Genomic DNA, 57,671 nt, shown 5'->3' on the forward strand with positions numbered 1-57,671 from the left:
AGATTCAGCACCTTAATCAAAGTGGGTAACTCTCTTCTTTTCAAATCGAAGTGTCAGATCTGGTCTGAACTAGTACACATAAAATGTGAGCGTTCAGATTGGAAGCCGTTTACTGATAAGTGACAGTGTCACCCACTAACGCAGATCGCAGTTCATCACGATGTCTTTCACCAGTTGCGGACCATGGTAAATGAAGCCTGAGTATATCTGTACCAGACTCGCACCAGCCAGCAGCTTCTCACGCGCTGCAATCGCTGAATCAATACCACCGACACCAATGATCGGAATCTGCCCTTTCAGCTCGTGATTCAGCATTCGAATCACCTCTGTACTGCGATGCTGCAGTGGCCGGCCGCTCAAGCCCCCTGCTTCATCACAATGCGGCATCCCCTGAACCAAAGTGCGATCCAGGGTTGTATTGGTACCTATCACACCATCGATCTCATTTCGGATCAAAGAGTCGGCAATCTGGATCAATTCGTGATCCTCAAGATCCGGCGCGATCTTGAGTGTCAACGGTACATATTTGCCAAATTTCTCCGCCAGAGCTTTCTGCTTGTGTTTCAACTGAGTCAGAAGATCATCCAGTGCTTCACCATACTGCAGGTTACGCAGCCCAGGTGTGTTGGGAGAAGAGATATTGACAACAATATAACCCGCATGATCATAGACCTTATCCATACAAATCAGATAATCGTCTACCCCTTTTTCCAGTGGCGTGTCTTTGTTTTTACCAATGTTGATACCAATAATGCCGTCGAACTTGGCTTTCTTGACGTTTTCAACCAGTTGGTCAACCCCTTTATTATTGAAGCCAAAGCGGTTGATGATGCCTTCAGCCGGCTTTACCCGAAATAAACGCGGCTTATCGTTACCTGGCTGAGGTTTTGGAGTCACGGTCCCGACTTCAACGAAGCCAAAGCCCATTGCACCAAAAGCATCGATACATTCGCCGTTTTTATCAAGGCCGGCGGCCAGACCTACAGGGTTTTTAAAGCGAAGTCCCATGACTTCAACAGGACGTTCCGGGAGGTGTTGACGGTAAAAAATATCGAGAGGAGTACCGGTGATGCGAGAGAAGTTCTTAATAGCCAAATCATGCGCTTTTTCAGGGTCTAGCTGAAACATGGCCGAACGCGCGAGGCGGTAAAACATTATACCTCCTTAAAAAAAAGCCCCGTATAAACGGGGCCACATTATTCACTGATTTGGTTTGCAATTCAAATTTAATAGCACTAATTCACGCATTGCGACTGAGAATTTCGCGAATTCATGGGTCGTCCCCACTTTGAATTCGGTCAGAACGCTTTCCCAGCGCTGAATCGCAGGATGATGGTGATCAACCCACAGGTCAATCAATGCTTCCGGCGCTTCACTGCCCTGACCTGCACCAATCACCGCTGAAGTCAGCTGACGTTGCTGCCAGTCCAGATCTTCACGGAAAGAAGCACGAGCCAGTGCCTGCCAATGGTTTTCTACAGGCTGGTTATGTACCTGCTGCAGGAACCAGTGCAGAGACAGCTGAGCACCCAGAACAAAGTAAACGCGGGCAATGAAACCAACCTCTTTGTTCAGCTCTTTCGCAATCTGAGCAATATCCATTGCTGAATACAGGCTGCTCAGGCGTGCGATGTTGTGTGCCAGTTGAGCCGGAACACCCTCTTTGATCATGCTGTTCGCCTGATCATCATGTTCCTTCACTTCCTCTGCAACCAGGTATTTCTCCAGGTTGTCACGCAGGATGTTCAGCGTAGGCTGATAGAAAGCAATTTGCTCTTCAATGCCCATCTTACGGTCGCGGTTGCGCAGGAACCAACGAGTGATACGGCGCAGCATACGACGGCAGCGGTACATCATTTCGTACTGGATATGAGCCGGAACCTGATTATCCAGTTCACGAATCTGCTCGAAGAATTGCTCAAAACCAAACACAGCACGGCCAACAGAGTATGCAGAAGAGATTTCCGCTACAGTAGAGCCGGTTTCTTCCATCAGACGGGTTACGAAGTTGCAGCCCATTTCGTTCGACATCTGGTTTGCCAGAGAGGTTGCAATCAGCTCACCTTTCAGCGGGTGATTTTCCATCTGTGCACGATACTTCTCTTGCAGTGCTTTCGGGAAGTATGCTGGCAGCAAGCGGTTATGATAAGGGTCTTCAGTGATCTCTTCAGTCACCAGCTCTTCTTTCAGAACCATCTTACCGTACGCAACCAGTACCGCCAGTTCAGGACGCGTCAGGCCAATACCGTCTTTTTCACGCTCAGCAAGTGTTTCATCATCCGGCAGATATTCCAGCGCACGATCAAGTTTGCCTTCTTTCTCCAGGTGATGGATAAAGCGGATCTGCTCTTTCAGCAACTGTACATTCTGGTGCTGAGTCACAGAGATAGATTCACTCTGGGTGTACGCATCATCAAGGACGATCTCACCCACTTCATCTTCCATCTGCTCCAGCAGTTCATTACGTTGCTTGTAGGTCAGATCGCCGGCAGCAACCAGGCCATTCAGCAGGATCTTGATGTTTACTTCGTTATCTGAACAATCAACACCACCCACGTTATCAATGAAGTCGGTGTTTACGCGTCCGCCGTTCTTCGCATACTCAACACGGCCCAGCTGAGTCATACCCAGGTTACCGCCTTCACCAACAATCTTGGCGCGAAGTTCACTACCGTTCACACGCAGTGCATCGTTTGCACGGTCACCAACATCCGTGTGAGTTTCAGTTCCGGACTTCACATAAGTTCCGATACCGCCGTTCCACAGAAGATCCACGTCCATGGTCAGGATCAGTTTGATCACTTCATTCGGAGTCAGCGTCTGTTTGCGGGTACCCAGCAGTTTCTGGATCTGAGGACTCAGTTTGATTGACTTACTGCGACGGGAGAAAATACCGCCACCTTCAGAAATCAGACTGCTGTCGTAATCTTCCCAGCTTGAACGAGGCAGATTAAACAGGCGGTTACGCTCTTCCCAGCTCGATGCCGCATCCGGCGTCGGATCCAGGAATATGTGCATGTGGTTAAATGCTGCAACCAGTCGGGTGTGCTTCGACAGCAACATACCATTACCGAATACGTCACCAGCCATGTCACCCACACCGGCACATGTGAAATCTGTGGTCTGACAGTCAATACCCAGCTCACGGAAGTGACGTTTCACAGATTCCCAGCCGCCTTTCGCGGTGATACCCATGGCTTTGTGGTCATAACCGTTCGAACCGCCAGAAGCAAATGCATCCCCCAGCCAGAAGTTGTAATCTGCTGATACTGAGTTTGCCAGATCAGAGAACGTTGCCGTTCCTTTATCGGCAGCAACAACCAGATACGGGTCATCTTCATCATGACGAACCACGCTGGCAGGCGGAATAATCTCACCTTCATGAATGTTATCTGTCACATCCAGCAGCGCACGGATGAAGCGTTTGTAGCAACGCTGACCTTCAGCCAGAATTTCCTCACGAGTGGTCATTTGTGGCTGACGCTTACAGACAAAACCACCTTTCGCACCCACAGGGACGATCACGGTGTTCTTCACCTGTTGCGCTTTCACCAGACCCAGGATCTCAGTCCGGAAATCTTCCTGGCGATCAGACCAACGCAGACCACCACGGGCGACCTTACCACCACGCAGGTGAACACCTTCGATATCCGGTGCGTACACGAAAATTTCGAAGAATGGCACTGGTGCAGGAATTTCTGGGATCTCAGACGGACGCAGTTTCAGAGACAGCCATGGTTTTGGCAGACCACTATCATCGAGCTGATAGTAGTTCGTGCGTTGTGTCGCCTGAATCATTTCCATGTAACGGCGGATGATACGGTCGTCATCCAGGCTTTCAACTTCTTCAAGCTTGGCATGCATGTCTGCAATCAGCGCTTCTTCTGCTTTATTGCTGAAATTACGTGCAGGATCAAAGCGCAGTGCGAACAGCTCAACCAGATCACGGGCCAGATCCGTATGATTTGCCAGCGTATCTTCAATGTATTGCTGACTGAACGGGAAACCAACCTGACGCATGTAGCGTGCATAACTCCGGACAATCGTGATTTCACGGCCGGTCAGTCCTGCACACAGCAGCAGACGGTTAAATCCGTCACTTTCCAGTCCACCGTGCCAGATTGCAGCAAATGCGTCCTGGAAACGATCACGTGCATCACTCAGATCAATCTCGCGAGTGCCGGTAACCAGCATAGCGAAGTCCAGGATCCAGTAAACCGTACCGTTCGCTGTAACAACCTCATACGGTGATTCACCAATCACGCGCAGACCCAGGTTTTCCAGCATTGGCATCACATCAGACAGATGGATGGGCTCATCACGATGATAAAGTTTCAGCTTCACAAAACGTGAATCGGTCGCAACTTCCTGCGGACGATAGAACAGCATGCCCAGCTTGTTATCTTCACTCAGGCCTTCCAGCAATTCGATGTCTGCAACTGCAGAACCTGGCAGCATTTGCTCTTTGTATGAACGCGGGAATGCACGAGCATAATTCTTCGCCAGTGGCGTTCCCTTATTCTCACCAAAGTTGGAGATCAGTGAATCACTCAGACGATCTTCCCAGGAAACAGCTGCTTCAACCAGATTACGTTCGATCGCTTTTACATCTACATCAAAGTTATTGTTATCTACACGCACAATATAATGAGTTCTCGCTAGTGGGCCTTCAGAGAAAGAAGTGGTGAAATCCACGTTCTGGTCGGAGCCAAAGTACTCCTTGAAAATTTGCTGCGTTTTAATACGCAGTTCAGTGTTGTAACGCTCGCGGGTTACATACACCATGCAAGAGAAGAATCGGCCAAAAGGATCCCGGCGGACAAACAAACGCAGCAGATCACGATCCTGCATACGTACAACGCCGCTGGCCACTTCCTGCATTTCTTTTTCGCTGGCCTGGATCAGCTCATCCCGCGGATAAGTTTCCAGGATGTTGTTCATCGCTTTCCAAGAATGAGAGCCTTCGGAATAGCCGCTGCTCTTGAGAATACGAACGACTTTATTGCGGATCAATGGGATGTTCATCGCCGTCTGATGATAAGCGGTTGCAGCATACAAACCGGTAAAACGATGCTCGCCGATGACATTACCGTCTTTATCAAAGCGTTTAATACCAATGTAATCGGTATAAGCCGGACGGTGGATTTTTGATCTCGCATTACTCTTCGTCAGAATCAGCAGATTTGGTTTTCTTGCTTCAACCCGAGCTGATTCAGGTAATTCGGACAACATTAATGTGCGGGCTTTACCCGGCTTACTCAGCAGACCCAGACCTTGTTCATTACAAGGACGCAGTTCAAAGTCCCCTTCCACAGGAATCAAATCATACTGATGGTAACCCATGAAGGTGAAGTTGTGACGAGTGACCCACTCCAGGAATTCAATCGCTTCATCACAATGACTCTGTTCTACCGGCAGGCTGGCAGTTTTTAATTCTTCAGCAATTGCAATCATCTTGCTCTGCATTGCCTGCCAGTCATTCACAACCAGCTCAATGTCCTGCAAGACTTGCTCAAGTTCAACTTTCAGCGCTTCCATTTCTTCTTTGCTGGACAAACGATCCACTTCAATGTGGAACAGCGTCTGTAAGTCGCCATCTTCGCCACAGGCTTCGATGATCGTGCCTTGTTCATCGCGCTTGAAATAATAAGGACCATTAAACATCAGGTGACTGTTAATCCCCTGACGATTGAGTGTCATACGTACTGAGTCGACCAGGAACGGATGGTCAGGCGTCACAATTTCCACAACCGTGTGGGTTGACTGCCAGCCATAGCGGCTTAATGTCGGGTTATAAACACGAACAGAAGTCTGGTCCGGTTGGTTTTGCACGAGATGGTGCCAGAGGCTCAGAACAGCACCATACAAATCAGATTCATTCCGTTGAAGCAGATCGTCTTCTGCCAGTTGTCCTAACAATCGTTGAGCAAACACTTCGACTAATGACTGCTGAGGGGTTTCTATCTTGTCCTGGATTAAGCCATACACTTTTTCAAGTAGTACCGGCACTATTGGGTCAGGTGCGGTCATAGCAGATGCTCCATCGTTATTACTTTTATCAATCTAGTATAGGGTTTGATAACGACGCCCCGAGTTCAGCACTAAAAACTTCTCTCTGGCGAGGTATAGTTGATTCGGAAGCTATTGTAGGGCGTTTTGTTGCCAAATGGTTACGATAATTACTCTGTAATCAGAAGAAAAAATCGAATATGTGACTAAGGTAGATGTTTTAGCTCGGGGGGACACGGCCAAGGGATAATATGACGCACTCTGTTGCTGTTAACCCTTTAATCTGGTCTAACCATCTAGAAATCAATGGTTTTTCACAGCAAAAAAACTAAATAGCAAAACTGAATTCCCGTCAGAATATGCTTTATTCAAAACAGATAAAAAATCTACATTCGCATAATTATGTAGTGTTTTTGTTAATTTCTGACTAAAGCAAGGTTCTAAGCGATTTTCTCCAATTTTTCCAAGCGATTTTCCAGGCTGACACTCACTCTGAAACGCCCCCGAACCCCAAGCTGACTCAGAAACGGTCGCAGTCTGCTGGCTGGAAGCTGAAGACGAAGGCCTTCATCCGTATACACCAGCACAGCACTGGCAGCACCAGAGTAATGCTGAAGGAAGGTTTGGTAAGGAATGTTGACTGAAAAGGTGTATCTCTTCATGTAAACAGGCCATCAGACAGATAAAAAGAAAGCTCCCTTTTTGGGGGAGCTTTCTGATTAAAGCAAATCAGGCTTATTGTTCAAGAGCTTTTTCCACTTTCTCGAACAAATCTCTCGCCAGATTTTCCAGTTTCGCCAGTTGTTCCAGTTCGGCACGCATCAGCGCCTGACGAGCCTCGTCGTACAGACGATACTTCAGGAAAGGTTCAATCAGTCGGGAAGCCACCTGAGGATTCGAACTGTTCAGTGCCGTCAGAATCTCAGTCAGGAAACGATAACCGCTGCCGTCTTTCGCATGGAAACGAACCGGGTTATTCGCACAGAAGCTTGCAACCAGACTACGCGTCCGGTTCGGGTTCTTCAGGCTGAATGCCGGGTGCTTCATCGTTTCACGAACATTGGCCAGTGAATCAGCCGCTGGATTTTTACCCTGCAGAATAAACCACTTATCCATGACCAGACCATCATGACTCCATTTGCTGCTGAAATCGGCCATCTGAGCTTCACGGCAAGCCAGTTGCGCTTCATTCGCAGCACTCATCGCAGCAATTGTGTCCGTCATATTGTCGGCTTGAGCGTACTGAGCTGACACCAGTTTTTCACCCTGCTCGGTATAAGCCAGATAAGCCAGGCAGCGATTGCGCAGCGAACGTTTTGCTATCGCATCATGAGTAATGTTGTACCCGCTTTGTGACAGAGAGTGATAGATAGCAGACAACTCATCTTCCAGCGCTGAGGCAAGGATCTCTTCGATCTGAGCCAGCACTGTGTGGATCGCATCGACATCTACCCGCTCATACCAGCCGGCGACTTCATTTTCACTCGGCAGTGTCAGCATTTCAGCAATGAAAGCCGGATCCAGTTTTTCATCCAGCAGTGCACCACGGAATGCATCAACCACATTTTCCGGGAAGACTATGGCATTACCTGCCTGAACGGCCAGGACATTGCTGCGGATATACTTCGCAAGCAGCATCTGACCAGCATCCCAGCGGGCAAATTCGTTGCGGGCATGTGTCATGAGGAAGACCAGCTCTTCATCGCTGTAATCATATTCAAGCACAACCGGCGCAGAGAACTCACGCAGCATTGAGATGACTGGCTTTTCGCTGACCTGCTCGAACTCGAAGGTTTGCTCAGCCTGAGTAACGTTCAGGACATGGTGCACCTTCTCACCGTTACGCTGTAACTCAATCACATCACCTTTGCTATCGTAAAGCTCAATATCAAACGGAATGTGCAGCGGCAGCTTCTCTTTCTGACCCGGCGTCGGTGCAGTCTGCTGCTTCACCGTGACAAGGTAACGTTTTCCATTAGCGTCATACTCTGTGCTGACGCTCAACACCGGTGTGCCTGACTGGCTGTACCACAGTCGGAACTGGCCAAGATCAACTCCGGAAGCATCTTCCATTGCCTGAACGAAATCATCACAGGTTGCAGCCGTGCCGTCGTGACGCTCGAAGTATAATTTCATTCCCGCCTGGAAGCCGTCTTCGCCCAGCAACGTATGCATCATCCGAATCACTTCACTGCCCTTCTCGTAAACGGTCAGGGTGTAGAAGTTATTCATCTCAATCACTTTTTCAGGACGGATTGGATGAGACATCGGGCCACGGTCTTCAGCAAACTGAGGACCACGCATGATACGAACATTATTGATTCGGTTCACCGGACGAGAACCCAGATCTGAAGAGAACTCCTGATCACGGAAGACCGTCAGACCTTCTTTCAGGCTCAGCTGGAACCAGTCGCGGCAGGTCACACGGTTCCCGGTCCAGTTATGGAAGTATTCGTGACCAATCACGGCCTCAATACCCAGGTAATCGGTATCTGTCGCTGTTGCCGGGTTCGCCAGAACGAATTTGGAGTTGAAGATATTCAGCCCCTTGTTTTCCATGGCGCCCATGTTGAAGAAATCAACGGCAACAATCATGTAGATATCCAGGTCATACTCAAGACCAAATCGCTCTTCATCCCATTTCATGGAATTGATCAACGACTGCATGGCATGCTCTGCGCGATCCAGATTGCCTTTATCGACAAAAATTTCCAGCGCGACGTCCCGGCCACTAACCGTTTGATAGCTGTCCCGAAGCACGTCGAAATCACCTGCAACCAACGCAAACAGGTAGCAAGGCTTCAGGAACGGATCCTGCCACTGAACCCAGTGGCGGCCATTGTCCAGATCACCATGACCAACTTTGTTTCCGTTGCTCAGCAGATAAGGGAAACTGGCTTTATCGGCGATGACTTTGGTTGTAAAACGCGCCAGTACATCCGGACGATCCTGGTAATACGTAATTCTGCGGAAACCCTCAGCTTCACACTGAGTACAGAAGCCGCCACCCGATTTGTACAAGCCTTCCAATGAGGTATTCGCTTCCGGATTAATCTCGGTCTCAATGGTCAGCTCAAATGCGGCGGGCAGTTCGCGAAGAATCAGACCACTTTCGGTCTGCTCAAAGTGCTGCCAGCTTTCGCCGTTAATTTCCAGCCGATGCAACACGAGCTCATCACCGTCCAGCTCCAGCGAAGTCACCCCTTCTGTTTGTTGCTTCACTTGACTGACAGCAATCACGCGGGTGGCAGTGTCGTGCAGGTCAAATGTCAGGTCGATATCCGTGATTGTGAAATCCGGCGCCTGATAATCTGCACGATATTTTGCAGTCGGTTGTGCGGCAGTTGGTTGATCAGCCATTTCTATTCTTCCTTAGTCATCCATATTGGCAGTCTCGCCGTCAGGGGGAAGCCTTCCAAAATCATGCAAGGCCATCAGCCCTGATGCGTTTCAGTCATTGAAACACCAGCAGCGAAACTGAAACATTACAAAAACCAGCTCATGATGATGATAGCTGGTCATTCAGCGGATAAAGACAAGTCTCATTGCATCCTTACTGCCTGTGATACAAAAAAGGCAGACAAGTTTGCTTAAAAATGCGTCAACTATACTTAATAGTAATAGCTAAGCATGATCACATTTGGTCTTTTCTCTGAATTAAGACAAAATGTTAGCAGATAGCACTTGAGCTGAAAATCTTATCTTTTTACTTGTTACCCATCTCATGTCGCGTAACAATGGCAAGTCTGAAAAATTCCAACCTATACACACTGCCCAAATAGATTGATTTTAGCCGTTTTAACAGGAATTACTCTGCAATATGAACCACATTATGCAACCTTGGATCATTGATTCACTGCTTGATACCGATGCCTACAAACTCCATATGCAGCAGGCAATCTTCCACCTTTATCCCGATGTAGACGCCGCCGCCGAGTTTCGTTGTCGCAGTGGCGAGGACCTCCGGCCATTCAAGGCTGAAATCAAAAGACAAATCGAACATATGGGTGAGCTGAAATTTACCCAGGAAGAAATTGAATACCTTGCTTCACTGCCATTCTTCAAACAGGACTATCTGGATTACCTGAAAGACTTTCGTCTGAATCCTTCGCAGGTTGAAGTTGGGGAAGACGATGAACAGCTCACAGTACGCATTCAGGGTAAATGGCTGGATCTGATTTTGTGGGAAGTTCCTTTGCTTGCCATCATCTGCGAGCTCCGCTGTCATCACCATTACCCTCAATTGTCAGTTACTGATGCCATTGAGCAGCTGAAACATAAACTGGCCCATTTTGATGAGCTTGGCCGTGATACAGATACCAGTCATTTTTCACTGGTTGACTTTGGTACCCGGCGCCGTTTTTCAAAAGATGTGCACTACGCAGTCGTGAATTACCTGAAACAGCATTTTCCTCACCTGAGCGGCACGTCAAACTACCATCTTGCCCGGACACTCAACCTGACACCCATTGGTACACAGGCCCATGAATGGTTCCAGGCACATCAGCAACTGGCGGGTGAACTTGCAGATTCACAACAGCTGGCCCTCAACCGCTGGTTACAGGAATACCCGGATAGCCTGGGGATTGCCCTCACCGACTGCATCAACATGGATGCTTTCCTGCGCGATTTTGACCTGCGTTTATCCCAGCGATTTACCGGACTTCGTCACGACAGTGGCGATCCGATCGCCTGGGGTGAAAAAGCCATAGCCCACTATGAAGCACTGGGGCTGGATCCGAAGAGCAAAACGCTGGTGTTCTCAGACAGCCTGACACTGGAACGTGCACTGACCATTTACCAGCATTTCTATGAGCGTATCAACGTCAGCTTTGGGATTGGCACCAGCATGACATGTGATTTACCGGGTGTGAAAACTTTAAACATTGTTTTGAAGCTGACTGAATGTGAAGGACGGCCGGTGGCCAAAATTTCAGATGAACCGGGTAAAAGTATTTGTCATGATGAAGCCTATCTTGATCAGCTGAGACAAGCATTTAAAATTGCCAACGATTAACTGCACTTAAATCGTTCCCAAAAAAGAGAGGCTATTTCAGCCTCTCTTTGCTTTCTGATAAATGAAGTTGACTTACTGACGTTGCATGACTGCTTCCATACCAAACTGTTTATTCGTCAGGGTGAGTGTGTTATCTCCCCCTAACTTGAAATGACTGTCGTGCTGACCATCTTCATAAATCAGGACGATCCGATCGTCCTCAAGATAATAGATACCTTTGTGCTCGATTTGCTTCCCGTCTTTACCAATCACCTGAGCCGAAAACAGAAAGTCAGGCCGTAACGATAACTTCAGTTCCGATACCCGTTTATCGACATCCTGGCCTTTAATCATGGACGAGCGCCAACGGCCCGGCAGATTTTCGGGGGCTAATTTTGTAAAACGGGCCCCATCCAGCAGGAACTGGTTATAACTGAGTACATATTCATGCTGCTGTGCAGGCTGGCCGGCTGAGTTCATTGTCAGTGTTGTTTCGTCAATATCGTACTTCCCTTCCCACTCATCAATACGTCCGTCTGTACGGAGCAGCCGCACCTTAAAATGGTATGCAGAATTGAACTTGATATTCATTGCACGATAATGAATCCCCTCACTTTCGACGCCTTCATCTGTGGTACTGAACCAGTACCAGTCTCCCAATAACAGCGGATAGTCAAACTCTGTCAGATCATCCGCAGCGACAGTGTAACTCCATGTAAACAGACTCAATATGAATGACAAAATGATGGAACGCAGCATGATAGTACCCCTGACAAATACCAGCCCCTACTATTCAAACTAGCCCTCGTTTTTGTTTCTCGCGCAAGAATATGACAAGCGTCACAAGTATTCCTCACCCTGTTTCAAATCTGAGACGACAGCATGCGGATGACAAGGCCTTAACAGGAAAGAAAGTGTTGATGGATGTCTCGTCTTTTCAGAAGACAAAAAAAAACGGCACAACTGATGTGTGCCGTTGATAGGATGTTGCGGCGGATCAGAGAAGCATTAACTCTGCTCAGCCTTGACTAAGTCAGCAGTAATGGCAACTGCTTCGTCCAGGTAAGCATCAGGTGCTTCATAATCCTTCGGTACATCTTTGAGTGCCAGGAATGGTTTTTTGCCCAGTGCTTTTTGACGGACATTCAAACGATCCAGACGTTCTCTTTCTTCTTTATCCTGCTCTGCTCGCCGTTTGCTCTCATTCAACGATAAAGTATTGTTGTCTTTTTCAGCTTTATACTTCGCAATATCGTCAAAGATAAAGCCAAACTCTCTGTCGCTTTTAATGCGTTGCATGTGCTTCGCACGCAAAGAAGGCAGTAATGGCGAGAAGTCATACATCTTCTGATAGCCCGCAGGCTTAATGCTATCCCAAGGTAAAGCATTGTCTTCTACGCTTTCACCTGTATCCGCAGGATCAACTGCAGTCGGGAAGCTGATATCCGGGACAACACCAAGATTCTGAGTACTACCGCCATTAATGCGATAGAACTTTTGAATCGTGTACTGAACATGACCCAGCGGCTTATCAAACAGATCGTAGATATGATTCAGAGAACGGTGTTGCTGAACGGTTCCTTTACCAAAGGACTGCTCACCAATAATGACGGCACGGCCATAATCCTGCATTGCTGCTGCAAAAATCTCAGATGCAGAAGCACTGTAACGGTTAATCAGAACCGTCAGCGGACTATCGAAATACACGCGATCGTCAGAATCGCCATTCACTTTGACCCGGCCGTAACTATCGCGAACCTGCACCACAGGACCACTGTCAATAAACAGTCCGGTCAATGCCGTGGCTTCAGTCAGTGCACCACCACCATTATTTCGCAGATCAATCACGATCCCGTCAACTTGCTGCTTGTTCAGCTTGGCCAGTTCTTTCTTGGTGTCTTCGGAAAGTCCCACGTAGAAACTTGGGATTTCAAGAATGCCGATCTTGCGTCCCTGATAAACTTCGACTGAAGATTTCGCTGCTCTGTCTTCAAGGCGAATTTTATCACGAACAATTGTGACACTGTAACTCTTGGCGTTACTGCCCTCAGGCAATATCTCCAGACGAACTTTACTGCCTTTCGGACCCTTGATCAGCTGCACAACGTCATCCAGGCGCCAGCCTACAACGTCGATCATCTCTTTCCCTTCCTGACCCACACCGATAATCCGGTCTCCGGCAGCAAGTTTTTTCGAGTTGGACGCCGGGCCACCAGCAACCAGTGAACGAATCACTGTATATTCGTCATCGACTTGCAGAACCGCACCAATCCCTTCAAGAGACAAGTTCATTTCAGACTGGAATTGCTCAGCGCTGCGAGGTGAAAGATAACTGGTATGCGGATCAACTTCACGCGCGAAAGCGTTCATGTAAAGCTGGAATACGTCTTCACTGTGGCTTTGAGTCAGACGCTTCAGTGCGTTGTTATAACGCTTACTCAAGGTCTCCTGGATGTCTTTCCAGTCTTTGCCCGCCAGTTTGAGATTCAGTTCATCCGATTTAACCCGCTCGCGCCAAATCTCATTCAGCTCAGCCCGGTCCTTTGGCCATGCCAGTTCAGAACGATCAATCACCATATCTTCGTTCACACTAAAAGACATAGGTTTATCCAATAGACTTAATGCATATTGATAACGATCAAAACGGCGTTTGAGGACAGTATTGAAGATATCGTAGGCTGCGGTGGTTTCCCCCCGCTTCAGTTGATCATCCAGCTGAAACTTCCATTGGTCAAACTGCTGAATATCAGACTTTGTCAGAAAGCTTTTGTTGTAGTCCAGCATTTCCAGATAACGATCGAAAATGTGGGCTGAGAATTGGTCATCAAGTGAGAATTGGCGATAGTGAGATCGAGTAAACCGTGAGGCTACTCGCTTACTGGCGGTCGCATGCTGTTTTTCAGGTGTTAAAACAGGCAATTCACTTTGAGTATGTGTGGCTTCCAGGGCCTGGGCTGATGCTGCCAGCACGATGCCGGCAGCGATCAGTGAGAAACGGAATCGACATTTCATACGTCGAGCATTCTCCTTTACGAACGAAGGTGCTCCGCTTTCACAACCATGGTCAGGCCATTAGTCAGACGGACACGCACATCGTCCTTATTAATTTCCACAATTGTTGCCGGCATGTTGCCATTGCCCATATTGACACTGACATCCTTACCAACTTTCACTTCATCAGAAGACAAAGCGCGAGTTGTTTCTACCGGCTTCTTATCTAGCTTAGACGTTTTTGGCTTCACGTTTCTAGCTTTAGGCGATTTTGCTCGAACTTTCTTTGGCTTAGCGTCACCTTCTGAGGCGGCTTTCGCTGCTGCCTGTTCTTTACGACGGGCACGAACTTTAGCTTTGCTTTCTTCAAGCGCTTTCTGTGCGTGCTCGACATGTTCCTGTTCTAACACACCACACTCATTGCCATCAAGGTCAATACGGCTAGCACCGGCTTTGACACCATGAAGATAACGCCAGGAAGAAGTGTACTGACGAAGCGCTGCTCGCAGCTGAGTTTTGCTGACTTTAGGATCGTCACTCAGTCGTTCAGCGAGGTCTTGGAAGATACCAATTTTTAATGGTTTAGCTTCACCTTCAACAGTAAAACACTTTGGAAATTGCTCAGCAATATAGGCAATCACTTCTTTACTGTTCGTTAACTTTTCAGAGTTTTCCATGGAATTTCCTGACAAAGCGAGAGTATCTCGCTGTTAGTGCTTTTTAATTAAAACCAATAAGTGCGGGCTATTATAATTACCTAATACTGAAAAACCACCGAAAGCATACAATTAGAGCTTAATTTGTAGTTCCTCAATGAATGAAACTAGTCCGTTTTCATCTTCCTGGTCAAATCTTGACAGACTTGGGCTATCAATATCCAACACGCCGTACAACTGGCCCTTCACAGAGAATGGAATCACGATCTCAGAATTACTGGCCGCATCGCATGCAATGTGACCTTCAAATTGATGAACATCACTCACTCGCAGCACTTTATTCTCAGCGATTGCGGTACCACAAACACCCCGCCCCACAGGTATACGAACACAAGCAGGATTGCCCTGGAATGGGCCCAGCACCAATTCATTATCTTTCAGTAAATAGAAACCTACCCAGTTAATATCCTCTAACTCCATGTTGAGTAAGGCACTAATATTAGAAATATTAGCAATGATATCGGTTTCCCCGTCAACCAGTGCCACTGCCTGTTGGGTTAAACGCCGGTAGAATGCAGATTTATTTTCCATGGCTTACTCCTTATATAGCCGCTAAAATGGCACCCTTTCATAGAAATAGGAATCATTATCATAGTGAAAGACTCAAAGAATCAAATGATTAACTGGTCATGGCTGATAAAGCAAGCAAAACATCATAAAAACAGGCTAATCGCTGCCAATATCATCGCAGTTGTTGCCACGCTGATCAGCGTCCCGATTCCACTGCTCATGCCGCTGATGGTGGATGAAGTTCTCCTGCAACAACCCGGCAAAGGTGTCGCTCTCCTCAACAACTTTCTTCCTGAAGCCTGGCAAACATCAGCAGCCTACATTGTACTGGTCCTGCTGATGGTCGTCCTGATGCGTTCCGCAAGCCAGGCATTGAACATTTTGCAGAGCCGGCAATTCACCCTGGTCGCGAAAAATATCACTTATCAGATGCGACGCCATCTGATTGATAAGCTGGGCCGGATCAGCATGCGCCAGTATGAAGAACGTGGGAGCGGCGGGATCACGTCTCATCTGGTCACCGATGTCGAAACAATTGATAAGTTTGTCGGCGATACACTCAGCCGATTCCTGATTGGTATCCTGACCGTCATCGGTACAGCCGTTGTGCTGCTCTGGCTGAACTGGGAACTCGGGCTGTTCATCCTTCTGGTCAATCCGGTGGTTATATATACTTCGCGGAAAATGGGGAACCGGGTCAAACACCTGAAACGCAAAGAAAACCAGGCGTTTGAAAAATTTCAGCAACGACTGGTTGAAACCCTCGACGGGATTTATCAGCTGCGGGCAGCAAACCGTGAACGGGACTTTCTGGCCAACCTGAAAGAACATGCCAACAGTATCCGCCACAATGCTGACAAGTATGCCTGGCAGTCTGAAGCCGCCGGACGCGTCTCTTTCCTGCTGTTTCTGATTGGTTTCGAACTGTTTCGTGCCGCTGCGATGCTGATGGTCCTGTTCAGTGATTTAACCATCGGCCAGATGTTCGCCGTCTTTGGCTACCTCTGGTTTATGCTGAGTCCGGTGCAGGAATTGCTGGGGATCCAATTTGCCTGGTACGGTGCTTCTGCGGCGATGCAACGGCTGAATCATCTCATTGCTCTCGAAGAAGAAGTACGTCCGGTTGCGAAAGTAGACCCGTTCATTGCAGGTGAACACATTGCCATAGAGATCAATAACCTTGATTTCTCCTATGATGAAGATAAGAAGGTTTTGAATGGTCTGAACTTGTCTTTGCCGGCCGGGAAACGAGTTGCTTTGGTGGGCGCATCCGGTGGTGGTAAATCGACGCTGATTCAGTTGCTGCTTGGCATCTATCAGAAAGACAGTGGCGATATTCTGATTAACGGCCATCCGGTAGAAGACGTCAGCTATGAAGCGCTGCGGGAAAAAATGGCTGTTGTGTTACAACAACCGGTTTTGTTCAATGACACACTGCGGAACAACCTGTCTCTGGGCGCTGATTACAAAGATGAACAATTGTGGCAGGCGCTTGAAATCGCGCAGTTAACGGATGTCACACAACGTCTGAGTGAAGGACTGGAAACTCAGATCGGACGTCAGGGAATACGCTTATCCGGCGGACAACGTCAGCGTCTGGCAATCGCGCGGATGATCCTGACCAACCCGGATTTCGTGATTCTGGATGAAGCAACGTCTGCACTGGATACGGCCACAGAAGCTGCCCTGCATACAGCCCTGAACGATTTCTTGTATGACAAAACCACATTGATCGTGGCGCACCGTCTGTCGGCAGTAAAGCAGGCTGATATCATTTATGTTCTGGAAGACGGACAGGTCAGTCAGACCGGTACGCATTCCGAACTGGTCAATACAGCCGGTCTATATCAGACCCTGTACGGCTCAGCCCAATCCAGCGAGACTGAACAACCGTTGAATAACGCAGGCCTGACAGTAGCCAGGATCAATACAAAATAATATAGTGTCGCCAGTTCAAGCAGTTAACCGGAATAAAGAGGACGGAACCATCCATGTCGACAGTAAGACTCTGCCCTTGCTGTGATTTGCCTTTAACCCCGATGGTGACCCCCCGGGGCCAAAGTGCATTCTGTCCTCGCTGCGAATCACGCCTGTACCGGGGAGGCATGCCCTCCCTGCGTGGCGACCTGGCAATTGCCGTCACTGGGCTGATATTGTTTCTGCCAGCCCATCTGTATCCCTTGATTACAATACGCCTGTTCGGTGTGATGATTCCGGCAACCATTCCTTCAGGCACTTTCACGCTTGCGGCTGACTTTCCTGCCGTGGCAGCTCTGATCCTGTTTTGCAGTACAATCGCGCCTTTTTTGGTTTTTCTCGCTGTACTCGGCGTCCAGCTGGGTCTGGCGAAAAGGCAGCTCACACTCTTTAAACGTTCATTGTGGTGTATCGAAAAACTGAAACACTGGGCCATGTTTGATGTTTATCTCGTCAGCCTCGGGATTGCCTGTTTCAAAGTCAAAGATTACGCCGACATTTATGCTGGCCCCGGACTGTTTTGTCTGGTGAGCATGCAGCTGCTCATGGTCATCATGCTGACCCGCATCCACGTGAAAAGGTACTGGGAGCTCTGGCAGCCGGAAACCGAACACCGGGGAACCAGACTAAAGTTACATTGTCACACTTGCCACATGAGTCAGGCCGAAGGTGAATATTGTCAGCGCTGTCACAGCCCGATTCACTATCGCGCCCCCCATTCCATTCAGAAGACCTGGGCTTTTCTCATCACGGGTGCAATTTTTATCATCCCGGCCAACGTCTACCCGATTTCGATTTTCCTCAATAATGGCAAACGTCTCGAAGATACGATTCTGTCCGGAGTTGCCACCCTGATTAATACCGGCATGGAAGGCATTGCCGCGCTGATATTCTTTGCCAGTATCGTTGTTCCGATCGCGAAAATACTCGGTCTGGCATTCATCCTGCTGTGTATTCATTTCAAAAGAAATATCAATCATATTTACCGAATGAGGATGTACCGTATTATTCAATGGATTGGTAAATGGTCCATGATGGACCTGTTCGTCATTTCCATCATGGTCGCACTGATTGACCGTGGCCAAATTCTTGATTTCACGCCAGGCCCTGGCGCGATTGCCTTTGCTACGGTTGTGGTACTGACCATGTTAGCCGCAGAAAGTCTGGATCCTCGTCTGATTTGGGATAACTATGACAAAAAATAACTACCCTCCACAGTCTCCGTTTGGTCCGCCAGTCGGCCCGCAGCAACCACAGCCGGTCAATGTCAAAAGAGACAGGCAAATCTCTCCGCTGTGGATTCTCCCGCTTCTGGCGCTGGGACTGGCCGCCTGGCTTGTTTTTCAGGCAGTCAGTGAAGCCGGACAGCGGATTACAATTCACTTTGAAGATGCCGCCGGTCTGATTGCAGGCCGGACAACGATTCGTTATCAGGGTCTGGAAGTCGGGATTGTCCGGGATGTCAAACTGTCTGAAGATCTGCACAGTATCTATGTCACGGCCGACATCTACCCGGAAGCGGTGCAGATCCTGCGAAAAGGCACCCGTTTCTGGCTGGTGAAACCGAAAGCCTCCATTACTGGTATCAGCGGACTGGATGCATTGGTCTCCGGCAACTACATTGCGTTGCTGCCCGGACGAGGGGAACCAACCAATGAATTCACGGCTCTGGACAGCCAGCCCGCAGAAACACCGGCTGGGGACGGCCTGACGATTCAGCTTCAGGCGCCCGATTTAGGCTCAGTGTCAGTGGGCGCACAGGTTTACTATAAAAAAATCCCGGTGGGTGAAGTCTATAACTACACCCTGAGTAATAATAAGAAACGCGTTCTGATTGATGTGCTGATTCAGCCTCAGTATGCCAATCTGGTGACGAACAAAAGCCGCTTCTGGAACGTCAGTGGTGTCAGCGCCAATATTGGCTTAAATGGCGTGGATGTTCAGTTTGAAAGCTTGTCTGCGCTGATTGCAGGCGCCATCGCTTTTGACTCCCCTGACGAAGGTTTACCGATCCAGCCAAATCACCTGTTTCGGCTCTATCCGGACCTGAATACCGCCGGACGAGGGATCGCCATTACCATCGAATTACCGGATAACAACAACATCAGTGCAGGTGGTGCCCCCATTGTGTACAGGGGATTGCAGATTGGTCAGATTTCCGACCTGCGTCTTGATCGCCAACGAAAACGCATTATTGCCAGTGCAGCCATCGAACCCAGCATGAGCGACCTGCTCACAACGGGCACCAGCATGCTGCTGGAAGAAGCCGATCTGTCCCTGAGTGGCGTCAAAAATCTCGGGAATCTGATTAAAGGGAACTTCCTCACCCTGCTCCCGGGGGAAGGCGAACCGTCGCGTCAGTTTCAAGCTTTCACTCAGGAACAGCTGGAAGAAAAACGTCCCGGTGCAGCCAGTATCCAGTTGAGTGCAGACCAAAGCTATGGCATCAGCAGAGGCACCAAAGTCACGCACAAAGGCATGACAGTCGGCAGCGTAAAACAGGTCATTCTGGATAAAGACAAGGTGCGTTTTGACATCATTATCAAGCCTGAATATACCGCACTGGTCCGCAGTCAAAGCCGATTCTATATTGATGGTGGCATCCAGGCTGATATCAGCCCGGAAGGGATTAATGTGTCAGTCCCGCCGGCAGAGCAACTGATCAGCAACAGCATTGCTTTCACCAGCACAGGCCAAAGCCCAATGCGCCGACATTATCAATTATTCAAAAATCAGTCGCTGGCCCGACTTGCAGGCAATCAGCAACAAGGCAGTACAACCATTCAGCTTTTTGCGGATGCCCTGCCTTCAGTCAGTGAAGGCAGCCCGGTTCTCTATCGCAACCTGCCGGTTGGGAAAGTTAGCCAATACGCTCTGACCCGTGACGGTGTCACAATAAAACTGGCAATTCAAAACCAGTATCGCCATTTAATTACAGCCAGCAGTGTATTCTGGAATCAGTCTGGTGTGGAAGTTGAGGCTGGCCTGAGCGGCGTCAACATCAAAGCCAGCCCTTTGGCTTCCCTGATTAAAGGCGGCATTGCTTTTGACAGCATGAGCGGCATTCCAAACCGGGTCGGCAAGCAGTTCAAACTCTTTGCCAGCCTGAAAGATGCCAAGGAATTCGGCACTCAGATCAGCCTGACCGCCAGCCATGCAAAAGGCATCTCGGCCGGTACCAATATTCAGTTTCAGGGGGTTGTGGTCGGTAAAGTCCTGACGCTGACACCTGATTTTAAAACCGGACTGGTGACCATCGATGCCCGACTCTTCCCGCAATTTGCAGATTCACTGACCCGAACCGAAACGCACTTCTGGCTGGTGGCACCGAAGATTGACCTCACCGGAGTGAAGAATCTCGACAGTATCCTTCGCAGTTATATTGAAGTAGAACCCGGAGAAGGAAACTATCGCCAGACGTTTACACTCTCTGAACAGGCCAGCGAAACCTTTAATGGCCTGACCGTCATATTGGAAAGCGTTGCCCGCGCATCCGTGCGTCCCGGCACGCCCTTGTTATTCAGAGACATTCAGGTGGGCCAGGTCAGTAATGTGGCCTTGGGTGAGCTGGCAGACCGGGTTCTGATTGAAGCGCAAATCGAACCTGATTTCCGCCATTTGGTCCGGGCCGATACTGTATTCTGGAATACTTCCGGATTAGATGTCAGCCTGGGACTGACCGGCGCCAGTATTCAGGCAGGAACAGTGGATACGCTGATACGGGGCGGGATTGCCCTGGCAACACCAGAGGGACAGCCGCTCTCAGCACCTGCTCAGACAGGCACCCATTTCCTGCTGCACGAGAAAGCCAATCCTGAGTGGAAAAAATGGCGCACTGCCATTCCAGCTGAGTAAGGAGTCGACAACCCATCCCTCACAGGCAAGCCGGTGTGCTTGCCTGTTTCGTATCTGCCGGATCTCAGCCAGACCGGGCTATATCCAACCGCCGGTTTGTTATAGACTTGCCGCCTCTGCATTCTAACTGAGATAAAGCAAGTGCATCAGTCCATTTATATTCCAGACGACTTCATTCACCACATTCGCCAGATTTTGCCAGATGGTCTGGATATGGACAGCTTTCTCGCCTGCTGCCGCACCCCGCTTCGGCGCAGTATCCGGGTTAACACCCTGAAAATTTCAGTGTCCGATTTTCTGGAGCGTATCCGGGACAAAGACTGGCAGCTCACGCCAATCCCATGGTGTCAGGAAGGCTTCTGGATTGACTACGATGAAACCAGAACCGAGTCACTCGGCAATACCCCCGAACATCTGGCCGGGCTTTTCTATATTCAGGAAGCCAGTTCCATGTTGCCCGTTACCGCATTGCTGACGGATAACGACCAGATTGGCTGCGTGCTCGACATGGCTGCAGCGCCCGGTTCAAAAACCACCCAGATCGCGGCAGCAATGCAGCATGAGGGAGCGCTGGTTGCCAATGAGCTGTCTGCCAGCCGCATCAAGGTTCTTCATGCAAACCTGCAACGCTGTGGCGTTTCCAACACGGCACTGACTCATTTCGACGGCAAAGTGTTTGGCAGCTGGACGCCAGAAGCTTTCGACAGCATCCTGCTGGACGCACCATGCTCAGGCGAAGGCGCGATTCGGAAAGATGAAGATGCAATGGCGAACTGGAGCCTGGCACATATCGAGGAAATCGCAGCAATCCAGCGTGATTTAATTGTCAGTGCTTTTCAGGCGTTGAAACCTGGGGGGGTTATGGTGTATTCCACCTGTACCCTGAACCGGACAGAAAACCAGGGTGTCTGCCTTTATCTGAAAGAGACCTTTGGTGAGGCCGTTGCGTTTGAACCGCTGAGTGAACTCTTCGAGGGCGCAGAAAAAACCTGTACTGAAGAAGGCTTTTTGCATGTTTTCCCGCAGGTTTACGACAGTGAAGGCTTTTTCGTGGCACGCATCCGCAAACTCGCCCCCGTTGAAACCGAGCAGCCCCAAAAACGGAAAGCCAAATTCCCTTTTTCCCCGGCTTCCCACAAAGAAAGTGAGCAGATTCTGAACCAGTTAAATCAGGATCTTTCACTCCGGGTTCCGGATGACCGGGAACTCTGGCTTCGTGATCAGGAAATCTGGCTCTTCCCTGCCCGGCTTCGCCCGCTACTGGACAATATTCGTTTTCAGCGTATTGGCATTAAACTGGCTGAACAACATAAAAAAGGTTACCGCTGGCAACATGAAGCCATCATGACACTGGCAACAGGCAAAGAACCGCAATGTATTGCTCTGACTGAGGCGCAAGCCAATGAGTGGATCATGGGCCGCGATATCCGACCGGAAACGATGACAGGCAAAGGTGAAGTCATTGTTACCTATCAGGATTTCCCGTTCGGATTGGGGAAATGGGTCGGCAACCGCATTAAAAACGGCATGCCCAGAGAACTGGTCCGAGATACGGGTTTATCTGGGAATCGCTGTTAAATTCGGAGCAGATGATTAATTAATGGTTCTATCTCAGTAGCCTTGGCTGTCTCAGGGCTAAAACTGGCAAAAAATACTGTGTGAACTAAGATTGATATTGTAATTGATCTCCATTTACAAACCAGTTAGCGCAAGGCTCTCACGAGCCATTCCCCTAAGCCCGAAACAGGAGTCGTTTCGGGCTATTTTTTATCTTATTTTCAGTCACTTACCTTTCAGGTTATTCGTCTTCTTTGTACAGATATTCCTTTCCTTCAAAATTGTTGAACAAGTTACACAACTTTTTCAGCTTTTAGCTGCGTACTTCAAGTTTTATAGTGAGTTCCAAGTTCAGCAACTCCCCAGCATTTTTATTGAAGGAAGCGTGTTATGTCTAAAATTCTTGTTCTGAAATCCAGCATCCTTGGTGGTTACTCTCAATCGAATGCACTGATCGACCATCTGGTCAATACGAAAGCAGACGACATCTCAACCATTATTGAACGCGACCTGGTTGCTAATCCACTGCCTGTACTGGATGGCGAACTGGCTGGCGGTTTACGCGGCAGTGATAACCTGACTCAGCGTCAGCAAGAGACCATTGCCCTGTCAAACCAGCTGATTGAAGAAATTGAAGCCAGTGATACGCTGATCATTGGTGCGCCAATGTACAACTTCAGTATCCCGACGCAGTTAAAAAACTGGTTTGACTTAATTGCCCGTGCTGGTGTGACTTTCTCTTACACCGAAAATGGCCCGGTTGGCCTGCTGACCAACAAAAAAGTCATTGTTGTCACCTCTCGCGGTGGCATGCACCAAGGGAATGCAACGGATACAATGGTCCCTTACCTGAAAACAATTCTGGGCTTTGTTGGCATGACCGATGTTGAGTTCGTTTACGCCGAAGCGCTGAACATGGGTGATGAAATGGCAAGCAAAGGCCTGAATCAAGCCAAAGCTCAAATTGAAACCTTAGCTGTTTAAGCACCGTCCTTGTACGCGTACTTGCCTTTTCAAAAAAAGCCGCCTTTGCGGCTTTTCTTTTTAATCAAGTGCCATAAAAAAAGCTGCGCCTGAGCGCAGCTTCCTTCATGATCCATTTGAACCGCGTTTTTCACCCATTTACTTGGTTGGACGACTCGCCAGTTCAGTTCGTTTTTGTTCTTTGAGCAGTTTACTGGCTTCACGGCGCTCTTTAGACAACTCGGCACTGATAATAATGTGGTCATCCACACGATCTTCATAATCGCCTTTCATTGTCTCAATAATGCTGACAATTTCATCATGTGACATTTCAGGCTGAATATAGTCAATCAGGTTTTCAAGCAGTTCGACACGCTTGCGGTTGTCTCTGATTTTACGGTCATTATCCAGAATTTCTCGTTTTAGCTTATTTCTGCGTCTGGCAAGCCGAACCAATTCCAGGATATTGTTCATGTTTTGTCCTTACTATGAAACTTGAAAGCCTAAATTAATCTGGGTTATATCAGAAACCCCTCTTGCTTCTCAAGTAAGATCTCAATGAAATCAATTCCCCCTTCATTTCATTGATCTCACTCAGGACTTCATTGTTTGAATCGCATATTTAACCAGACAATGATGTCATCATAGCTTGCCAATGTGATGACAGTTGTTTTTCATTTATGAGACAAGGAGTTAAAAAACAAATATGCGCATAGTTTCTTGTTAGGTGACTCACAAACTTCCGCTTAATTATTTGCTTTTGGTATATCAGAGCCTACTCTTTCCAGATACCAGTAGTGATTTGGCAAGATGCAATACGCGTGCAACACTTCTCGTCAAGGTTTTTTCTGAAGGCTGTTGTCCTGAAGCTAGCAGTACGTTGGCATTCACGTTAAAAAATTATTGGTTAGCTACGTAAGAGTTAGAGATTCAGGAGACAACATGTCTAAAGCAACAGGTACCGTTAAGTGGTTTAACGAAGAAAAAGGATTTGGTTTTATCACTCAGGATAACGGTGGCGCTGACGTATTTGTACACTTCCGCGCGATTATTGGTGATGGATTCAAGACACTGGCCGAAGGCCAAAAAGTGACCTATGACGTTGAGCAAGGCCAGAAAGGTCTGCAAGCGGCGAATGTCGAAAAAATATAAGTTAACAGAACGTTAGCGACCAAAAGGGCTGACTGGCCCTTTTTTTGTACCTGCACGTTATCCGGTCAGTCATCCGACCAATTTACGTTATTCATATCACTGCTAACCGCTTGAATCCCTTTTCAAAATCCACCATAAGTGAAGCTAACATCACAATTACTCAGATTTTTTTAGGTGAAACTCACTATTTCCTTGCCGTCGACCTTGCAATATGGCCTAATGGGCCTGCCTATAATGCAACGCTATTTATGCAACAAAGTGAAAAGTATACTTCGTTACACCCGCTTCACCTTAAGCGCCGTTGTCCTGAAGAGCTACATCCTTGTCCATAAGCAATCCATTATGTTGGCATGAAGCACGCCCCTGGGCGTTATTGTTCCTAATATTTTCAGGAGACATCCTATGTCTAAAGCAACTGGTACTGTTAAGTGGTTTAACGACGAGAAAGGTTTTGGTTTCATCACTCAAGACAACGGCGGTGCTGACGTATTCGTTCACTTCCGTGCTATCACTGGTGAAGGCTTCAAATCTCTGGCTGAAGGTCAGAAAGTGAAGTTCGATATCGAGCAAGGCCAAAAAGGTCCTCAAGCTGCTAACGTTGAGCGCGTATAAGCCCTCTTCGTAAAAGAACATGATTGAGAGCGCCCTTGTGGCGCTCTTTTTGTTTTCCATGCCAATAAACACGCACCTGCCCGTTTCACTCTGCCTCGCAATTTTTCTTTCCCGGAATTGAAGTTGAAACTTCATCACTTTCATTTTTCCGTCTGAATCCATCAAGCTGATCCGCCTTTGAAATATCCGTTTCATGTTTGCTCTTGCCCTCTAATTTTCCACCTTCGGCAACAGACCTCTTTTTCATGTCTTATATTAACTACACACGAGCATTATTTTTTGTGCAAACCAGTCATTTTGCATTTCAACCCATTCCACCTTGCAGGAGTGAACCATGACGACTGTCGCGAAACTCAACTACCGGAGAAAGCTGGCAGGACTTCCGCTTATCCGCTTCAATTTGTTGCGCCTGAATCCGGAGGATGTTCAGGACCTACGCGATGCTTACGCAGCCATGTATGAAATATCAGACCTCGCCATTGGTGACCGACGGGGTTACTACGCTTTAGCCAGGGGCCATGGATACGATCAGGACCTTTGTCACGATGACAGCCGGACATTCCTGACCTGGCATCGTTCCTACCTCTATTCATTTGAGAAAGCCCTGAATACCGCATTACAGTGGAAACGCAAAGACAAGGATCTGGAGCTGACGCTTCCCTACTGGGACTGGACACAGTTCAACAAATCCACTCATGCTGCCAATGGACTGCCGAAATTACTCAATGACACAAGCTACAAGAATCAGAACGGCGATACTGTCGAAAACCCGCTGAACCGTGCCAAAAGTTTGTACCGTACCCTCTCGCAAGGTTTAGCCGGTGAAGAACAATACACCCAGCGATTCCCTGCAGCGTTTAAACAGAACATCAACCAATTAAAGGATGATGTTGACCGCTATATGGATAACCCCAACTTTGTGAGTTTTCAGGATGACTTCAACTTTGGCGCCCATGGTGCGATTCACGTACTCGTCGGGGGTGTCGACGATTCGCCTTTACCCGACAACAATGGCGACATGTGGGCCGTAATCTCGGCCGCCTATGACCCCTTATTCTGGCTGCATCACAGTATGGTCGACAAAGTCTGGTTCGACTGGCAGACATTGCACCCGGATGCCAATATTCCTCCCCATGTGCTGCAAAAAGTTGTGTACGACGGCAGAGTCGGCAAGGATCTGATCGATGCTGAAACTTCCCTGAAATACATCTACTCCGAGAACTCCGTCGAATCTGCCGTTGCAGCCACGGGGACCACCAATACGCTGCCTGCCCGATCCCTCTCCGCGGCTGCCAGCCATGCGAAAGAGCTTTCGTTTGGTCTGGTTGAAGGCGGCTTTGTCCGGGCTCAGCTTGATTTTCTGCGGCTTCATCCGCCGAAAGACAGCTATGAAATTCGTGCTTATATCGACAATCCAGCCTGCAACGCTGGAACAGGTTTTGACGATGACAGTTATTCAGGACGCCTGGTGCTTTTTGGTCACGGTAAATGCCACGGCGCTCCCGGTCACTGCAACCCGGCACAAGCGCTGAGAGATGAATACGATATCCGCCCCAAACATCCCTTACGGTATGAGCATACCCGCTACACGATCGACCTCACCCGTGGACTACGACGATATATCGGCAGGAAGAAGTCGGTGGAAGATCTGAAAATTTATCTCATCGTACTTGATGGCAAAGGCAAGGTGGTTGCCCCGGACAGCATCAAATATGACGGCTGCTCCTTACGGACATTTGCGAAGCAATAAAATTCTTCCCCGTGGTTGAAGCGTTTCACAACCACGGGGAGCTATACTCAGGATCTTATGAAAATTACTGTGCCCCCTCATGCCGCCCGGGATGGCGCGCTTCGTATCTGGCTGCGCCGTATCCCTGTCAGAAGCCAGATCGTCTATGCCTTCCGCTCAGGCAAAAGTCAGGATGATAAGCATCCTGTCAGTCAGGCCGTTCTCTATGGTCGTGGTGAAGGGTCAAGTGCATCTGAACGTGCAATGCTGCTTTTCCGGCCCAACAAAAATGAACCGCCTTTCCAGGCCGGCGAAATTTTAACGCTGAAAGTACACCACACTGATGAAGACGAATTTCAGGAGATTGACTTCGATGTGAGTCACATTGAGTAGCGCTGCGGCTCAACACAACCAGAAGAGATTTTTGAGCAAGTCTAATCAAACTCAAACAGCCTGGTGAACCTGAACCTTCGGAGCATCGCTGCGCGATCTAGATTCAGAGATCCTCATGACAGCAGCATTACCGTCGTTTGATTGCAACGACAGAAAACGTATGCCAGTGCTTCTCCTTCCCGATCAACGTTGTCCCCGGTTCATTTCGTTCCTGAAACTGAACGATTTCAAATCCCTTGAACAAATGAAGTATTTCTTGTTTGCTCAAAGGCGCTGTCGCACTGTGAAAACCAGATGCCCAGCTGTCATCCGTTCCCATAAAATCACCCGAGAAAACACCACCTGCTACGATGCTCGATGTTATTGCTTGCCAGGTGTCTTTCAATTGTATGGGGTCGGCAAAAAACAAACTGGCATGCGCAATGATCAACCCAGCCTGCGGGTAAATAAATTGCTCAAAGGTCGATTGTGAAACATTCACTTGTGGCGTGTGTTCGAAGCGCTCATGGCAGATAGCAACTGACTCATCATTGATATCGAAACCATGCACCTGATACCCCTGCTGCACAAGAAAGGCCATATCACTTCCTGTACCACAGCCACAATCAACCGCAACGTTCAAACCCGATTCATTCTGCTTCACCGCAAGTTCAGTTGCGAAAGCATGCTTCCTTGCGATGGCTTTCTCGTAAAATTGACGCCAGTTGTTTTGTTTACCTTGTTCATCCTTGATGGGCACGGTTTTCTCCTTAACGATTTGGGAGCATCACAGGCCATTTATCTGCGAAGAGCCAATACCGTAAATTTGTCACTCAATCGATTCTGACATCACTTGATTTATCTTCAACTGCCAAAACTAAATTCTCATACTTCCAATATTGAAAGCATTAAAACACCGTTCAAAAATAATGAAAGTGAAAATAAGAACTACCGTATATCAAGATAATATAGACAGTACCCCAAATATTGGGCTGAATGTCTTAGTAATTTCACCTGAAACCGCGTGAATCAACGATATCAACGTAAGACACTAATATAAAACAGTTTTCCTTGCCTTCCTTGATTGTTCACACCCGTTTTTATTTGCCCCTTTTTTGTCCCCACCAGCCAAATATGAGTGATTTTTCGCAGCGTTTGCCCCTTTTTTGCCCCCATAATTCTAGGTCAGACAGGCGACAAAGCCGGAGCCAGATTTCATTAGATTTTCCTGTCTTCCCTTTGTAAGACTTATCCCACCAAAAGATAAACTTCTAACAAGGTTCTGGACAGATATTGGTTAGATCATAAACTCTAATTTATTCATTTTGGTTTACATTTATTATTTTGAGGATGTGACTATCGGCTTTTCATAAAGCTATCAATGCATAGATATTCAAAAGGAAAGGTTGAAGTGGTCAATGAAAATTGGCCACTTCAGTAACCCCGACAGTTACACAGAATTATTTACAGAGTCGTTAACTGTGCCAGCAGCAATGAACATCAATGTGACTTCATTCCGCCATAGTTTTATTACGAAATTCTATGACATGGGTGCCCAGCAAGTCCTTATCCAAACAGTAGTTGGACACAGCAAAAACGCCGGAATCAAAGATAGATACAGCCACTACGATTCACTGAGCAGTTAAAGCTATTGAATGGTGGTGTGATTTCAAAAGTGAGTTACTAGTTATGTTATTGTCACAACAAGATAGCTAAATCGACCAAAATCCTGCCAGTTCCACCAAACGTTTGGAAACAGCTTATTTTCAATAGGTTATTGCCTTTTGAGAATACGCTGTTTTTGTATGAGTGCCACAGCATAGCACTCACTCTAATCATTTCATTTCGTGGTAGCAGTTACCAAGAAACACTATGTTGGTTGCCGTTAAATGCAGCGTATAACTAGCCCTTGCGATATCTCTCTTACCTCTTTACCCGCACCATGACCACCAGACTTATTGCGTATTGTAGGTACACCTGACTCTAACAACTGTCTGAATGCTGTGAATTGATTCTGCATGTATACAGGCACAAGCTCATTCTCAATACATTTATGAATTAACTTAGCTGCTGGTAGCTGGTCGTGCTCTTTATCATCAATCCAGCCTTTCTCATGACAGATAGCTTTCATCAAGCTCTCAAATGATTTACAACAATCAGTGATACATTCTTCATAATTGCCATGTCGATAATGCTCATGTGCAGATAGGAACTCTTCTTGAGCACCTTTAAAATCTTGCAGTATAAACAGTGCTGGTTTTACAACTTCCGCGTGGATGTACTGTTCATCGATTCGAACAATTATCCCATCAGTAAATTCGTAGCCAAAACCCGCACGCTTCATTCGTTCATTTAACTCTTCAAGTGCATCATCCGGCTCTTGAGATGGGTTGTCATTATGGCGAAAATTAACCCAGTCTTGGCGGACATGTTTGTCAATCAATCGACAAGCTAACTCAAGAACATCAATAAATTGCTCTGTAGGAGTATGGTATTCTAAGTAGTCTTGTAACCAAAGCGCGCTTCCCTCCTTGTGACTACCTAAGCTCGACTCCCCGTACTCTCGTTTTAAAATGTTGAAAATAGCAACATAAACACCTTCCGAAGGAGTGAGGTACCCCCCATAGTTTATTCTGCTTCCGATTGCAGCAATCAGAATCTGCGCCACCTGAGTTCTTAACCTGTCGCCCACGTCCGCATACTGGTACACCTCTGGGTATTTTGCTTTATTTCTAGTGGAGTAAAGTTCGTAGATTGCCATCAATAACCTTCCCTTTCGTTAAGTACATCAATGCATTATACCATCACTATGCATCAAGCAACGTATACAGCGTAGCCCTACCTATCCCTAAGTCCTTGGCTGCTTGAACTTTTGGGACACAAAAGCTTCTGAACATTCTCTCTAGTCACCAGTGCTTTAGGTCTACCAATGTGTTTACCCGCAGCCTTAGCTGCCGCTATGCCCTCAGCTTGACGCTCCTTAATCAACTCCCTTTCCATTGCAAGCTTCTCGCACTTCCCTCTCAATGCTCTCTTACTGCCTGAGCATGCGCTCGTTCACGAGCTTTCTGCCTGCGCTGGGATTAACGTGCAGCTTGTTTTTGGCTCTATCTATCTCCTGACAACCTTTATAGCCGTTAGTAAACCACTACCTCGTCTAGCCAATGCTTTCCTCCTTTAAATTGATGTTACTGACTTTTCGGATACTATCACAATCAAATGTATGCAACTGGCAGCATTATCAGGCAGATGGAATGTTTTTAAGATTTATGGCGTGTAAAAGTGATTACTGTTAGTAGGGCAAATACACGCAGTATCAGTCGTAAAGAGTGCTGGCTCTAAACTATTTTGGGGCAAAACCTTGCTAAACACCTACACATCCAATAAATCGAAATATAGAACTCCTACTAACTAATTCCACTTTCAATCAATTAAACGTTAATCAAGTCATGTTACGCATAACGCTCTTTGAGGCTCATCAACAAAAATGGCCACTCTGGGCACCTGTTGGTGATGACCATAGCGGCCGAAAAATTTTTCTATCGCGGGAGTTGGCCTCGTTTGCAGTATTTTCGCCTCCAGAAGAACCTACGTTTTTTAATACACCTGTCAGGCGATAACGTACACGTATTCCACCCCACCCGCCGGACACGCGTATGCCTGGCGGGTGACATAGGCTTTTTCAGAGAGCCGACGCAGTAACGTACTCGCCCATGAGTTCGACAGGTCACAACGATCCGCTATTTGTGACGGTGTGACCTGCTCACCTTTTCTCATTGATTGCAGCACTCGCAGCTGCGTTTTACTCAACTTCACCTGTCCAACCTGTTGCGGTACGAGGCGTGCAGCTTGCACCAGACGAGCGTCGATCTGCCCGATTTGAGCATTTTTTTCCATTTTTGAATCATCCTATAAGGTTTATCGGAGGATCTTCAATTGATCCAAATGAAGAGAAGCCTAAGCGGCTATGCCTGAAGAAATCGAAATAGGTCATAGCCAGTCTTGCCCACAGGAATTTAAACAGTCTGGAATGTTCCCTATCTTTCATTTGTTGATTGAACTTGCTTTTCCAATCATTCAGACAGATCCGTTGCTGGAAAATACAGACAGAATCATCCTCCAGAACCACGAATTCCCTCCCACCGCCCCTCGTCATTGCAGAATTGCTCCCCGATTCCCGCAATTCCGTCATGATTTGATGTATCAGCCTTGCCTCCTTCAGGGGAGTTGCGGGATACTTACCTATCTTGATTTACAGGCTGTTTCCGTTGATTCGGCAGTCTGAAATCGTCAGGTGTCATCCTTGAACATGCCCGCATTGAACAATCATGAAAGCGTTCGATTTGGACACACAGAGCAAACTTTTGGACGCAGTTTAGACACAAATGCAAACCCAATCCGAGATTGCTCTGGAATGAACGACTGTGCAGAGAAACTGCACAGCACAGAAAAGCCTCTGAGAGAACAAACAGTTACGATGAATTCAGCGGCTTCAGGAAACAACGATGAATGATACAAATATGCCAACATTGTTTTGGTTGGACTACGAAACGTTCGGTGCCAGCCCGGCGACAGACAGGCCCTGCCAGTTTGCCGGGGTGAGAACCGACATGGATTTGAATGTGATTGGTGAGCCGCTGGTGATTTACTGCCAGCCGCCCAGCGATTACCTGCCTTCTCCGGAAGCCTGTCTGATTACCGGTATCACACCGCAGGAAGCCATGGAAAAAGGTCTGCCGGAACACGAGTTCATTGCCCGCATCCATGCAGAGTTATCTAAGCCGAATACCTGTGTGATTGGCTATAACAATGTGCGGTTTGATGATGAAGTCACGCGCTATACCCTGTACCGCAACTTCTACGATCCTTATGCCTGGAGCTGGCAGAGCGGCAACTCGCGCTGGGATATGCTGGATATCATGCGCACCTGCTATGCGCTGCGTCCGGACGGTCTGAACTGGCCGACCAATGAAGACGGCTTCCCGAGTTTTAAGCTGGAAGATCTGTCTGTCGCGAACGGCATTGAACACAGCAATGCGCACGATGCCATGGCGGACGTTTACGCAACGATTGAACTGGCGAAAAAAGTGAAAACCAGCCAGCCAAAGTTGTTCAGTTATCTGTTCAACCTGCGCCATAAACGCAAGTTACAGGAACTCATTGATATCGCGGAGATGACACCGCTGGTTCATATTTCAGGCATGTTCGGCTCTGAATGCGGCAACACCAGCTGGATTGTGCCCATGGCGTGGCATCCGGATAACAAGAATGCCGTCATCTGTGTAAATCTGGCGATGGACCCGGCGCCGTTGTTTGAGCTGGATGCCGACAGCCTGCGCGAGCGTCTGTACACCAAACGTGCTGATTTAGGCCCGGATGAGCTGCCGGTGCCGCTGAAACTGGTACATATCAATAAGTGCCCTGTGCTGGCGCCTGCAAAAACACTGACGGCTGACGATGCAGACCGCCTGGGAATCGACCGGGAGCAATGTCTGGTCAACCTGAAAGCGCTGAAGGCACAACCGCAGATCCGTGAAAAACTGCTCACAGTGTTCAGTCAGGACAGAGAGTTTGCACCGAGCGACAATGTTGATACCCAGTTGTACAGCGGGTTCTTCTCGGCGGCAGACAAATCAGCGATGGACATTATTCGTGAAACCGCCCCGGAAGAGTTAGGCAAGCTGGCGTTGCAAGTCGATGACAAGCGGATGAAGCCGCTCCTGTTTCGTTACCGGGCGCGAAACTTCCCGCTGACTCTGGATCATCAGGAACAGCAACAGTGGAAGTACCATTGTCAGGATTACTTCGAATCGAAGCTGCCAGCCTACATGCAAAACCTGGAAGCAATCGCGATGGAGCACCAGAGTGACGAGCGGAAGATGAAAATTCTGAAATCTGTGTACGAATACGTAGGCAGTCTGGTGTAAAGACTCTGCACGGTAGCAGACGCTGCTCATTTAGGTAAACGTCTGATCTTCCCAGCTATTTTCAAGACCCCGGACGTCTCTGCGCCCGGGGTTTCTTTTTTCAGACACTTTTCATCCCCTGAAGTTTGAACTTCATGTGAAGGGCATTAACACTTAAAAAAGGTCGCGACGACCTGCAGCTGGTGTTGTCTGTCACGGAACACAGGAATGCGATGACGGCTCAGCCCCGCTGGTTCTCCCATGGTGTATATTGCCAGACTGGTTAAGGAGTCTGTTCGGGCAATAGTTTGGCAGAAGAGATTGTTATGGCAACTGAATCCCTCACCCGCTGTTACCGGTTTAACCGGGTCGATTTCGAACCGGATCTGCGGCTGCTTGTCTGGCCGGATAAGTCAGAGACAGCCCTGACCCTGCACGAATCACGTCTTCTGGAAACCTTGTGTTATTTTGCGGGGGAAGTCATCAGCCATAAAGTCCTGTCTGATAAAACCTTTCTGCCTCAGGATTCACTCTCACAAGTCCAGCAGATTGATCTGGCCTCTGTCTTTAATTCCGTCAGGCGTAAGCTCACGGTGAATGGCATGATGGCAATCCCGATTGAAGTGCTGCCTCATTATGGTTTCCGGGTCCCCTTACCTAAAGAAACCTGCCGTCATATCCACCGTTTTCACCAACCAACGGCTTTACCTCCCAAACCGCCACGGCATCCTCCCCAAAATGCCGTGAAAACAAGTCGCCCGAAAGTCTCGGCGACTGAACATATTGTCAGGCACAGCCTGATGCATAAGTTGTCTGTCATTTTGCTGGCAGCGGCGGGTGTGGCCATGGTGATCGTGTCGAATATGTAAGCCGTTTGTGTTGGATCAAGTGCAGACCTCAAAGAATTGTGGTTTAGATCCCACCTTTTTTGTATGATTGCGACACCATTCATCTTCATCCTCGTGTATATGAGCTACTTGCGTTCATTTGCAATCATTGCCATTTTTCTGATGGTCGGGAAAGGATTCCAATCTCTCACACAGATCCCCATTCCGGGCAGCATTCTTGGCATGTTGTTTCTTTTTGCGGCACTTTCTGCCGGACTGCTTCCACCGAACTGGGCCAAGCCCGGATGTCATCTGTTTATCCGCCATATGGCAATTCTGTTCGTCCCTGTCGGAGTCGGACTCATGAATTATCTGGATCTGCTTCAGACCAACGCCCTGCCCGTGCTGCTCAGCACCCTCGGCAGCAGTCTGATTGTCCTGTTGTTTGTCGGCTGGTATGTACAGCGTAAGGAGTCGGACTGATGTGGTTGTTCGTCACTCTGATTGTATTCTGGCTGGCCCGTCTGTTGTCGAAGCGTTTTCAGCATCCGGTCCTCAACCCGTTGCTGATCTGTCTAGTGGTTATTATTCCGCTGCTGCTGGTCCTCAACGTGCCTTATGAAACCTACTTTGCAGACAACCGCTGGATTCATTATCTGCTGGAACCTGCGGTGGTTGCGCTGGCATTCCCTCTATATGAACAGTTGCCTCAAATCCGCAGCCGCTGGAAAGTGATTGTGACGGCATGTGTGTGCGGCAGCGTTCTGTCCATGCTGGCCGGCACAGCAATCGCGCTGGCACTGGGCGCCGATTTACAGCTGACCGCCAGTATTTTGCCAAAATCGGTCACAACACCCATCGCCATGGCCGTGGCTCAGCAGATTGGCGGAGTTCCTTCACTGGCCGCGGTCATGGTACTGATCGCAGGTGTCTTTGGCGCCGTTTTAGGTTACCCGCTGTTCAAACTTGCCCGCATCACCCATCCGATGGCAAAAGGCTTAAGTATGGGGACAGTGGCGCATGCGTTAGGAACGGCCAAAGCTGCCGAGGAAAACTACAAAGACGGCGCATTCAGCTCTCTGGCTCTGGTCTTGTGTGGTGTGATTACGGCAGTGCTCGCCCCGGTCATCTACCCGTTGCTGTTATCTGTTTTTCAATAATTCTTCACACATTCCCGGAAGAAATATCACAAACGCTGTGTGCATCTGCTCCCATAGGAAAGATGCACACTTATGCGATCTTTACTGCATTGAAATTCAGACACATTTCTCACAAAACCTGTGATAACACTCACTAAAATGCAATAAGAATGAAATAACTCAGGATCAATAGTGACCATGATCACAATAATTATTCTTGACTGCTCTAGAATGCTTTAGTGAATTCACATAGGAGAATCACTATGCGCGCTGAAGTTATGGACGCTTTAGGCCAACTCCCGCTCGAACTGTCACAGGCGCTGAAGCCTGTCATGACTGCTCCAGGCTTTGACGCCACTCTGAGCAAAGAAGAATTTGAACACCTGATGACTGTGACTCAGCTGTCAGATGCAGACCTGCGTATTCAGCTGCTGAAAGTTGCTGCTGCCTATTCCATTGCCAGCCTGTCGAATTTCTATGTCGGCGCGATTGCACGCGGCAACTCCGGCAGACTTTACTTTGGCGCAAATATGGAGTTTGAAGGGACATCGATGTCTCAGACGGTCCATGCAGAACAGTCGGCCATCAGCCATGCCTGGCTGAAAGGCGAAACGGGTATCACTGATATCACCGTAAATTACTCGCCTTGCGGCCACTGCCGCCAGTTTATGAATGAACTCAGTACGGCACAAAGCCTCATGGTTCAGTTACCTGAGCGCACACCAAAAGCATTGCAGACGTACTTACCGGAATCCTTCGGGCCTGCTGATTTGGGCATCACCGATTTGCTGTTGTCAGACCATTCAAAAGGTCTGAGCCTGGATTCAGACGATGCACTCCTTCAGGCCGCTTGTCAGGCTGCAGATAAGTCTCACGCGCCTTACAGTAAAAACTTTGCCGGTGTCGCACTGAAAGCCAAAGATGGCCGGGTCTTCACAGGCATGTATGCCGAAAACGCAGCATTCAACCCAAGTCTTCCGCCCTTACAGGTGGCGATGATCGATATGAATATGGCGAATTATTCGCTGTCAGACATTGCTGAAGCCGCATTGGTTGAGCAGAAGAGCTCTTTAGTCAGTCTGCTGGCTGATACACAAAACACGCTGGAAAGCTTTCACCCGGATATCCAGCTGTCATACGCAGCAATCTGACCCGATAAAAACAGGGAAACTGACTGAAACGGATTCAGCAATTCATTCCCTCACGACTTTCCTTGTAGCCGTCAAAGCCGCTTGTTTTGTCGGCTTTTTTTATGAATAAATATTTGGTGCTATGCAGTCATCAGAGTATGATTCCAGATTATTTTTGACTTGAACAATACTTATGACGCATCGACACAATCCAATTCAGGGTGCCTGCTGGATGTTAACCGCAGGATCAGCCTTTGCTGTGGTCAACAGCATGGCGCAGTACCTGAGTGTAGTTTTTCACTTGCCTTCAACAACTGTCGGTCTGATCCAGTACTTTATCGCGCTGATTGTCATGCTGCCCTGGCTGTACAGTATCGGGCTGCGTCAGTCGCTGAAAACCCAACATTTTGGCATGCACTGTTTCCGGGTTTTCCTGTCTGTGATTGGTATTCAGCTGTGGCTCTGGGCACTCGCATATCCGGTGCCCATCTGGCAGGGCATTGCATTACTGATGACGTCTCCCCTTTTTGCCACCGTCGGTTCAGGTTTACTGCTGAAAGAAAAAGTCGGCTTTGTCCGCTGGGTTGCGACGCTGGCTGGGTTTTGTGGCGCAATGATCATTCTGGAGCCCTGGTCCGACAATTTTAACTGGGCATCATTATTGCCGGTGGGTGCGGCATTTTTCTGGGCAAGCTATTCATTAATGGTGAAGAAGATGTCTCACCATGACTCCCCGAGCACCATGGTCGTTTACCTGTTGTTGCTGATTACCCCCTTTAACCTGTTTCTGGCCGTGCCGGATTTCACCATGCCTGAAGGCCGGGAAACCTGGTTACTTCTGCTGGGAGCCGGTGTTTTCACTGCACTGGCCAACTGGGCCATTGCCAAAGCTTACGCTGTAGCTGACGCCTCATTCGTCCAGCCGTTTGACCATGCCAAACTGCCTCTGAATGTACTGGCCGGATTTATGGTATTTGGCTGGGTACCACCGGGACGTCTGTGGTTAGGGGCAACCATTATTATTGCCTCGGTTGCCTTCGTCACTCAGTGGGAAAGACGCAAACCAATGCTGCAATCCGCAACCATCAGGAATGCATCCTGACCGGATCAAAAAAGCTGGCATATAAGCCAGCTTTTTTCTTTTGAATCGGTTCAACCGTCAATCAGAAACGTACCCGGACGCCCATCGCGGCTTCAAGCTCCACATCGACATCTTCAACCATGTAGAGCGTCGGACCGACTTCACCATACAATTCAAACTGATTGACCGGAATTTCCAGACCAACACCAGAACGGATACCAAACTTATCGTGGTGATCATCAACGAACTGCGCCCCGACAAAGGTATAACCCATGTTGAGCTGCGGGTTTTGGGTCAGCGCTCCCAGGTTAAAGGTTTTATCGACGGCCACGCCAAAATCGTCTAAACCCAGAGAGAAACGCAGATCATTCTGCTTATACTGCACGCCACTCATCGGTGACCCCAGAAAAATACCCGCAGATTGTGATGCAACAGCGGACGCAGACAGTCCGCACAATAACAAACCAATCAAAGACTTCTTCATGTTACTGTCCGTTTATTTTGAAAGCACTCTGATTTACAGAGCTATTTTGAATACTGTTGTTCTACTTTATCTGTAATTTCTCAACAATACGAACCTGTCACCATACTTATGACAAATAATTGACATAGAATCTGTCAATTACTCATCAAATTACTTCGTCAATCAATCTGCATCGATCAGGTTTCTCAATACGTAATGCAGGATACCGCCGGCTTTCAGATACGCCATTTCTGTCTGTGTATCCACCCGGGCGCGAACCGGATAACACTGAATCTCTCCCTGCGTGTTCACCACTTCAAGGGAAAGCGATGCTCCCGGAGACAGTGCATCAATCCCTTTGAGACTCACCTGCTCCGTGCCGGTCAGGTTCAGTGTGTCGAGCAAGCCGACAGGTAATTCAACCGGAATCACCCCCATGCCCACCAGATTCGAGCGATGAATCCTTTCAAAACTTTCGGCCAGGACTGCTTTGACACCCAGCAAGCGCGTTCCTTTTGCGGCCCAGTCACGGCTGGAGCCCGTCCCGTATTCTTTCCCGGCGAAAATGACCAACGGTACATCCTTCGCCTGATATTGCATGGCGGCATCGTAAATCGGCATGGTTTCACCAGTAGGCTGGAAAAGCGTGTTCCCGCCTTCCTGTCCCCCCAGCATCCGGTTTTTGATACGGATGTTGGCAAAGGTTCCCCGCATCATCACCTCATGATTCCCGCGCCGGGAACCATAAGAATTAAAATCTGCAGGACGAATGCCCTGCGCCTGCAGATACTGACCCGCGGGACTGTCGGGTTGAATACTTCCGGCCGGAGATATGTGGTCAGTGGTGATCGAGTTACCAAATACCGCCAGAATCGCCGCGTTGTGAATATCTTCCAGCGGCTGAACCGGCTGAGTAATCGTTTCAAAGAATGGTGGCAGCCGGACATAGGTTGAATCTGATTGCCACGGATACGTTTTCCCCGAATCCACCTGAATCTGCTGCCAGTGTTCATCTCCGGAGAAGATGTCGGCATATTCCTGCCTGAACAGGTGATTCGTGACCGATTTCATGACTGTGGCTAACTCTTCCTGCGATGGCCACACATCTTGCAGAAACACCGGGTCGCCATTCAAATCCTCGCCCAGCGGCATGTCCGTCATATCGATGCGGGTCGTCCCTGCCAGCGCAAAGGCCACGACCAGTGGCGGAGAAGCCAGCCAGTTGGCTTTCACCAGCGGATGCACCCGACCCTCAAAGTTTCGGTTTCCGGACAGGACTGAGGAAACTGTCAGATGATTATCCTGTATTGCGGTTTCAATGGGTGCCAGCAATGGGCCTGAGTTACCGATACAGGTTGTGCAGCCATATCCCACCAGCTGAAATCCCAGTTCATCCAGATAAGGCTGCAAACCAGACGCAGCGAGATACCGGGTCACGACTTTCGAACCGGGCGCCAGTGAGCTCTTTACCCAGGGTTTGCGTTTCAGACCTTTTTGAACCGCTTTTTTGGCCAGCAGACCAGCCGCCATCATCACGCTGGGATTGGAAGTATTGGTGCAGGAGGTAATTGCGGCAATCACCACATCACCATGTTTGAGCGAAAAAGCGTCACGTTCCGTATTTACCGGAACCGTCAGCTCAGGCTGTAAGCCGTTCAGTGATAGCAGATCCGTCATGGCTGAATCCATGTCAGGAAGTGCCACACGATCCTGCGGACGTTTCGGACCGGCCAGGCTGGAAACCACATCCGCTAAGTCCAGCGTCAGGGTATCCGTATAATCCGGCTCGGGATGACCGGAATCACGCCACAAACCATTGGCTTTAGTATATGCCTCGACTTTACTGATCAGGTGCTCGTCGCGGCCAGACAAGCGCAGATAGTTGAGCGTTTCCTGATCAACCGGGAAGAAACCACAGGTTGCACCATATTCGGGTGCCATGTTCGCAATTGTCGCGCGATCGGCCAGCGGCAAGCCATCGAGGCCAGGTCCGTAAAATTCAACAAACTTACCCACGACACCTTTTTTACGCAGCATGTCGGTGACAGTCAGCACCAGATCCGTCGCCGTCACCCCCGGGTTGAGCTGACCGCTGAGCCGAAAGCCAATCACTTCAGGGATCAGCATGGAAATGGGCTGCCCCAGCATTGCAGCCTCCGCTTCAATCCCGCCGACACCCCAGCCCAGCACGCCCAGACCGTTAATCATCGTGGTGTGCGAGTCCGTTCCGACCAGCGTATCCGGAAACAGAGAATCGTCTTCCTGCCAGACGGTCTGCCCCAGATATTCCAGATTGACCTGGTGGCAGATTCCGGTACCGGGAGGCACAACACGAAAATCAGAAAACGCCTGCTGCCCCCAGCGAAGGAACTGATAACGCTCATGATTTCGCTGCATTTCCAGTGCAACATTCTGAGAAAAAGCTTGCTCAGAAGCATAGGTATCAACCATAACCGAATGGTCGATGACTAAATCAACGGCAGACTGGGGATTAATTTGTTCCGGATCTTTACCGGCTTTGGCCATGGCATCCCGCATTGCAGCCAGATCCACGACCGCAGGGACACCGGTAAAATCCTGCATGAGAACACGGGCCGGACGATACTGAATCTCCCGGTCAGAAGCTTTGTTTTCCAGCCATGCAATAACGGCTTCAATATCATCTTTCGTGACCGTGTCACCATCCTCAAATCGCAGCAGGTTCTCAAGCAGCACTTTGAGCGAATACGGCAAACGATCCACATCTCCTAGAGGACTCAGCGCCGCCAGACTGAAATACTGATAGCGCTTTCCATCAACTTCCAGTGTCTGCTTACTATGAAAACTGTCGACCCGGTTTGCTGCTTCCATCACTCACCTCCGTCTTTTTACAGTGACTATAGACGGGATAGGAAGAATGACAACGATGTCTGGTTAGTAATACAGCTTGCATCCTCCGCGCAATCATCTTGATCTCATCAAACATGACCCCATCATGGCGTTCATTTTCAAACTTGCCATTTCCTATCAGGCTTATTACGACGAACCAACATTCCCGACGGTTGAATACAAAGACACGCGATTACCCAGTAAAGAAAAAATATGGGGACTGAATGTCGGTGAGGATTATGTCGCTTACACGGAGTGCTTTGTCTGTCAGCATCAAGCTCCGATCAATGTGGTGATTGGTGCACAGGACATTGTCCTGCACTTTGATGAAACCTATGAAAGCCTGGGAGTTTTCTACAACCACACGGGGAAATACATTCAGGACATCAACTGCTTCGGTGAAACCGAATCCGGCAGACTTGCCCGTGTCGAAACCGTCAAAGCCGGTGCCTACTGGATTATTTGGTCTGATTTCTTTCCTCAGACAGACGTCAACCGTTTATAACATCATGTTTGATATGAAAAAGCAGCGCCGGGCGCTGCTTTTCTGTGTTCGGATCAGGCAGGTGTCTGAATGAACCAGACCTCTTCCGCAAAGCGGCTGAGTCCCTGCTGAATACGCGGGTGTGATTCATCTGCATCCTGACGGCCAAGGTGAACAATCTCACAACCATGGAACAGTGATTTCACAGCATCAGCAGATACGCTGAATGGCGGTCCTGCCATCTCCTCCTGAACATAATCCAGGGTGACGAGCATAATTTTTCCGCCGGGTTTAACCACAGAAAGCAATCGCTGAACATACAACTGGCGCATTTCTTCTGGCATCGCGATGAGCGCAGCACGATCATACGCCGCATCCACCGGCGCGACAGGCGCCGTAAAATAATCGCCACAATAAATACTGACTTCATCAAACTCGTACAGCGTGTGCCCATTCCCAAGCATCGTTACCGTCGGCAAATACAGATGCTCTGAAAAATATGCACGAACCGCAATTTCACTCAGCTCAACCCCAATCACCTGATTGTGCTGTTCAGCCAGCCAGCTCAGATCCAGAGATTTCCCGCACATCGGTACAAACACGGCATCTTCCCGGTTCAGTTCCAGGCGCGGCCAATACAGTGGTAAAACAGGGTTGGTCTCGTTCAGGTGAAAACCAATCCGGTTCTCGGCCCAGCGGTTATGCCAGAATTCTGCATCCATTGGCGACTTCTCTCAGTACTGATTGTTACAACTGGGCGGTATCAGACCATATTTCTGACAGGAGATCCAGCCAGATTCGATTCAGCCGAGGGTACAAACGAGGGTACAAAAAAAGGACGCCTGAGCATCCTTTTTCACAATCACCAAATCGTGATGACTGATTGTCTGTGTGCGAGTCTGGTATCAACCGACGCGGAACAACTTAATGGAGTCACGACGGACAGTCACACCACGGAAAGTCACCGGCTCAAGCAAAGTCATCAGTTGCTTTGACACAAAAAACTTACCGCCATAGCTGCGATCGCCACCACGGTTAACCCACTCTGCAAATTCATCTGCCAGGCTGAACATTGAATTTCCTACAAGTAAAACCAGGACTTTCGCAACTTCACTGTCGTTCTGCTTATTAAATTCTGAGTCACGAACCTTCTTGCGGTATTCTTCGACAATTCTCTCAAGGCACTCAAATCTGCTCATCTTCACCACCTCACAAAAAAGAGGTGCGGATACTACTGTTCAATAGGCCTGAAATCAAGACATCCGAGCATGATTTTGGCTATTGCTAACACAAATCAGACATCATTGAGCATATTCGTAATGAATCAATCAAAAATCACATCAAGTCCCAAAAATTCCATAACCCTTTGTTCACTTTTGTATGAAATTAATGACATCTCTGTGGAGTGCCACAGCGATCACCTTCACCAGACATCCCCGGCTTCACGACCGATAATAATCAACAACCTGCACTGTAATTGGCTCTTTTTGCGGTTTCACAGCCATTTTAAACTGATGCTGACCATCCATTGTCATACTGTTGCCTGATTCACCGGTCACACTCACCCCTTCAATTTTGGTAAAAGGCTGTTCGGTGTCATAAAACATATTGATCGTCAATTCTGCTTTCTGATTGGCCTTCAGCTCAAATTTGCAGATCCCCCGCGGGCAATAGACATCCAGTGCTTTTTCTTTCACCTCGATGCGTTCCACATCTCTGACCGGAGTTGCTGTGATGTTCAGTGGTTCACTGCAGCCCTGAATGAACAGATTTGCAGACGCAAGTAGCATGGCAGGCAGCCACAGTGCTGTCCCTCGCATCATTTTCATCTTGCTCTCTTCTCTTTCACAACATTGACCGGCGCTCAGTCTACTGTACAAAGTACTGTGTAAGATACTGTATAAACACTGAAAGCCGACTTTTTCCCGGTCATCTTTGATTTCCGTCACAAGGTATTCGAGCAATTCCCCCCATTCCCCATTGATAATAAAAGCAATAAATAACAACAAGTTAAACCGAAACACCTCAATCAGCACCCAGACCAGCCCGTCAGAAATTGTGAAGCAACATCGAAAAAAAAGCTTGCATCCGATACTGTTCAAAACTACTGTATAGACATACAGCATGTATAAATACACACTATCAGCGCATTTAACAAAGGATGGAACTCTCATGACTGCTCATTTAGACAGCTTCCAATCAGTGACTGCTTCTCAGGTGTATAAATCCACTTTTGTGTCTCACTCTTCTACCCTGAGTTCCAACCGTGTCCAGTATCCGATTGAAGTCAGTTTTTGCGATCAGGAAATGGCGCAACTGGCCTACCTGCTGCGTTTACTCAAGCAAGCCAGTGAACAAAATCGCTGGATCATGTTTATTGGTGAAGATGCGTTATTGGATCGTAATCTGATGAAAAGCGCAGGGATAGATGTGAATAAAGTCTTGCTGTTAAAAAAGAAAAACGGGCAGTCAACTCAAGCGCTCATGGCAAAAGCCCTGCATATGGGAAATTGCAGTGCTGTCATTGCAAGCGGCAACATTCTGGAATATTGCAACCAAACCATTCATGACGCAGCAATTCATGGCGATGCAATGGCTTTTATTATCAACCGAAACCACCAGCCCGGTCAGTTGCTGCATTGAACGCAACGATAACAGATGGAAAGCCACCATGTTAAAACGCCAGTACTTTGCAGCACTGGCGTTTTAGTTTGGTCGTATGTGAGCACCGTTTCCTTTCCTTAGGAACAGCATGCCACCGAGAAAGCGTGAGCCAGCGCATTACCGATACTCAGGGTTGCGCTAAGCGGATATGCAGTTGCTCGCCGTTGTTTCCGACTTCGCGGATATCACACTCGGCTTTTTCCTGAATCAATGCCAGTTGCTCTTTATCTAACGAATAAGGCAGGCAAACATCCAGCTCGAAAATCTGCTCCAGACGCGCCAGTCTCAGTAACCTGATCAGGTTGTTCACATCACTGGTGTTTGTCGACAGCACCTTCAGCGCCTGATTGGTCAGTCGCTCGGTTTTACTGACTTGTGAACCTGTCGTTCTCCCCCAGGAAAACTCCAATGCAGGCAACATCACTTTAAATGCGTCCCACAGCGTTGGCCTGTGATGACACAACACAGACAGGAAGGAGGTGTAATCAAATACAATCTCTTTCGCTTGGTGAGCTTCAACTGATGATTTCATAACTATCCTTCACAAGAATTCAACAGCATTTTTGTGCAAGCTAAAGTAAATTGGACGAATGCTATATTAAGCGGACACTATAATGCCTTCATCCGGGGCTTACTTTTTTAGCGCTTCATTTTTTTGCGCGCGATCGTGTTTTTTCTTGCTTTGCATCAAATAAAAAATACTGGAAAAACACTTGATTAACATACCCTGTACGCAAAATAAACAATTCGCTACGGATTGTAATTTTTATATTTCCTATGATTTGCCGTGAACATTTACGGAAAAGCAACAAAAAGCATACTCTTTGATAACCGATACATCCATTCATCTCCATTTAGATTGCTGTGTTTGCTGAACGGAGATGTTAGCAAATTCTGCGCCAAATGATTCGACACAAGCCGGAACCATCAACGATAAACAAAAAATATCATAAATTTCAATAAATTAAATTCATATTGGTGATACGAAATGATTCAGCGTGAAAAGCTTGTAATAAGGATATGTGTAAAGAAATCGGGCACTTGCACTCAAAACGAGCGAGCACACCTGAAAATTCAAGAAACAAAATAAGTGCAACCAGACGAATAAAGCCAAACTTTCCTGCCATTGATACCGAAAATAAACAGAGAAAAGTTTGGCAATATTTCAGAAGTAAGTAGCGAAAAAAGAATTAAGGTCGCTCGCCTGCAGCCAGACGCTGATTTATATCCATAATAACCGCTGGTAAATCAGCAATGGTGTCTATTTGATAATGTGCATTACTACATTGAAAAGCTTTTCTCGCTTTTTCTCTGGCAAAATCTAATTCTGAATCTGATGCACGCATGAATTCCGCTTCAGTTAAACCCGCTTCATTTCCAGACAGCAACAGTGCCACTGTCCACATGCCCGCATGATGGCCTTCTTCAATGCCCGGTACAGAGTCATCCACTTTGACGCAGCATGCGACATCGCCAATTCCCAGAGAAATGACATTCTGGAGTGCCATAAATGGTCCCGGCCGCCCGCCTGCTGTCAGATCATCGGTAGCAACCACACAGTCGGGTTCAAAACCTCTGGCCGCAGCCGCCGGTAACAGCTCATTCATCACGACTCGCGGATACCCGGAGCAGGAACCAATCTGAATCTTCTGTGCTTTCAGCGCAGCGACTACGTCCAGCGTCCCCGGAATCAAATCTGCATGCTCTGCTACTTTCGCCACCTGAAGCGGCATAAAGGTATGATAGATTTTATCGATATCCTCTGTATTCATCGCCCGCCCGAACCGGTCTTGCCAGCGCGCGGCGACTTCAGGTAATTCGCCGACGGCCTTGATGTGATCCCATTTTCCTAAGCCCATAGGCACACGGGCTTCAGCCAGCGAGATCTCAAAATCGTACTCGCGCTGAAAAGCTTCAACAAAAATAGTGGTCGGCGCAAAGGATCCAAAATCAACCACTGTGCCTGCCCAGTCAAAAATGACGGCTTGAATTTGTTTTGTCATGATCTTTCTCGTCTGATGATCAGCTGATTCATGTCAGCCGGTTAAATTGGATAATGTTGTTGGCAAACTTCCGAAATAGCCTGTTCGACCCAGTCCAGAGCCTGAGCCAGATCTTCCCGCAAGATGGTCAGCGGTGGACTGAGCTGTAAAACGTTACCCTGTGACACCTTGAAGCTCAGTCCCAGTTCAAGGCAGCGATACATCACCTGCTCTGCAGCAGCAAAAGCACGCGCCTTCGTGGTTCGGTCTTCCACCAGTTCAACCCCCCACAGCAATCCGATACCCCGTACATCGCCAATGATTGGCAGACGTGCTTTCATCGCATGCAGCCTTTCATACAGATAAGCTGCATCTGCCTGTACTTTCTTCAGTAACTCTTGCTGTGCAATCACGCCAATGGTGGCCAGCGCAGCAGCGCAGCCTATCGGGCTTTTTTCATGGGTGTAATGCCCCAGAGAAATCTGGGCGGCCTGGTTATATCGGTCCCGGGTCAGCATGGCTGCCATCGGCACCACACCACCGCCCAGTCCTTTCCCGATACAAAGAATATCCGGCTCGATCCCAAACGCCTGATGCGTAAACCAGTGTCCGGTCCGGCCCATGCCGTTTGGAATATCGTCGATAATCAGCATGACATGATGCCGGTCGCAGATTTCCCGCACCCGCTGCCAGTAGGCTCGGCTCGGAACCTGTACATCGGTATTGCGCACGGCTTCTGCGATGAAAGCACCCACACCGCCTTCTTTCTCAATTCCATATTCCAGATAGTCTGCATAATGGAGATCTGAGCCATCCTGAGACGGCAAAGCGCCACGATAGCTCACCGGCGGCGGTATCCGCTCCACACCAGCCATCAACGGCCCCATACCTTCACGAAAACAGGCTTCCCCGCCAACAGAAATTGCATCCATCGAGGCACCATGAAAGGAATCCCACAGCGACACCACTTTATAATTGCCGGTGATATAACGCGCCAGTTTGAGGGCCATACCAATCACGGATGTTCCGCCAGGCGCAAACAGCACCCGGTTCAGTTCACCGCCCGCAATTTCGGTCAGTGCCTTTGCACAATCTACTGCGGTCTGATGTGTAAAACGGCGGGGTGCAAAAGGTAAAGTCGCCAGCTGTTTCTGGATGGCAGCCAGGACTTCAGGATGTCCGTGCCCCAGCTGATGAACATTATTGCCATGGAAATCCATATACCGTTTTCCGGCAACATCCGTCAGGTAAAGACCATCAGCACTTTCCAGTGCATCCAGACACGGCGTCGACATGGCCTGATGCAGGAAGTAACGGCTGTCTTCCTCAAGCAGCGACTGAGTTACTGCATCAGAAAGACGGGCTGTCCATCGCTCACGGGACGGTGAACGATTCGTATCCCCTTCACAGGCCAGCGCACGCTGGCTCAGTGACGGTGCCTGAGTCTTCATGCCTGAACTCCCGGCTCAACGGATTCTGTCGTCCAGTACATTGAAGTCGCTATCGCTTTCAGCAGGCGCTTAATATCAGCAGGATGGACATCGCCAATGTTACCGATCCGGAAACAGTCGGCATCCGATACCTTACCCGGATAGATCACGAATCCTTTGGATTTCAGGCTGTCGTAGAAGCGTCTGAATTCATAAGCCGGCGAGACCGGAGAATAAAATGAAGTGATGATCGGCGAGTGCAAGGTTTGATCCAGCAAACACCGAAAACCCAGTTTTTGCATCCCGGCCACCAGTGTCGTCTGATTGGTGTAATAACGCTGATACCGAGCCGCAACTCCGCCTTCTTGTTCCAGCTCCGTTAACGCCTGCGCAAACGCCCTGACGGTATGCGTCGGTGACGTGAATCGCCATTTACCGTGGTTAACTTCCATACACTGCCACTGATCATACAGATCCAGCGACAATGAACGCGCCCGCCCCTGACATTCCGCCAGCAGCGCACGACGGGCAATCACGAAACCAAAGCCCGGTACCCCCTGAATACACTTGTTGGCAGAGCTGATCAGAAAATCAATGCCCAGTACACCGATATCCATCGGAATCCCGCCAAAGCTGGACATCGCATCCAGGATCATCACTTTCCCCGCAGCTTTCACACGCTGGGCAACTGCTTCAAGGGGATTCAGCATCCCGGTCGTGGTTTCACAATGCACCATGGCGACATGAGTGATCCCGGTGTCTTCCCGTAACAGACGCTCCAACTCAGCAAGATCAGGCGGGTTCACTTCCCCAAGCGACCAGTTGATATGCTCAATTTTCAGATACTCTGCAATCTGCGCAATACGGGCACCATAAGCACCATTATTAATGACCAGCAGTTTGCCATCTGCCGGGATCACCGAGCCCAGTGTCGCCTCTACCGAAGCCGTCCCGCTGCCCTGCATGAGAACGCTGGTATATCCGCTGCGTGAAGTTGCAAGATCAACCAGCTGCTGGCGAATATGCTGCACGACACCCACGTTATAGTCATCATCCCAGGTGCACCAATCCTGGAGCATTGCTTCACGGACAGTCCGGGTCGTAGTTAGCGGCCCCGGCGTAAGAAGAAGATATTGATTCTCGGAATTTGCCATTGCTTTATCTCTTTGGACTAGACCAGATTTGAAGTCACTATAGCGGCGCATCGTTGATGCTGTAAACGCGTGGTCCGGACTCTTCACAAAAGTTTCATCTTGAGGATGTTCGACGATTTTCTCTCTGAATTTGCGCTGGATCACGATCACATCGCGCTCATCAAACTGACATCGTTCAATCATTGAACTGTCACAAAGGCCACCTAGCATCTTTCGTATCGAGCAAATCTGGTACATACCAAATCAACGTTTAGGATGGATTTATGAAAAAGACATGGCTTGTTGCCCCACTGACTGCCCTGATGGCTTTGAGCGCTTCTCAGGCATTTGCCGCTCAGGAACTGACGGTTTACACAGCCTTTGAAACGGACATGCTGGCGAAATTCAAAAACGGTTTTGAAAAAGCCAACCCGGATATCAAAATCAAATGGGTTCGCGATTCAACCGGCATCATGACCGCCAAGCTGCTGGCAGAAAAAGGTAACCCGCGTGCAGATGTTGTGTGGGGACTGGCCGGTTCTTCCATGGCACTGCTGAAAGAAGAAGGCGTGCTGAAACCTTATCAGCCAAAAGGTCTGAATAAAATTCATGCCAACCTGATCGACCCGCAAGCAAACCCAGCCTGGTTTGGTAACGACGCATTTTTCAATGCGGTTTGCTTCAACGAGAAAGTGGCCAAGCAGCTTGGCCTGAGCAAACCATCTTCCTGGGAAGATCTGCTGAAGCCGGAATACAAAGGTCATATTGCAATGCCTAACCCGGCATCTTCCGGTACAGGTTACATGCAGGTTTCTGCCTGGTTGCAATCTATGGGTGACCAGAAAGGCTGGGATTACATGACCAGACTGGATCAAAACATTGCACACTACACGCATTCAGGTTCAAAACCTTGCGTTCAGGCAGGCATGGGTGAAGTGGCTATCGGTATTTCAATGGCCATTCGCGGCGCCAAGCTGAAATCACAGGGTGCGCCAATTGATATCATCCTGCCAAAAGGTGGTGTGGGCTGGGAAGCTGAAGCGGTGGGTCTGGTCAATACACAGTCTGATGCGGCGAAGCGTCTGGTCGACTGGTCTCTTTCGAAAGAAGCCAACACGCTGTACAACGAGTTCTACCCGGTTGTGGGTCGCAAAGACGTGAACAAACCCGTGAAAAACTACCCGAATGTTCAGCAGGCCATGGTGAAAATGGACTTCTCCAAAATGGCAGTCAGCCGTGAAGACGTGCTGAAGACCTGGTCTGATAAATTCGACGCGAAGTCTGAACCTCGCTCGTAATCTCTGAGATCAGACATCCTCCAAGGCAACCTGTCCGGGTTGCCTTTTGCTTTCTCAAATCCCTAAAAAACCGTCAACCGCTGTCTTCTGATCGTCAAGCTTCTGTCATTGAAGTGTCATCCACCCGGACTAAATTTGGTATATACCAAATAGAGAATTAGTTTAGCTATGGAAACTTACCTGAAAATCTCACAAGTCGGTAAACAGTTTGGACAGTTTACCGCCCTGCAAAACATCTCGTTAACCATCAATCAAGGCGAGTTCATTTGTTTTCTGGGGCCATCCGGCTGCGGTAAAACCACACTGCTTCGTGCCATTGCCGGGCTGGATCTGGCAAGTTCAGGCACCATAGAACAGGCAGGACATGACATTACTTTTCTGCCACCGGAAAAACGCGACTTCGGCATTGTTTTCCAGTCCTATGCATTATTCCCGAACCTGACCGTGAGCGAGAACCTGAGCCTTGGATTACGGAATCAGGGAAAATCATTGTCTGAAGTCGACGCCATTGTCTCCCGCTGGCTGGAAACTATTGCGCTGCCCGATGCCGGACTCAAATACCCCAACCAGCTTTCCGGCGGACAACAACAGCGGGTTGCGCTGGCTCGTGCCTTATCATTATCACCGGGATTATTACTGCTTGATGAACCCCTCTCGGCTCTGGATGCCAAGGTGCGCGCGCATCTGCGTGAAGAAATCCGTCGCCTGCAGCGCCAGCTGGGGATCACCACCATTATGGTGACGCATGATCAGGAAGAGGCACTGGCCATGGCCGATCGTATTGTAGTCATGAACCACGGCTGCATTGAGCAGGTCGGCACGCCGCAGGAAATTTATCAGCACCCGGCATCCCGTTTTGTGGCGGAGTTCGTCGGACAGATGAATTTTCTGCCAGCCTCCGTGGTCAGCGAACATCAAATGCGGATTGGTGAGTCTCTGTTGCCGCTGCCAGCGGCTGATTTCAGACGCGGAGAGCAGGTCGAACTGGGACTGCGTCCGGAAGATTTACATTTTCTGCCGCCCGGCGAGCAAAGTGAAAGCAGCCTGCTGGTTCGGGTTGAAGATCTCGAATTTCAGGGCACCTTCATGCGAGCCGACTGCCAGCTTCAGGGCGCCTATCAGCTTCCGATGATTAAAGTCGATGTGCCGATCCGTGAAATCCGGAATCTGGGCCTGAGCCGGGGCCACTATCTGCATCTGCACATTGCTGAAAAACACACCCAGATTTACCGTCAGAACCGATAAACAGGATATTCCCATGACTCAACTGACCCGACAGCATGATGTGAATTCATCCGGTCTGATGCAATCGGTTTCTCGTTTCCGGCACAGTCTCGGCCGCGATAATCTGACGCTGGGTGCCCTGCTGGTGCTCTTTGCTGGCCTGATGGGCATTTTTATCGTCGCCCCTTTACTGGCCATGCTGCAAAAAAGTGCCCAGAATACCGATGGTGAATTTGTCGGTCTGACAAACTTTGCAGCATATTTTGCTTCGCCTTCCTTATGGCTGTCCTTGCAAAACACGATTCTGATTGGCGCGGTCGTGACAGGATTTGTCGGTGTGCTGGCCTTTGGTTACGCTTATGCCCTGACCCGCAGTTGTATGCCATTCAAAGGCATCTTTACTGTGATTGGTTCTGCACCGATTCTGGCGCCGTCTCTGTTACCTGCAATCAGTCTGATTTATCTCTTTGGCAATCAGGGCATCGCCAAGGAACTGCTGATGGGACACAGCATTTACGGCCCGATTGGGATTGCCATCGGCCTGATTTTCTGGACCTTTCCGCATGCACTGATGATTGTGACAACGTCACTAAAAACATCAGATGCAAGACTCTATGAAGCAGCCAAAGCACTGAACACGTCTCCGGTTCGCACGTTCTTTCTGGTCACCCTGCCAGGCGCAAAATACGGACTGATCAGTGCCCTGATCGTTGTGTTTACTCTGGTGGTCTGTGACTTTGGCGTCCCAAAACTGATCGGCGGGCAGTACAACGTGCTGGCAACAGACATCTTCAAACAGGTGGTTGGTCAGCAAAACTTTGCCATGGGTGCAGTAACTTCTGTCGTCTTGCTCTTGCCCGCACTGCTGGCATTTCTAGGTGATCGCTGGGTACAGAAAAAACAGCAAAACCTGTTTGATGCCCGCTCAGTGGCGTACCAGCCCGAACCTAACCCGATTCGCGACAACCTTTGCCTGTTGTTTTGTTCCCTGATTGCCATTGCTGTGCTGACTGTCATCGGCATGGCGGTCTATGGCTCCCTGGTCACATTCTGGCCCTGGAACACCACGCTGAGTCTCAACAACTACAACTTTGCCGAGTTCAGTACTTATGGGTGGGCCCCATATTTCAACTCACTCAAACTGGCAGCTGGTGTCGCGGTAACGGGGACACTGGTGATTTTCACTTCAGCTTACTGTATTGAAAAAGGCCGCAGCTTCGCTCCGTTACGGAACCTGATGCAAATGCTGGCAATTCTGCCCATGGCCGTACCGGGCATGGTCTTGGGCTTGGGTTATATTTTCTTTTTTAATCAGAGTGATAATCCGCTTTCCTGGCTATACGGTACCCTCACCATCTTGATCGTGAATACCGTAACTCACTACTACACCGTGGGCCATATGACAGCAATCACGGCCCTGAAACAATTGCCGGCTGAGATAGAAGCCATTTCAGCCTCGTTGAATGTCCCTCAGTTCAAAACCTTTCTGAAGGTCACGGTGCCGGTCTGTATGCCCGCAATTCTGGAGATAGCCGCTTATCTCTTTATGAATGCCATGACCACAACGTCTGCCATTGTGTTTCTGTATGCAACCGACACGATGCCCGCATCCGTCTCGGTACTGAATATGGATGATGCCGGACAAACCGGACCCGCAGCAGCGATGGCTGTCATGATTCTGATCACCGCGGCGGGCGTGAAACTCCTTCATGTCGCGGCAAATCGCCTCAGTGATCAGTACACCCAGGCATGGCGGAAACGCTGAACGTTCTTTATGCTAATGACGACACGTGATTAGCCTTATATCATAGCGAACCGGCTGAGCCTCTTTGCAGCCGGTAACAGGACAGAAACAGTGCAATATTTAAAAATCATGGAAGCCATCAACGAACAGATTGATGCCGGACTGCTCAGCAGCGGACACAAGCTGCCTGCTGAGCGTAAGCTGGCGGAGTCTTTCAGCACCACGCGTGTCACGCTGCGTGAATCACTGGCTTTACTGGAAGCCGAAGGCAAGCTTTACCGTGAAGACCGCCGCGGCTGGTTTGTCTCACCCGACCCTTTACGCTACGACCCAACCTACACCACCGACTTCCCGGCGATGGCAAAAGCACAAGGCCGGAAACCACGCTCTGAGCTGTTATCGGCGAAAAGAGTGCCGGCCAGTCGAAGGGCGGCCTCATTATTAAATGTCGAGCCATTAACCGAAGTCTACCGGATCGACCGGCTGCGCTTTCTGGATGAACGGCCCGTCGTTGTGGTGACAAACTTTATTTCGCCGACCCATTTTCCAGATCTGTTTAAGCACAATATTACCGACTCGCTCACCACAACGTATCGCGAGCAGTACGGGGTGCTTTATTCGAAAACCCGATTCAGGGTCCGATCGACATCTCTGATGGCAGATACCGCCCATCATCTGCGTGCAACGTCCGGGACCCCGGCCATGTTCGTTGAGCGAATCAACTACGACCAGCATGGCAACCTGATTGACTGCGATCTCGAATACTGGCGCCATGATGCCATCTTAATTGAATCGACGGCGACCATTTAACTTCGCCCTCCGGCGATTCATCTCAGAACCTCACGGAAAATAAAAAGCCCGCATTTCGCGGGCTCAATACTCAGTAACCTGAACATTTATCTCACCCAATGCGCGAATATTTCAGCAGGAACTCTGACTTTGGGCTGATGGGCAGTCGCGTCATCCGGATGCCGGTAGCCGATCGGGCAAATCACAGAGGTTGTCAGCCCTTTTCCGGTCAGCCCTAAGACTTCATCGTATCCTTTGCCGTCAAACCCCCCCATCGGGCAGGCATCAACCTTCAGTACCGCGGCGGCAGCCAGAAACTGGCCCAGGGCAATATTGGCCTGCTGGTGCGCCCACGCCAGGCGCTCTTGTTCCGTCTGTGAAGCCAGTGCACCTTTAAACGCATTCACCATGGGAGCCAGATCGGACAACGGCACCTGTCGGGCATCCGATACTCGCAGAGCATAACGGTCAACCAGCTCATTCGCCGGAGCCGTTTGTGCAGCAAATACAATCAGATGAGAGCTGTGCAGCACTTTATCCTGCCCCATGGAATGGGGTAATAAAGCTTCTCTGATTGCTTCAGATTCTATGACCAGCAGACGATAAGGCTGCAGTCCGTACGAAGATGCACTCAGTCTTGCAGCTTCTAACAGTTGCCAGATCAACTCAGGCTGGACTTTCTGATCAGAAAAACGGCGGACGGCATATCGCCAGTTCAGGTCTTGGATAAGATTCATCATTCCCTCTGCGTGTGATTGATATCGACTTTGTGATGACAAAGGTACGCAAAGACAGCGATAAAAAATAATGAATGATTTCTGGTTTATCTATAGATGTTATCAACTGATTTGACACAGTTGCTGGCACAGAAACTGAATCACAGCATCATTTTCAAACTGAGGGAAATACCCCAGCTGTAACTGAATCTCACGCTCCGCCCCGCTGCTCAGCGGTAGTCTGACCCAACCTTCTGCATCTGTTCCGGCCAGCATCCATTCCGGCAACCATGCATAACCCAGCCCGGCTTCAACTGCCGATTTTGCTGCATGGAAGTGGGAAACCGTCACGCGTTGCTGACTGCCCAACCAGCCGGTACTGGTATTGTTTCGTATCCCGCCGTCCATCACCACGATCTGGCAATGACCGATCAGATCATCCACCGATAAGGCATTGGCACGGGCTAACGGATGATGGCAACTGACCACGGCGGCTTTCCGGATGACCATGACCTTTTGCGACAGCGTATTCGACGGCAGTTTACTCGTCATGGCAAGCTGCACCGTCCCGTCCTCCAGCAGTTCTGATGCACGGGACAAACAGGTTTCGTACAGCCTGAGATTGACCTCAGGAAAATGGGCGTGACAAGCCAGAACAGCTTTCTGCCAGGCCTCACTGGGATATAGCGTATCTATCGCCACGGACACTTCACGAATAATTTTGTCCTGATAACTGCCCGCCAGTCTTTCCAGCATCAGGGACTGCTGAACCAGCTGTTTCGCCTGTGGCAGTAAACTGTTGCCAAAAGGCGTGAGCATCGCCTTGCGGCCTTTGACTTCAAACAACGACTTTTCAAGGCTCTGTTCCATCTTACGGATGGCATGGCTGACCGTCGGCTGTGTTTTAAATAACTTTTCACCGGCTTGCGCAAAACCACCTTCCTCAACGACAGCCACAAACATCTTCCATTGCTCAATCGTTACTTTACTCACGCGTTTCTCCTGCCGGTTGTCTGCAAACTCGCCTTATATTGACATATTCAGGCGGACTTAACAGTTTGTATTGGATGACATTTTAAATGCCTGAATTCATATCCGCTGGCAGGTGTCTGGTCAGCCGGGTCAGCCTTTGTCAGTTCTCGGCAACTCTTTCGCGGTTTCTTTTGATTCCTCCAGCCGAGGACGCCTCTCGTGCCCACAGAATGCAGAGCACAAAACAGTTTTCCTTGAACTGGCGTCAATCAAAGCACTTTGATTCCTGCATCTCCGGGCGATCTGGGTTTAAACTTCATTTTATAATTTTCAATCACTTCTCCGGAAACATTTGAATGGACTCACTTTCTGAAAAAACGGGTGCCCTCTCCGGCTATCTGCGATCAGGTTTTGTGATCATGCTGTCGAGCCTGGTCCTGGGTTTTATCGCTGATTATCTGTTTAATCTGACACTCAGCCATGCATTACCGGCTCACCAATACGGTGACTACAAAGTGGCTTATGCTTTTGCGGTGTTATCGAGTGTCATCATTTTGCTGGGGGGGGACAGAATTGCCCCCCGCATTCTCGCAGCAGCCATTGAGAATCAAAACCGGGGCTACGTGCTGTCTTTCCTTCGCTTTTACACAGGCATCGCTTTATTACTCTCTGTATTGCTCATTGCCGCAACCTATCTGGGTGGAGTATTGCATTTGGGCAAAACTGATCTCTCGGAGCATCATCCGCTGATGCTGATTTCTTTCGTCATCCCGCTGATAGCATGCGGCGCATTATTCAGCCGGGTATTGCAGTCAGCCAAAATGCTGGCGTTATCAAATCTCCCGTGGCGGATCGGCTTACCCCTGATCAAAGCAGGTACTGTTGCCTTTCTGATGATCTCCATCAGCCAGGTGGAATTATGGCAGGTGATTTTATCCGGAGGGATTGCAGTGGCCGGCATTACCTTCTGGCAATGGCGTAAAATACAGACGCTGGGATTGATCGACTCAACCCAGGCGATTCCACCTCTTGCAGAAAAACGGCAGCTGCTGAGCTGGTCCGTCCCGATGATGCTGACCATGCTCATCACCATGGCTTTAAACCAGATAGACCTTTTCATGCTGGAAATCCTTGCGGATGAAAATTCAGTGGGCCACTTTGCTGCTGCGGCCACCACAGCGCATTTGTTACCCGTCGCTCAGGTGACCATTGCCGGTATTTTTCTGCCGCTGATCGGACGAACAATGGATAACGACCCGGAACAGGCAAAAGCCTTGTTTTGGCGGGCACAGAAAATCATTACGCTGTCGATTCTCGTACTGGCGGCCGGTGAGCTTTATTTCGGAGGCTGGTTATTATCTTTCTTCGGGAATGATTTTCAGCAAGCGGAGCAGACACTGTACTGGCTGATTGCAGCCTACGCGATCTGGGGATTCAGCGGATTTGCATCAACCTGGTTACAGTACAGTCACTATGGCCGCAACATTGTTATCATTGGGATCCTGACCCTGATTGCGGATATTTCTGCGAACTTTTGGCTGATTCCGGCAATGGGGATGCAGGGTGCGGCAATCGCAACGTGCCTGGCGATGAGTCTGGCTGCCGCAACAACCTGGTACACCTTTGCTTTTTCTCTGCGTCAGCAACCGATTGAGAAAGAAACAAGTACACAGCACTGACATAAAAAAAAGAGCGCAACCTTTCGGCTGCGCTCAACATTACAGGAATTCAGTGAATCATGAATTACAGGTGAACCTGAATCACTTTCTTCGTTACACCGCCATCGTTATCCATCACTTTCAGCGTCACTTCATGATCGCCGTAGCTTGGGAAGATAGTAGTGAAGAAGCGACCACGTTTGATCTTACCGTTTGGCAGCGTCCACTCTGTATCAACAATACGGCCATCGCTGTCAGTACTGGTTGACCACATAGTTACCCAGCGACCAACATGGAAGAAACTTGCGTTGGCTTCCGGCAGTGCATTGGGCACTTCAACAGTGACAGAATAGCTGTAAGTATCGGTCGCACCTTTATCGTCAGTCACGGTCAGGCTTACGGTATAAGTTCCCGCCTGCTGATACTGCCAGCTTGGCGCAGCTTCGTTGCTGTATTTACCGTTACCGAAATCCCACTGGTGGCTGATGATTTCACCGTCTGTATCAACACTCAGGTTCTTCGCAGAAACAGACAGACCATCTACTTTCAGCTCAAAACTCGCTGTTGGCGCTTCGTTCTGAGAACCGACTTTAGACAGACGCACAACACCAAACTCATTGTTCTGACCTTGCTGTACCACATCGATCATCAGACCAAACTCAGTCAGCTTACGACCTGCATCCGGTACTGTTGGTGAAGTGTAATCTTCTGCATCAGAGAAGTT

At 48.9% G+C, this 57,671-nt stretch carries 49 protein-coding genes (1 of these 49 running past the window's edge); 24 read left to right on the top strand and 25 right to left on the bottom strand.

Annotated elements, in window-relative coordinates; translation table 11 throughout:
• Positions 1–135 precede the first annotated feature (135 nt).
• The 4 genes from pyrD to pepN all read right to left on the bottom strand — a co-directional run bounded on the left by pyrD (position 136) and on the right by pepN (position 9,369).
• Positions 136–1,155 carry a quinone-dependent dihydroorotate dehydrogenase gene (gene pyrD, locus ACYP03_RS12835; RefSeq protein ID WP_459780217.1) on the bottom strand — a complete coding sequence of 340 codons (1,020 nt, stop codon included), beginning with the start codon at positions 1,153–1,155 and terminating at the stop codon, positions 136–138.
• A gap of 45 nt (positions 1,156–1,200) precedes the next feature.
• Entirely contained in the window at positions 1,201–6,030 is a 4,830-nt protein-coding gene (locus ACYP03_RS12840) for an NAD-glutamate dehydrogenase (RefSeq protein ID WP_459780219.1), read from the bottom strand.
• A gap of 419 nt (positions 6,031–6,449) precedes the next feature.
• Positions 6,450–6,671, bottom strand: a complete 222-nt coding sequence (locus ACYP03_RS12845) for a DUF2835 domain-containing protein (protein ID WP_248140281.1) — start codon at positions 6,669–6,671, stop codon at positions 6,450–6,452.
• A 73-nt stretch (positions 6,672–6,744) separates the two neighbouring features.
• Positions 6,745–9,369: an aminopeptidase N gene (gene pepN, locus ACYP03_RS12850; RefSeq protein WP_459780222.1), complete on the bottom strand. Its 2,625-nt coding sequence runs from the start codon at positions 9,367–9,369 to the stop codon at positions 6,745–6,747.
• Between the two features lie 460 nt (positions 9,370–9,829).
• Between pepN and pncB the strand changes: the two genes are divergently transcribed.
• On the top strand, positions 9,830–11,026 hold the full coding sequence (gene pncB / locus ACYP03_RS12855) for a nicotinate phosphoribosyltransferase (RefSeq protein WP_371929385.1): 1,197 nt from the start codon (positions 9,830–9,832) through the stop codon (positions 11,024–11,026).
• A 72-nt stretch (positions 11,027–11,098) separates the two neighbouring features.
• Here the strand turns inward: pncB and ACYP03_RS12860 are convergent, their stop codons facing one another.
• The 4 genes from ACYP03_RS12860 to ACYP03_RS12875 form a co-directional block, all read right to left on the bottom strand.
• Entirely contained in the window at positions 11,099–11,764 is a 666-nt protein-coding gene (locus tag ACYP03_RS12860) for a lipocalin family protein (RefSeq protein ID WP_459780223.1), read from the bottom strand.
• Between the two features lie 249 nt (positions 11,765–12,013).
• The gene (gene prc, locus ACYP03_RS12865; RefSeq protein ID WP_248140273.1) at positions 12,014–14,017 is read right to left on the bottom strand and encodes a carboxy terminal-processing peptidase; all 2,004 of its coding nucleotides are present in this window, start codon (positions 14,015–14,017) and stop codon (positions 12,014–12,016) included.
• 17 nt (positions 14,018–14,034) lie between these two features.
• Complete coding sequence (gene proQ / locus ACYP03_RS12870; RefSeq protein ID WP_248140271.1) at positions 14,035–14,673, bottom strand: RNA chaperone ProQ; 639 nt, start codon at positions 14,671–14,673, stop codon at positions 14,035–14,037.
• A gap of 111 nt (positions 14,674–14,784) precedes the next feature.
• Positions 14,785–15,243 carry a GAF domain-containing protein gene (locus ACYP03_RS12875; protein WP_459780225.1) on the bottom strand — a complete coding sequence of 153 codons (459 nt, stop codon included), beginning with the start codon at positions 15,241–15,243 and terminating at the stop codon, positions 14,785–14,787.
• Between the two features lie 84 nt (positions 15,244–15,327).
• Between ACYP03_RS12875 and ACYP03_RS12880 the strand changes: the two genes are divergently transcribed.
• The 5 genes from ACYP03_RS12880 (at position 15,328) to ACYP03_RS12900 (ending at position 23,595) form a co-directional block, all read left to right on the top strand.
• Positions 15,328–17,160, top strand: coding sequence for an ABC transporter ATP-binding protein (locus ACYP03_RS12880; RefSeq protein WP_459780227.1), 1,833 nt, complete (start codon positions 15,328–15,330; stop codon positions 17,158–17,160).
• Positions 17,161–17,213: 53 nt separating this feature from the next.
• Entirely contained in the window at positions 17,214–18,404 is a 1,191-nt protein-coding gene (locus ACYP03_RS12885; RefSeq protein WP_248140265.1) for a paraquat-inducible protein A, read from the top strand.
• Entirely contained in the window at positions 18,391–21,054 is a 2,664-nt protein-coding gene (locus tag ACYP03_RS12890; RefSeq protein WP_459780230.1) for a PqiB family protein, read from the top strand. Before ACYP03_RS12885 ends, ACYP03_RS12890 begins: the two co-directional genes overlap by 14 nt.
• 141 nt (positions 21,055–21,195) lie before the next feature.
• Complete coding sequence (rsmF, locus tag ACYP03_RS12895; RefSeq protein ID WP_459780232.1) at positions 21,196–22,632, top strand: 16S rRNA (cytosine(1407)-C(5))-methyltransferase RsmF; 1,437 nt, start codon at positions 21,196–21,198, stop codon at positions 22,630–22,632.
• Positions 22,633–23,001: 369 nt separating this feature from the next.
• On the top strand, positions 23,002–23,595 hold the full coding sequence (locus ACYP03_RS12900) for an FMN-dependent NADH-azoreductase (protein WP_459780234.1): 594 nt from the start codon (positions 23,002–23,004) through the stop codon (positions 23,593–23,595).
• A 138-nt stretch (positions 23,596–23,733) separates the two neighbouring features.
• On the opposite strand, the gene ACYP03_RS12905 is transcribed toward ACYP03_RS12900, so the two are convergent.
• On the bottom strand, positions 23,734–24,048 hold the full coding sequence (locus tag ACYP03_RS12905; protein ID WP_248140256.1) for a DUF496 family protein: 315 nt from the start codon (positions 24,046–24,048) through the stop codon (positions 23,734–23,736).
• A 468-nt stretch (positions 24,049–24,516) separates the two neighbouring features.
• On the opposite strand from ACYP03_RS12905, the gene cspE (ACYP03_RS12910) reads away from it, so the two are divergent.
• A complete protein-coding gene (cspE, locus tag ACYP03_RS12910; protein WP_036752690.1) occupies positions 24,517–24,726 on the top strand; it encodes a transcription antiterminator/RNA stability regulator CspE in 210 nt (69 codons plus the stop codon).
• A 402-nt stretch (positions 24,727–25,128) separates the two neighbouring features.
• Entirely contained in the window at positions 25,129–25,338 is a 210-nt protein-coding gene (gene cspE / locus ACYP03_RS12915; protein ID WP_036752693.1) for a transcription antiterminator/RNA stability regulator CspE, read from the top strand.
• A gap of 85 nt (positions 25,339–25,423) precedes the next feature.
• Here the strand turns inward: cspE (ACYP03_RS12915) and ACYP03_RS12920 are convergent, their stop codons facing one another.
• On the bottom strand, positions 25,424–25,585 hold the full coding sequence (locus ACYP03_RS12920; protein ID WP_248140254.1) for a hypothetical protein: 162 nt from the start codon (positions 25,583–25,585) through the stop codon (positions 25,424–25,426).
• An 87-nt stretch (positions 25,586–25,672) separates the two neighbouring features.
• Between ACYP03_RS12920 and ACYP03_RS12925 the strand changes: the two genes are divergently transcribed.
• Positions 25,673–27,088 carry a tyrosinase family protein gene (locus tag ACYP03_RS12925; protein ID WP_459780237.1) on the top strand — a complete coding sequence of 472 codons (1,416 nt, stop codon included), beginning with the start codon at positions 25,673–25,675 and terminating at the stop codon, positions 27,086–27,088.
• A gap of 57 nt (positions 27,089–27,145) precedes the next feature.
• The gene (locus ACYP03_RS12930; RefSeq protein ID WP_459780240.1) at positions 27,146–27,460 is read left to right on the top strand and encodes a hypothetical protein; all 315 of its coding nucleotides are present in this window, start codon (positions 27,146–27,148) and stop codon (positions 27,458–27,460) included.
• Between the two features lie 127 nt (positions 27,461–27,587).
• Here the strand turns inward: ACYP03_RS12930 and ACYP03_RS12935 are convergent, their stop codons facing one another.
• The 3 genes from ACYP03_RS12935 to ACYP03_RS12945 all read right to left on the bottom strand — a co-directional run bounded on the left by ACYP03_RS12935 (position 27,588) and on the right by ACYP03_RS12945 (position 31,336).
• Entirely contained in the window at positions 27,588–28,199 is a 612-nt protein-coding gene (locus tag ACYP03_RS12935; RefSeq protein ID WP_459780242.1) for a methyltransferase domain-containing protein, read from the bottom strand.
• 1,125 nt (positions 28,200–29,324) lie between these two features.
• A complete protein-coding gene (locus tag ACYP03_RS12940; protein WP_459780244.1) occupies positions 29,325–30,200 on the bottom strand; it encodes an STM4504/CBY_0614 family protein in 876 nt (291 codons plus the stop codon).
• Between the two features lie 848 nt (positions 30,201–31,048).
• On the bottom strand, positions 31,049–31,336 hold the full coding sequence (locus tag ACYP03_RS12945; protein ID WP_459780246.1) for a MarR family transcriptional regulator: 288 nt from the start codon (positions 31,334–31,336) through the stop codon (positions 31,049–31,051).
• A gap of 70 nt (positions 31,337–31,406) precedes the next feature.
• Between ACYP03_RS12945 and ACYP03_RS12950 the strand changes: the two genes are divergently transcribed.
• The 7 genes from ACYP03_RS12950 (at position 31,407) to ACYP03_RS12980 (ending at position 37,543) form a co-directional block, all read left to right on the top strand.
• On the top strand, positions 31,407–31,724 hold the full coding sequence (locus tag ACYP03_RS12950) for a hypothetical protein (protein ID WP_459780248.1): 318 nt from the start codon (positions 31,407–31,409) through the stop codon (positions 31,722–31,724).
• 220 nt (positions 31,725–31,944) lie between these two features.
• Positions 31,945–33,366, top strand: coding sequence for an exodeoxyribonuclease I (gene sbcB, locus ACYP03_RS12955; RefSeq protein ID WP_248140240.1), 1,422 nt, complete (start codon positions 31,945–31,947; stop codon positions 33,364–33,366).
• A 305-nt stretch (positions 33,367–33,671) separates the two neighbouring features.
• Entirely contained in the window at positions 33,672–34,214 is a 543-nt protein-coding gene (locus ACYP03_RS12960) for a winged helix-turn-helix domain-containing protein (RefSeq protein WP_459780250.1), read from the top strand.
• Between the two features lie 63 nt (positions 34,215–34,277).
• A complete protein-coding gene (locus tag ACYP03_RS12965) occupies positions 34,278–34,655 on the top strand; it encodes a CidA/LrgA family protein (protein WP_459780252.1) in 378 nt (125 codons plus the stop codon).
• Complete coding sequence (locus ACYP03_RS12970; RefSeq protein ID WP_248140234.1) at positions 34,655–35,332, top strand: CidB/LrgB family autolysis modulator; 678 nt, start codon at positions 34,655–34,657, stop codon at positions 35,330–35,332. The genes ACYP03_RS12965 and ACYP03_RS12970 overlap by 1 nt, the downstream gene beginning before the upstream one ends.
• 242 nt (positions 35,333–35,574) lie before the next feature.
• Positions 35,575–36,462 (top strand): cytidine deaminase, encoded by an 888-nt coding sequence (gene cdd, locus ACYP03_RS12975; RefSeq protein WP_248140232.1) that lies wholly within the window; start codon positions 35,575–35,577, stop codon positions 36,460–36,462.
• Positions 36,463–36,634: 172 nt separating this feature from the next.
• Positions 36,635–37,543: a DMT family transporter gene (locus ACYP03_RS12980; protein ID WP_248140230.1), complete on the top strand. Its 909-nt coding sequence runs from the start codon at positions 36,635–36,637 to the stop codon at positions 37,541–37,543.
• A 61-nt stretch (positions 37,544–37,604) separates the two neighbouring features.
• Here the strand turns inward: ACYP03_RS12980 and ACYP03_RS12985 are convergent, their stop codons facing one another.
• The gene (locus ACYP03_RS12985; RefSeq protein WP_248140228.1) at positions 37,605–38,006 is read right to left on the bottom strand and encodes a hypothetical protein; all 402 of its coding nucleotides are present in this window, start codon (positions 38,004–38,006) and stop codon (positions 37,605–37,607) included.
• 162 nt (positions 38,007–38,168) lie between these two features.
• Positions 38,169–40,835 carry an aconitate hydratase AcnA gene (gene acnA / locus ACYP03_RS12990; protein ID WP_459780254.1) on the bottom strand — a complete coding sequence of 889 codons (2,667 nt, stop codon included), beginning with the start codon at positions 40,833–40,835 and terminating at the stop codon, positions 38,169–38,171.
• 124 nt (positions 40,836–40,959) lie between these two features.
• Here acnA and ACYP03_RS12995 point away from each other — a divergent pair, with 124 nt between their 5' ends.
• Entirely contained in the window at positions 40,960–41,358 is a 399-nt protein-coding gene (locus ACYP03_RS12995; RefSeq protein ID WP_459780256.1) for a DUF3179 domain-containing (seleno)protein, read from the top strand.
• Positions 41,359–41,411: 53 nt separating this feature from the next.
• Here the strand turns inward: ACYP03_RS12995 and ACYP03_RS13000 are convergent, their stop codons facing one another.
• The 3 genes from ACYP03_RS13000 to ACYP03_RS13010 form a co-directional block, all read right to left on the bottom strand.
• Positions 41,412–42,059, bottom strand: a complete 648-nt coding sequence (locus tag ACYP03_RS13000; protein WP_330959479.1) for a thiopurine S-methyltransferase — start codon at positions 42,057–42,059, stop codon at positions 41,412–41,414.
• Between the two features lie 183 nt (positions 42,060–42,242).
• Complete coding sequence (locus ACYP03_RS13005) at positions 42,243–42,536, bottom strand: hypothetical protein (RefSeq protein ID WP_248140219.1); 294 nt, start codon at positions 42,534–42,536, stop codon at positions 42,243–42,245.
• Between the two features lie 243 nt (positions 42,537–42,779).
• Positions 42,780–43,166 carry a spore gernimation protein gene (locus tag ACYP03_RS13010; RefSeq protein ID WP_459780258.1) on the bottom strand — a complete coding sequence of 129 codons (387 nt, stop codon included), beginning with the start codon at positions 43,164–43,166 and terminating at the stop codon, positions 42,780–42,782.
• Between the two features lie 343 nt (positions 43,167–43,509).
• Between ACYP03_RS13010 and ACYP03_RS13015 the strand changes: the two genes are divergently transcribed.
• Positions 43,510–43,980, top strand: coding sequence for a cell division inhibitor SulA (locus tag ACYP03_RS13015; RefSeq protein WP_459780260.1), 471 nt, complete (start codon positions 43,510–43,512; stop codon positions 43,978–43,980).
• A 148-nt stretch (positions 43,981–44,128) separates the two neighbouring features.
• Here ACYP03_RS13015 and ACYP03_RS13020 read toward each other — a convergent pair whose 3' ends face one another.
• From ACYP03_RS13020 to phnW, 4 genes are all read right to left on the bottom strand, one after another.
• Positions 44,129–44,533 carry a hypothetical protein gene (locus ACYP03_RS13020; RefSeq protein ID WP_248140213.1) on the bottom strand — a complete coding sequence of 135 codons (405 nt, stop codon included), beginning with the start codon at positions 44,531–44,533 and terminating at the stop codon, positions 44,129–44,131.
• A gap of 658 nt (positions 44,534–45,191) precedes the next feature.
• Entirely contained in the window at positions 45,192–46,004 is an 813-nt protein-coding gene (phnX, locus tag ACYP03_RS13025; protein WP_248140211.1) for a phosphonoacetaldehyde hydrolase, read from the bottom strand.
• A gap of 41 nt (positions 46,005–46,045) precedes the next feature.
• A complete protein-coding gene (locus ACYP03_RS13030) occupies positions 46,046–47,434 on the bottom strand; it encodes an aspartate aminotransferase family protein (RefSeq protein WP_459780263.1) in 1,389 nt (462 codons plus the stop codon).
• Complete coding sequence (phnW, locus tag ACYP03_RS13035; protein ID WP_459780558.1) at positions 47,431–48,567, bottom strand: 2-aminoethylphosphonate--pyruvate transaminase; 1,137 nt, start codon at positions 48,565–48,567, stop codon at positions 47,431–47,433. The genes ACYP03_RS13030 and phnW overlap by 4 nt, the downstream gene beginning before the upstream one ends.
• A gap of 263 nt (positions 48,568–48,830) precedes the next feature.
• Between phnW and ACYP03_RS13040 the strand changes: the two genes are divergently transcribed.
• From ACYP03_RS13040 to phnR, 4 genes are all read left to right on the top strand, one after another.
• Positions 48,831–49,844 carry a putative 2-aminoethylphosphonate ABC transporter substrate-binding protein gene (locus ACYP03_RS13040; protein WP_248140205.1) on the top strand — a complete coding sequence of 338 codons (1,014 nt, stop codon included), beginning with the start codon at positions 48,831–48,833 and terminating at the stop codon, positions 49,842–49,844.
• Positions 49,845–50,012: 168 nt separating this feature from the next.
• Positions 50,013–51,089, top strand: coding sequence for a putative 2-aminoethylphosphonate ABC transporter ATP-binding protein (locus ACYP03_RS13045; protein WP_459780265.1), 1,077 nt, complete (start codon positions 50,013–50,015; stop codon positions 51,087–51,089).
• A gap of 58 nt (positions 51,090–51,147) precedes the next feature.
• On the top strand, positions 51,148–52,833 hold the full coding sequence (locus tag ACYP03_RS13050; RefSeq protein WP_459780560.1) for a putative 2-aminoethylphosphonate ABC transporter permease subunit: 1,686 nt from the start codon (positions 51,148–51,150) through the stop codon (positions 52,831–52,833).
• Between the two features lie 90 nt (positions 52,834–52,923).
• Entirely contained in the window at positions 52,924–53,622 is a 699-nt protein-coding gene (gene phnR / locus ACYP03_RS13055; protein WP_248140203.1) for a phosphonate utilization transcriptional regulator PhnR, read from the top strand.
• 86 nt (positions 53,623–53,708) lie between these two features.
• Here phnR and ACYP03_RS13060 read toward each other — a convergent pair whose 3' ends face one another.
• Together ACYP03_RS13060 and ACYP03_RS13065 are read right to left on the bottom strand one after the other, a co-directional pair.
• Entirely contained in the window at positions 53,709–54,338 is a 630-nt protein-coding gene (locus ACYP03_RS13060; protein ID WP_459780267.1) for an NAD(P)H-dependent oxidoreductase, read from the bottom strand.
• A 102-nt stretch (positions 54,339–54,440) separates the two neighbouring features.
• Positions 54,441–55,310, bottom strand: coding sequence for a LysR family transcriptional regulator (locus ACYP03_RS13065; protein WP_459780269.1), 870 nt, complete (start codon positions 55,308–55,310; stop codon positions 54,441–54,443).
• Positions 55,311–55,645: 335 nt separating this feature from the next.
• Here ACYP03_RS13065 and ACYP03_RS13070 point away from each other — a divergent pair, with 335 nt between their 5' ends.
• Positions 55,646–56,968 carry an oligosaccharide flippase family protein gene (locus tag ACYP03_RS13070; protein ID WP_330959473.1) on the top strand — a complete coding sequence of 441 codons (1,323 nt, stop codon included), beginning with the start codon at positions 55,646–55,648 and terminating at the stop codon, positions 56,966–56,968.
• Between the two features lie 64 nt (positions 56,969–57,032).
• Here the strand turns inward: ACYP03_RS13070 and ACYP03_RS13075 are convergent, their stop codons facing one another.
• Positions 57,033–57,671 carry the final stretch of an immune inhibitor A domain-containing protein gene (locus ACYP03_RS13075; protein ID WP_459780272.1) on the bottom strand. 2,118 nt of this gene lie beyond the right edge of the window, so the window shows 639 of its 2,757 coding nt (coding positions 2,119–2,757); its start codon lies off the right edge, out of view; it ends in the stop codon at positions 57,033–57,035.

Source organism: Photobacterium sp. R1 (assembly GCF_054600795.1).

Bases quoted from the DNA above. Each gene is read 5' to 3' on its own strand.
- pyrD (WP_459780217.1), bottom strand. From the start codon at position 1,155: ATGTTTTACCGCCTCGCGCGTTCGGCCATGTTTCAGCTAGACCCTGAA.
- ACYP03_RS12840 (WP_459780219.1), bottom strand. From the start codon at position 6,030: ATGACCGCACCTGACCCAATAGTGCCGGTACTACTTGAAAAAGTGTAT.
- ACYP03_RS12845 (WP_248140281.1), bottom strand. From the start codon at position 6,671: ATGAAGAGATACACCTTTTCAGTCAACATTCCTTACCAAACCTTCCTT.
- pepN (WP_459780222.1), bottom strand. From the start codon at position 9,369: ATGGCTGATCAACCAACTGCCGCACAACCGACTGCAAAATATCGTGCA.
- pncB (WP_371929385.1), top strand. From the start codon at position 9,830: ATGAACCACATTATGCAACCTTGGATCATTGATTCACTGCTTGATACC.
- ACYP03_RS12860 (WP_459780223.1), bottom strand. From the start codon at position 11,764: ATGCTGCGTTCCATCATTTTGTCATTCATATTGAGTCTGTTTACATGG.
- prc (WP_248140273.1), bottom strand. From the start codon at position 14,017: ATGAAATGTCGATTCCGTTTCTCACTGATCGCTGCCGGCATCGTGCTG.
- proQ (WP_248140271.1), bottom strand. From the start codon at position 14,673: ATGGAAAACTCTGAAAAGTTAACGAACAGTAAAGAAGTGATTGCCTAT.
- ACYP03_RS12875 (WP_459780225.1), bottom strand. From the start codon at position 15,243: ATGGAAAATAAATCTGCATTCTACCGGCGTTTAACCCAACAGGCAGTG.
- ACYP03_RS12880 (WP_459780227.1), top strand. From the start codon at position 15,328: ATGATTAACTGGTCATGGCTGATAAAGCAAGCAAAACATCATAAAAAC.
- ACYP03_RS12885 (WP_248140265.1), top strand. From the start codon at position 17,214: ATGTCGACAGTAAGACTCTGCCCTTGCTGTGATTTGCCTTTAACCCCG.
- ACYP03_RS12890 (WP_459780230.1), top strand. From the start codon at position 18,391: ATGACAAAAAATAACTACCCTCCACAGTCTCCGTTTGGTCCGCCAGTC.
- ACYP03_RS12900 (WP_459780234.1), top strand. From the start codon at position 23,002: ATGTCTAAAATTCTTGTTCTGAAATCCAGCATCCTTGGTGGTTACTCT.
- ACYP03_RS12905 (WP_248140256.1), bottom strand. From the start codon at position 24,048: ATGAACAATATCCTGGAATTGGTTCGGCTTGCCAGACGCAGAAATAAG.
- cspE (WP_036752690.1), top strand. From the start codon at position 24,517: ATGTCTAAAGCAACAGGTACCGTTAAGTGGTTTAACGAAGAAAAAGGA.
- cspE (WP_036752693.1), top strand. From the start codon at position 25,129: ATGTCTAAAGCAACTGGTACTGTTAAGTGGTTTAACGACGAGAAAGGT.
- ACYP03_RS12920 (WP_248140254.1), bottom strand. From the start codon at position 25,585: ATGAAAAAGAGGTCTGTTGCCGAAGGTGGAAAATTAGAGGGCAAGAGC.
- ACYP03_RS12925 (WP_459780237.1), top strand. From the start codon at position 25,673: ATGACGACTGTCGCGAAACTCAACTACCGGAGAAAGCTGGCAGGACTT.
- ACYP03_RS12930 (WP_459780240.1), top strand. From the start codon at position 27,146: ATGAAAATTACTGTGCCCCCTCATGCCGCCCGGGATGGCGCGCTTCGT.
- ACYP03_RS12940 (WP_459780244.1), bottom strand. From the start codon at position 30,200: ATGGCAATCTACGAACTTTACTCCACTAGAAATAAAGCAAAATACCCA.
- ACYP03_RS12945 (WP_459780246.1), bottom strand. From the start codon at position 31,336: ATGGAAAAAAATGCTCAAATCGGGCAGATCGACGCTCGTCTGGTGCAA.
- ACYP03_RS12950 (WP_459780248.1), top strand. From the start codon at position 31,407: ATGCCTGAAGAAATCGAAATAGGTCATAGCCAGTCTTGCCCACAGGAA.
- sbcB (WP_248140240.1), top strand. From the start codon at position 31,945: ATGAATGATACAAATATGCCAACATTGTTTTGGTTGGACTACGAAACG.
- ACYP03_RS12960 (WP_459780250.1), top strand. From the start codon at position 33,672: ATGGCAACTGAATCCCTCACCCGCTGTTACCGGTTTAACCGGGTCGAT.
- ACYP03_RS12965 (WP_459780252.1), top strand. From the start codon at position 34,278: ATGATTGCGACACCATTCATCTTCATCCTCGTGTATATGAGCTACTTG.
- ACYP03_RS12970 (WP_248140234.1), top strand. From the start codon at position 34,655: ATGTGGTTGTTCGTCACTCTGATTGTATTCTGGCTGGCCCGTCTGTTG.
- cdd (WP_248140232.1), top strand. From the start codon at position 35,575: ATGCGCGCTGAAGTTATGGACGCTTTAGGCCAACTCCCGCTCGAACTG.
- ACYP03_RS12980 (WP_248140230.1), top strand. From the start codon at position 36,635: ATGACGCATCGACACAATCCAATTCAGGGTGCCTGCTGGATGTTAACC.
- ACYP03_RS12985 (WP_248140228.1), bottom strand. From the start codon at position 38,006: ATGAAGAAGTCTTTGATTGGTTTGTTATTGTGCGGACTGTCTGCGTCC.
- acnA (WP_459780254.1), bottom strand. From the start codon at position 40,835: ATGGAAGCAGCAAACCGGGTCGACAGTTTTCATAGTAAGCAGACACTG.
- ACYP03_RS12995 (WP_459780256.1), top strand. From the start codon at position 40,960: ATGGCGTTCATTTTCAAACTTGCCATTTCCTATCAGGCTTATTACGAC.
- ACYP03_RS13000 (WP_330959479.1), bottom strand. From the start codon at position 42,059: ATGGATGCAGAATTCTGGCATAACCGCTGGGCCGAGAACCGGATTGGT.
- ACYP03_RS13005 (WP_248140219.1), bottom strand. From the start codon at position 42,536: ATGAGCAGATTTGAGTGCCTTGAGAGAATTGTCGAAGAATACCGCAAG.
- ACYP03_RS13010 (WP_459780258.1), bottom strand. From the start codon at position 43,166: ATGAAAATGATGCGAGGGACAGCACTGTGGCTGCCTGCCATGCTACTT.
- ACYP03_RS13015 (WP_459780260.1), top strand. From the start codon at position 43,510: ATGACTGCTCATTTAGACAGCTTCCAATCAGTGACTGCTTCTCAGGTG.
- ACYP03_RS13020 (WP_248140213.1), bottom strand. From the start codon at position 44,533: ATGAAATCATCAGTTGAAGCTCACCAAGCGAAAGAGATTGTATTTGAT.
- phnX (WP_248140211.1), bottom strand. From the start codon at position 46,004: ATGACAAAACAAATTCAAGCCGTCATTTTTGACTGGGCAGGCACAGTG.
- ACYP03_RS13030 (WP_459780263.1), bottom strand. From the start codon at position 47,434: ATGAAGACTCAGGCACCGTCACTGAGCCAGCGTGCGCTGGCCTGTGAA.
- phnW (WP_459780558.1), bottom strand. From the start codon at position 48,567: ATGGCAAATTCCGAGAATCAATATCTTCTTCTTACGCCGGGGCCGCTA.
- ACYP03_RS13040 (WP_248140205.1), top strand. From the start codon at position 48,831: ATGAAAAAGACATGGCTTGTTGCCCCACTGACTGCCCTGATGGCTTTG.
- ACYP03_RS13045 (WP_459780265.1), top strand. From the start codon at position 50,013: ATGGAAACTTACCTGAAAATCTCACAAGTCGGTAAACAGTTTGGACAG.
- ACYP03_RS13050 (WP_459780560.1), top strand. From the start codon at position 51,148: ATGCAATCGGTTTCTCGTTTCCGGCACAGTCTCGGCCGCGATAATCTG.
- ACYP03_RS13060 (WP_459780267.1), bottom strand. From the start codon at position 54,338: ATGAATCTTATCCAAGACCTGAACTGGCGATATGCCGTCCGCCGTTTT.
- ACYP03_RS13070 (WP_330959473.1), top strand. From the start codon at position 55,646: ATGGACTCACTTTCTGAAAAAACGGGTGCCCTCTCCGGCTATCTGCGA.